Annotated in this window: 53 protein-coding genes and 3 pseudogenes (2 of these 56 cut by a window edge); 26 read left to right on the top strand and 30 right to left on the bottom strand. The window is 60.8% G+C overall.

Annotated elements, in window-relative coordinates:
- Both J2W17_RS09580 and J2W17_RS09575 read left to right on the top strand, forming a co-directional pair.
- Positions 1-17: the 3' end of a tripartite tricarboxylate transporter TctB family protein gene (locus tag J2W17_RS09580; protein ID WP_307332889.1), read on the top strand. 478 nt of this gene lie to the left of the window's left edge; only the last 17 of its 495 coding nucleotides appear in the window; the start codon falls outside the window, past its left edge; its stop codon occupies positions 15-17.
- A gap of 24 nt (positions 18-41) precedes the next feature.
- Positions 42-1,550, top strand: a complete 1,509-nt coding sequence (locus J2W17_RS09575) for a tripartite tricarboxylate transporter permease (protein WP_307332886.1) — start codon at positions 42-44, stop codon at positions 1,548-1,550.
- Positions 1,551-1,577: 27 nt separating this feature from the next.
- Here the strand turns inward: J2W17_RS09575 and phnE are convergent, their stop codons facing one another.
- The 6 genes and pseudogenes from phnE to J2W17_RS31100 form a co-directional block, all read right to left on the bottom strand.
- Entirely contained in the window at positions 1,578-2,345 is a 768-nt protein-coding gene (phnE, locus tag J2W17_RS09570; protein ID WP_307332882.1) for a phosphonate ABC transporter, permease protein PhnE, read from the bottom strand.
- Positions 2,342-3,169, bottom strand: coding sequence for a PhnE/PtxC family ABC transporter permease (locus tag J2W17_RS09565; RefSeq protein ID WP_307332879.1), 828 nt, complete (start codon positions 3,167-3,169; stop codon positions 2,342-2,344). Before J2W17_RS09565 ends, phnE begins: the two co-directional genes overlap by 4 nt.
- A complete protein-coding gene (locus tag J2W17_RS09560) occupies positions 3,163-3,960 on the bottom strand; it encodes a phosphonate ABC transporter ATP-binding protein (RefSeq protein WP_307332876.1) in 798 nt (265 codons plus the stop codon). Before J2W17_RS09560 ends, J2W17_RS09565 begins: the two co-directional genes overlap by 7 nt.
- Complete coding sequence (locus tag J2W17_RS09555) at positions 3,957-4,808, bottom strand: putative selenate ABC transporter substrate-binding protein (RefSeq protein WP_307332873.1); 852 nt, start codon at positions 4,806-4,808, stop codon at positions 3,957-3,959. The genes J2W17_RS09560 and J2W17_RS09555 overlap by 4 nt, the downstream gene beginning before the upstream one ends.
- A gap of 183 nt (positions 4,809-4,991) precedes the next feature.
- Positions 4,992-5,393: pseudogene (locus J2W17_RS31105) on the bottom strand (glyoxalase superfamily protein); the annotation flags it as partial.
- A pseudogene (locus tag J2W17_RS31100) lies at positions 5,388-5,699 on the bottom strand (isochorismate lyase); the annotation flags it as partial. The pseudogenes J2W17_RS31100 and J2W17_RS31105, both read right to left, overlap by 6 nt.
- A 237-nt stretch (positions 5,700-5,936) precedes the next feature.
- Between J2W17_RS31100 and J2W17_RS09545 the strand changes: the two are divergent.
- Entirely contained in the window at positions 5,937-6,935 is a 999-nt protein-coding gene (locus J2W17_RS09545; protein WP_307332866.1) for a bile acid:sodium symporter family protein, read from the top strand.
- Positions 6,936-6,974: 39 nt separating this feature from the next.
- On the opposite strand, the gene J2W17_RS09540 is transcribed toward J2W17_RS09545, so the two are convergent.
- Positions 6,975-7,382: a cupin domain-containing protein gene (locus J2W17_RS09540; RefSeq protein WP_307332863.1), complete on the bottom strand. Its 408-nt coding sequence runs from the start codon at positions 7,380-7,382 to the stop codon at positions 6,975-6,977.
- 186 nt (positions 7,383-7,568) lie between these two features.
- On the bottom strand, positions 7,569-8,324 hold the full coding sequence (locus J2W17_RS09535) for an SDR family oxidoreductase (RefSeq protein ID WP_307332860.1): 756 nt from the start codon (positions 8,322-8,324) through the stop codon (positions 7,569-7,571).
- Positions 8,325-8,518: 194 nt separating this feature from the next.
- Between J2W17_RS09535 and J2W17_RS09530 the strand changes: the two genes are divergently transcribed.
- Entirely contained in the window at positions 8,519-9,484 is a 966-nt protein-coding gene (locus J2W17_RS09530; protein ID WP_307332857.1) for a GlxA family transcriptional regulator, read from the top strand.
- A gap of 18 nt (positions 9,485-9,502) precedes the next feature.
- On the opposite strand, the gene msrA is transcribed toward J2W17_RS09530, so the two are convergent.
- Positions 9,503-10,009, bottom strand: coding sequence for a peptide-methionine (S)-S-oxide reductase MsrA (msrA, locus tag J2W17_RS09525; RefSeq protein ID WP_307332854.1), 507 nt, complete (start codon positions 10,007-10,009; stop codon positions 9,503-9,505).
- Positions 10,010-10,539: 530 nt separating this feature from the next.
- Here msrA and J2W17_RS09520 point away from each other — a divergent pair.
- The gene (locus J2W17_RS09520) at positions 10,540-11,121 is read left to right on the top strand and encodes a nucleotidyltransferase family protein (protein WP_307332850.1); all 582 of its coding nucleotides are present in this window, start codon (positions 10,540-10,542) and stop codon (positions 11,119-11,121) included.
- A gap of 49 nt (positions 11,122-11,170) precedes the next feature.
- On the opposite strand, the gene J2W17_RS09515 is transcribed toward J2W17_RS09520, so the two are convergent.
- Positions 11,171-11,602 (bottom strand): nuclear transport factor 2 family protein, encoded by a 432-nt coding sequence (locus J2W17_RS09515; RefSeq protein ID WP_307332847.1) that lies wholly within the window; start codon positions 11,600-11,602, stop codon positions 11,171-11,173.
- A 167-nt stretch (positions 11,603-11,769) separates the two neighbouring features.
- Between J2W17_RS09515 and J2W17_RS09510 the strand changes: the two genes are divergently transcribed.
- From J2W17_RS09510 to J2W17_RS31090, 4 genes and pseudogenes are all read left to right on the top strand, one after another.
- Positions 11,770-12,201, top strand: a complete 432-nt coding sequence (locus tag J2W17_RS09510) for a DNA methylase (protein ID WP_307332844.1) — start codon at positions 11,770-11,772, stop codon at positions 12,199-12,201.
- On the top strand, positions 12,198-12,950 hold the full coding sequence (locus tag J2W17_RS09505; protein ID WP_307332840.1) for a DUF72 domain-containing protein: 753 nt from the start codon (positions 12,198-12,200) through the stop codon (positions 12,948-12,950). Before J2W17_RS09510 ends, J2W17_RS09505 begins: the two co-directional genes overlap by 4 nt.
- Before the next feature lie 283 nt (positions 12,951-13,233).
- Positions 13,234-13,989, top strand: a pseudogene (locus J2W17_RS31095) (MCP four helix bundle domain-containing protein); the annotation flags it as partial.
- Positions 13,984-14,847 (top strand): methyl-accepting chemotaxis protein, encoded by an 864-nt coding sequence (locus J2W17_RS31090; protein ID WP_373459970.1) that lies wholly within the window; start codon positions 13,984-13,986, stop codon positions 14,845-14,847. The pseudogene J2W17_RS31095 and the gene J2W17_RS31090, both read left to right, overlap by 6 nt.
- 160 nt (positions 14,848-15,007) lie before the next feature.
- Here the strand turns inward: J2W17_RS31090 and ilvD are convergent, their stop codons facing one another.
- Entirely contained in the window at positions 15,008-16,690 is a 1,683-nt protein-coding gene (gene ilvD, locus J2W17_RS09495; protein ID WP_307332834.1) for a dihydroxy-acid dehydratase, read from the bottom strand.
- A gap of 384 nt (positions 16,691-17,074) precedes the next feature.
- Here ilvD and mqo point away from each other — a divergent pair, with 384 nt between their 5' ends.
- From mqo to J2W17_RS09475, 3 genes are all read left to right on the top strand, one after another.
- On the top strand, positions 17,075-18,733 hold the full coding sequence (gene mqo / locus J2W17_RS09490) for a malate dehydrogenase (quinone) (RefSeq protein WP_307332831.1): 1,659 nt from the start codon (positions 17,075-17,077) through the stop codon (positions 18,731-18,733).
- 355 nt (positions 18,734-19,088) lie between these two features.
- Positions 19,089-20,420 (top strand): serine hydrolase domain-containing protein, encoded by a 1,332-nt coding sequence (locus J2W17_RS09485; protein WP_307332828.1) that lies wholly within the window; start codon positions 19,089-19,091, stop codon positions 20,418-20,420.
- Between the two features lie 415 nt (positions 20,421-20,835).
- Complete coding sequence (locus J2W17_RS09475) at positions 20,836-21,147, top strand: DUF6124 family protein (RefSeq protein ID WP_307332825.1); 312 nt, start codon at positions 20,836-20,838, stop codon at positions 21,145-21,147.
- Between the two features lie 427 nt (positions 21,148-21,574).
- On the opposite strand, the gene J2W17_RS09470 is transcribed toward J2W17_RS09475, so the two are convergent.
- From J2W17_RS09470 to J2W17_RS09460, 3 genes are all read right to left on the bottom strand, one after another.
- The gene (locus J2W17_RS09470; RefSeq protein ID WP_307332822.1) at positions 21,575-22,591 is read right to left on the bottom strand and encodes an AbrB family transcriptional regulator; all 1,017 of its coding nucleotides are present in this window, start codon (positions 22,589-22,591) and stop codon (positions 21,575-21,577) included.
- Between the two features lie 197 nt (positions 22,592-22,788).
- Positions 22,789-25,044, bottom strand: coding sequence for a catalase/peroxidase HPI (gene katG, locus J2W17_RS09465; RefSeq protein ID WP_307332819.1), 2,256 nt, complete (start codon positions 25,042-25,044; stop codon positions 22,789-22,791).
- 462 nt (positions 25,045-25,506) lie between these two features.
- Entirely contained in the window at positions 25,507-26,469 is a 963-nt protein-coding gene (locus J2W17_RS09460; RefSeq protein ID WP_307332816.1) for an EamA family transporter, read from the bottom strand.
- Positions 26,470-27,136: 667 nt separating this feature from the next.
- Here J2W17_RS09460 and J2W17_RS09455 point away from each other — a divergent pair.
- Positions 27,137-28,357, top strand: coding sequence for a helix-turn-helix domain-containing protein (locus tag J2W17_RS09455; RefSeq protein WP_307332813.1), 1,221 nt, complete (start codon positions 27,137-27,139; stop codon positions 28,355-28,357).
- A gap of 36 nt (positions 28,358-28,393) precedes the next feature.
- Positions 28,394-29,026, top strand: coding sequence for a Vgb family protein (locus J2W17_RS09450; RefSeq protein ID WP_307332810.1), 633 nt, complete (start codon positions 28,394-28,396; stop codon positions 29,024-29,026).
- 18 nt (positions 29,027-29,044) lie between these two features.
- Here the strand turns inward: J2W17_RS09450 and J2W17_RS09445 are convergent, their stop codons facing one another.
- From J2W17_RS09445 to J2W17_RS09420, 6 genes are all read right to left on the bottom strand, one after another.
- A complete protein-coding gene (locus tag J2W17_RS09445; protein WP_307332806.1) occupies positions 29,045-29,419 on the bottom strand; it encodes a RidA family protein in 375 nt (124 codons plus the stop codon).
- Between the two features lie 27 nt (positions 29,420-29,446).
- Positions 29,447-30,172 carry a DUF3726 domain-containing protein gene (locus J2W17_RS09440; protein WP_307332803.1) on the bottom strand — a complete coding sequence of 242 codons (726 nt, stop codon included), beginning with the start codon at positions 30,170-30,172 and terminating at the stop codon, positions 29,447-29,449.
- A gap of 1 nt (position 30,173) precedes the next feature.
- A complete protein-coding gene (locus J2W17_RS09435) occupies positions 30,174-31,892 on the bottom strand; it encodes a hypothetical protein (RefSeq protein WP_307333337.1) in 1,719 nt (572 codons plus the stop codon).
- A 26-nt stretch (positions 31,893-31,918) separates the two neighbouring features.
- Positions 31,919-33,472, bottom strand: coding sequence for a BCCT family transporter (locus tag J2W17_RS09430; RefSeq protein WP_307332800.1), 1,554 nt, complete (start codon positions 33,470-33,472; stop codon positions 31,919-31,921).
- Between the two features lie 106 nt (positions 33,473-33,578).
- Complete coding sequence (locus J2W17_RS09425) at positions 33,579-34,565, bottom strand: dipeptidase (RefSeq protein ID WP_307332797.1); 987 nt, start codon at positions 34,563-34,565, stop codon at positions 33,579-33,581.
- A gap of 13 nt (positions 34,566-34,578) precedes the next feature.
- Positions 34,579-36,021 (bottom strand): aldehyde dehydrogenase family protein, encoded by a 1,443-nt coding sequence (locus J2W17_RS09420; RefSeq protein WP_307332795.1) that lies wholly within the window; start codon positions 36,019-36,021, stop codon positions 34,579-34,581.
- Positions 36,022-36,113: 92 nt separating this feature from the next.
- On the opposite strand from J2W17_RS09420, the gene J2W17_RS09415 reads away from it, so the two are divergent.
- Positions 36,114-37,007 carry a LysR family transcriptional regulator gene (locus tag J2W17_RS09415; RefSeq protein WP_307332791.1) on the top strand — a complete coding sequence of 298 codons (894 nt, stop codon included), beginning with the start codon at positions 36,114-36,116 and terminating at the stop codon, positions 37,005-37,007.
- Positions 37,008-37,125: 118 nt separating this feature from the next.
- Here the strand turns inward: J2W17_RS09415 and J2W17_RS09410 are convergent, their stop codons facing one another.
- Positions 37,126-38,028: a LysR family transcriptional regulator gene (locus J2W17_RS09410; protein WP_307332788.1), complete on the bottom strand. Its 903-nt coding sequence runs from the start codon at positions 38,026-38,028 to the stop codon at positions 37,126-37,128.
- Between the two features lie 106 nt (positions 38,029-38,134).
- Between J2W17_RS09410 and J2W17_RS09405 the strand changes: the two genes are divergently transcribed.
- Both J2W17_RS09405 and J2W17_RS09400 read left to right on the top strand, forming a co-directional pair.
- The gene (locus tag J2W17_RS09405; protein ID WP_307332785.1) at positions 38,135-39,532 is read left to right on the top strand and encodes an MFS transporter; all 1,398 of its coding nucleotides are present in this window, start codon (positions 38,135-38,137) and stop codon (positions 39,530-39,532) included.
- Complete coding sequence (locus tag J2W17_RS09400; protein ID WP_307332782.1) at positions 39,529-40,803, top strand: glucarate dehydratase family protein; 1,275 nt, start codon at positions 39,529-39,531, stop codon at positions 40,801-40,803. Before J2W17_RS09405 ends, J2W17_RS09400 begins: the two co-directional genes overlap by 4 nt.
- On the opposite strand, the gene J2W17_RS09395 is transcribed toward J2W17_RS09400, so the two are convergent.
- On the bottom strand, positions 40,787-41,089 hold the full coding sequence (locus tag J2W17_RS09395) for a DUF7693 family protein (RefSeq protein ID WP_307332779.1): 303 nt from the start codon (positions 41,087-41,089) through the stop codon (positions 40,787-40,789). The two genes, J2W17_RS09400 and J2W17_RS09395, sit on opposite strands and share 17 nt — an antisense overlap.
- Positions 41,090-41,533: 444 nt before the next feature.
- Positions 41,534-42,013, bottom strand: coding sequence for a phage infection protein (locus tag J2W17_RS09390; protein ID WP_307332777.1), 480 nt, complete (start codon positions 42,011-42,013; stop codon positions 41,534-41,536).
- Between the two features lie 224 nt (positions 42,014-42,237).
- On the opposite strand from J2W17_RS09390, the gene J2W17_RS09385 reads away from it, so the two are divergent.
- From J2W17_RS09385 to J2W17_RS09365, 5 genes are all read left to right on the top strand, one after another.
- On the top strand, positions 42,238-43,365 hold the full coding sequence (locus J2W17_RS09385) for a saccharopine dehydrogenase family protein (protein WP_307332774.1): 1,128 nt from the start codon (positions 42,238-42,240) through the stop codon (positions 43,363-43,365).
- A gap of 2 nt (positions 43,366-43,367) precedes the next feature.
- On the top strand, positions 43,368-43,874 hold the full coding sequence (locus J2W17_RS09380) for a DUF2269 family protein (RefSeq protein WP_307333335.1): 507 nt from the start codon (positions 43,368-43,370) through the stop codon (positions 43,872-43,874).
- Positions 43,865-44,236 carry a hypothetical protein gene (locus J2W17_RS09375; protein WP_307332771.1) on the top strand — a complete coding sequence of 124 codons (372 nt, stop codon included), beginning with the start codon at positions 43,865-43,867 and terminating at the stop codon, positions 44,234-44,236. Before J2W17_RS09380 ends, J2W17_RS09375 begins: the two co-directional genes overlap by 10 nt.
- 514 nt (positions 44,237-44,750) lie before the next feature.
- Positions 44,751-45,167, top strand: a complete 417-nt coding sequence (locus J2W17_RS09370; RefSeq protein WP_307332768.1) for an organic hydroperoxide resistance protein — start codon at positions 44,751-44,753, stop codon at positions 45,165-45,167.
- 242 nt (positions 45,168-45,409) lie between these two features.
- Positions 45,410-45,880 carry a cupin domain-containing protein gene (locus J2W17_RS09365; protein ID WP_307332765.1) on the top strand — a complete coding sequence of 157 codons (471 nt, stop codon included), beginning with the start codon at positions 45,410-45,412 and terminating at the stop codon, positions 45,878-45,880.
- A 135-nt stretch (positions 45,881-46,015) separates the two neighbouring features.
- Here J2W17_RS09365 and J2W17_RS09360 read toward each other — a convergent pair whose 3' ends face one another.
- Complete coding sequence (locus J2W17_RS09360; protein ID WP_307332761.1) at positions 46,016-46,621, bottom strand: LOG family protein; 606 nt, start codon at positions 46,619-46,621, stop codon at positions 46,016-46,018.
- Between the two features lie 101 nt (positions 46,622-46,722).
- Positions 46,723-48,141, bottom strand: a complete 1,419-nt coding sequence (gene pdxR, locus J2W17_RS09355; RefSeq protein ID WP_307332758.1) for a MocR-like pyridoxine biosynthesis transcription factor PdxR — start codon at positions 48,139-48,141, stop codon at positions 46,723-46,725.
- Between the two features lie 74 nt (positions 48,142-48,215).
- Here pdxR and J2W17_RS09350 point away from each other — a divergent pair, with 74 nt between their 5' ends.
- Positions 48,216-48,362, top strand: a complete 147-nt coding sequence (locus J2W17_RS09350; protein WP_307332755.1) for a hypothetical protein — start codon at positions 48,216-48,218, stop codon at positions 48,360-48,362.
- Positions 48,363-48,459: 97 nt separating this feature from the next.
- The gene (locus tag J2W17_RS09345; protein ID WP_307332752.1) at positions 48,460-49,626 is read left to right on the top strand and encodes a patatin-like phospholipase family protein; all 1,167 of its coding nucleotides are present in this window, start codon (positions 48,460-48,462) and stop codon (positions 49,624-49,626) included.
- 38 nt (positions 49,627-49,664) lie between these two features.
- Here the strand turns inward: J2W17_RS09345 and J2W17_RS09340 are convergent, their stop codons facing one another.
- Entirely contained in the window at positions 49,665-50,273 is a 609-nt protein-coding gene (locus tag J2W17_RS09340; RefSeq protein ID WP_307332751.1) for an FMN-dependent NADH-azoreductase, read from the bottom strand.
- A 215-nt stretch (positions 50,274-50,488) separates the two neighbouring features.
- Here J2W17_RS09340 and J2W17_RS09335 point away from each other — a divergent pair, with 215 nt between their 5' ends.
- Both J2W17_RS09335 and J2W17_RS09330 read left to right on the top strand, forming a co-directional pair.
- Positions 50,489-50,944, top strand: a complete 456-nt coding sequence (locus J2W17_RS09335; protein WP_307332748.1) for a carboxymuconolactone decarboxylase family protein — start codon at positions 50,489-50,491, stop codon at positions 50,942-50,944.
- Positions 50,945-51,032: 88 nt separating this feature from the next.
- Positions 51,033-51,353, top strand: a complete 321-nt coding sequence (locus J2W17_RS09330; RefSeq protein ID WP_307332744.1) for a DMT family transporter — start codon at positions 51,033-51,035, stop codon at positions 51,351-51,353.
- Positions 51,354-51,534: 181 nt separating this feature from the next.
- Here J2W17_RS09330 and J2W17_RS09325 read toward each other — a convergent pair whose 3' ends face one another.
- The 4 genes in view from J2W17_RS09325 to J2W17_RS09310 are tightly spaced (at most 8 nt apart) and all read right to left on the bottom strand, a layout consistent with a single transcriptional unit that may run on beyond the window.
- Positions 51,535-52,428 (bottom strand): hypothetical protein, encoded by an 894-nt coding sequence (locus J2W17_RS09325; protein WP_373459968.1) that lies wholly within the window; start codon positions 52,426-52,428, stop codon positions 51,535-51,537.
- Positions 52,395-53,384 (bottom strand): alginate O-acetyltransferase AlgX-related protein, encoded by a 990-nt coding sequence (locus tag J2W17_RS09320; RefSeq protein WP_307332741.1) that lies wholly within the window; start codon positions 53,382-53,384, stop codon positions 52,395-52,397. Before J2W17_RS09320 ends, J2W17_RS09325 begins: the two co-directional genes overlap by 34 nt.
- The gene (locus J2W17_RS09315; RefSeq protein ID WP_307332738.1) at positions 53,381-54,034 is read right to left on the bottom strand and encodes an alginate O-acetyltransferase AlgF; all 654 of its coding nucleotides are present in this window, start codon (positions 54,032-54,034) and stop codon (positions 53,381-53,383) included. Before J2W17_RS09315 ends, J2W17_RS09320 begins: the two co-directional genes overlap by 4 nt.
- Before the next feature lie 8 nt (positions 54,035-54,042).
- On the bottom strand, positions 54,043-55,696 hold the 3' portion of the coding sequence (locus J2W17_RS09310) for an NfrA family protein (RefSeq protein ID WP_307332735.1). It continues 890 nt past the right edge of the window; 1,654 of the gene's 2,544 nt are visible here — the last part of the coding sequence; its start codon lies beyond the right edge, outside the window; it ends in the stop codon at positions 54,043-54,045.

The following is a 55,696-nucleotide window of genomic DNA, read 5'->3' as shown; positions in this document are numbered from 1 at the left end:
TCAACGCCTGGATTTGAACCGGGCCGAAGGAGATCGATACGGTGGACATTCTCGCAAACCTGGCGATGGGGTTTTCCTCGGCACTGACGCCGATCAATTTGATGTATGGGTTTATCGGCTGTCTGTTGGGCACTGCGATTGGTGTCCTGCCGGGAATCGGACCAGCGCTGACGGTGGCCTTGCTGTTGCCGATCACCGCCAAGGTCGATCCTACCGGAGCCTTGATCATGTTTGCCGGTATCTATTACGGCGCTCAATTCGGCGGTTCGACCACCTCCATCCTGCTCAATACCCCGGGTGAGTCGTCGTCCATGGTCACCGCCCTGGAAGGCAATCTCATGGCCCGCAACGGCCGGGCGGGACCGGCCCTGGCAACGGCGGCGATCGGCTCCTTCGTGGCCGGCACCATCGCGACCATACTGCTGACCCTGTTTGCTCCTCTTGTGGCCAAACTCGCGCTCAAGTTCGGTCCCGCGGAGTATTTCGCGATTCTGGTGCTGTCGTTCACCACAGTGTCTGCGGTGCTGGGGGCGTCGATGCTGCGAGGCTTTGCCTCATTGGGGATCGGTCTGATCGTCGGTTTGATCGGCCTGGACTCGACTTCGGGCATAGCCCGATACACCTTGGGGGTCCCCGAGCTGGTGGATGGCATCGAGGTGGTGCTGGTGGCGGTCGGGTTGTTTGCGGTGGGGGAGGCCTTGTACAGCCTGCTTTATCAAAAAGAAGCAGAAGCCGGCCGGCACCGCTTGACCTCGTTGTGGATGACCCGCTCTGACTGGAAGCGCTCGGTGCCCGCCTGGCTGCGAGGAACGCTGATCGGTTTTCCCTTTGGCTCGATCCCGGCCGGTGGCGCCGAAATTCCGACCTTCCTGTCCTATTCGACCGAACGCAAACTCAGCAAATACCCGAAGGAATTCGCCGCCAGCAAAGGCGAGGGCGCGATCGAAGGCGTTGCCGGCCCCGAAGCTGCGAACAACGCGAGCGCTACCGGTTCGCTGGTGCCCCTGCTGACGCTCGGCATTCCCACATCTGCCACCGCGGCGATCCTGTTGGCCGCGTTCCAGAACTACAACCTGCAACCGGGGCCGATGCTTTTCGAGACCTCGGGGGCCCTGGTCTGGACCCTGGTGGCCTCGCTCTACATCGGCAACGTCATCCTGCTGGTGTTGAACCTGCCACTGGTGGGCCTCTGGGTGAAGCTGCTGCAGATTCCCCGGCCGTATCTGAACGCCGGCATTCTGGTGTTTGCCACCATCGGTGTGTACGGCATGCGCCACTCTTCCTTCGATCTGTTGCTGATGCTGGCGATCGGTTGGGGTGGGGTGCTGATGCGGCGCTTCGACTTCCCCGTCGCCCCCGTGATCGTCGGCATGCTGTTGGGGCCGATGGCTGAAAAGCAACTGCGTAACGCCTTGTCCATCAGCGAGGGGGACTGGACGGTGTTTCTGACGCAACCGATATCGGCGGCGTTCCTGGCGCTGACGTTGCTGGTGCTGCTGGTGCCTCATCTGCTGCATGCGCGGGGGATCAAGTTGCATGAGGATGATTGAGACGCCAGTGGTGCAGGGAGCTTGCAGTCAGGCCTTGACCCAGCGTTGACGGCTCCAGCTGCTCAAGGTGTCGACGGCGAATACCAGGATCAGCATGGCCAGGATCACCGTGCTGGCCTGGGCTTCCTGGAACAGGCTGAGACTGACATAGAGCATTTGCCCCAAGCCACCGGCGCCGACGAAGCCAAGCACGCTGGCCATGCGGATATTGTTTTCCCAGCGGTACAGAATGTAGGCCAGCAGCTGTGGCAACAGGTTGGGCAGGGTGCCGTAACAGAACGCCCAAACGGCATTGCCACCCTGCAGGCGGATGGCGTCGGCGGGTTCGGGCGGGGTGTTTTCCAGCGCTTCGGCGAACAGCCGACCGAGCACGCCGGTGGTGTGCAGGGCCAATGCCAGGGTGCCGGCATTGGGCCCGAGACCGGCGGCAAGCACCATCAACGCGGCCCACACCAGTTCCGGCACCGCGCGCAGGGCATTGAGCATCAGGCGCGACGCGCTTTGCAAGGGCCAGCCAAAGCGCCCGGCCGCGGGCAATGCCAATAGCAGACCGAAGACCGCCGCGAGCAGGGTGCCCAGGGCTGACATGGCAATGGTTTCCAGGGCGCCATGACCGATGGCTTGCAGATGGCCCGGGCTCAGGTCCGGACTGAGGAAACGCTGGGCATAAGCGCCCATCCGGTCCAGGTTGCCGCTGCCGCCGAGCTCGCCGAGATCGATGCCCAGATAGATGAACGAAGTGACGACCGCGGCGCCGATGCATAACAGCAGGATCAGGTTCACCAGGCGATTCATGTCAGCCTCCAGCGCAGCAGGCGGCTGAGTTGATCGGCGAGCAATACCAGCACCAGGAACGTCAACAACAAACCGGCCACTTCACCACCGGCGAACATGCGCAACGACAGGTCCATTTGCTGGCCCAGGCCACCGGCGCCGACGAAGCCCATCACCACCGAGGCGCGGATGGCGCATTCCCAGCGGTACACCGTGTACGACAGCAACTCCGCAGCGACATTGGGCAGGATTCCGTAGCTAAAGGCCGCCAGCCGACCGCTGCCGGACTGCAGCAGCGCGTGGGCCGGGCGTTGGTCGACGGATTCGAAAATCTCCGCGTAGACCTTGCCCAACATGCCGCTGTAGGTAATGGCAATGGCCAGCACCCCGGCCGTCGGGCCCAGGCCGACGGCGCGTACGAACAGCAGGGCCCAGACGATTTCCGGCACGCTGCGCAGGAAAATCAGCAAGCCGCGTACCGGCCAGCGCAGCAGTCGGCCCCACAAGCCCGGGTGGCCGGCACGGGAGGCCGCGGACAGCGACAGGGCACGACTGGCCAGCAGGCTGGCGGGGATGGCCAACAGCAAAGCCAGCGCCATGCCGGCCGTGGCGATGGCCAGGGTCTGCAGGGTGGCTTGCACCAACAGCTCGATGAACGCTTCGTCATGGGCGGGCGGCCAGAAGGCCGACACGAACTTGCCGATCTCGCTCTGGCTGTCACTGGCGACCAGTACGCCCAGGTCCAACTCGCTGAAGTGGATGCCTGGCCATAGCAGGACAAGGGCCAGCAACGTGAGGAGCAGGCGGGGGCGGGTGGCGGGATCTCGGGTATCGCGTGTCAGCATCGGGGAATCTGCACAACCAGGGGGGCCGGAGGAACAGGCGACGACTGCAATTGCTCATTGGCGTAGAGCTTGTCGAGCAGCTCGCGGTCGACGGCATCGGCGGGCAGGTCGAACAGAATCTGCCCGTCACGCAAGCCGATGATCCGCGAAAAATGCGCCAGGGCCAACTCCACCGCATGCAGGCTGGCGACCAGGGTGACGTTGTGTTCCCGGGCATGGCGGCACAGCACCGACAGCGTGTGCTCGGCCAATACCGGATCCATGGCCGATACCGGCTCATCGGCCAGCAACACTTCGGGCGCTTGATACAACACCCGGGCGATGCCCACGCGCTGCAGTTGTCCGCCGGACAGTTGCTGGCAATGCTCGAACAACTTGTCGCCAAGGTCCAGCCTGGCCAATGCCGCGCGTGCACCCGGGATATCCAGCGGATGCAGCAGGTTCAGCAGGCTCTTGCCCAGGCCCCACTGGCCCAGCTTACCGGCCAGGACCGCGGTGACCACGCGCTGGCGCGGTGGCAGCGGGGGCGCTTGATGAATCAGGCCGATGCGTGCGCGCAGCCGCTGGCGCTGACGGGCAGACAGCTGCCAGGCGCGCTCGCCGAGTATCTGCAACTCGCCGCTGCCCGGTCGCAGGGCGGTGGCCAGCAGGTTGAGCAGGCTCGACTTGCCCGCCCCGGACGGGCCGATGATGGCGACCTGTTCCCGTGCTGCGATGTGCAGGTCCACATCCTGCAGCGCCTGGACGCCGTTGGCGTGGGTAAGGCTGACCTGGGTCAGATGCAACGTCATTTGAGCAGATCGGCGGCGCGTGCGGCCTCTTCGATGCCCTTGTAGTTTTCAGGGCTGGTTTCGATGAATCGGCTGGCGGCCTGCAGATCGAGGATTTCCTTGTCCTTTGGCTTCGCCGGATCGAGCGCGAGGAAGGCCGCCTTGATCTTCGCCGCCAGCGCCGGGTCGAGGGTCCCGCGCACCGTCCAGTTGTAGTCGAAGTAGGCCGGGGTGGTGGCAAACACTTTGACCTTGGTGGTGTCGACCTTGCCGGCATTGACCAGCTTTTCCCAGACGCTGGCGTTCAGCACACCGGCGTCCACCTTGCCGGCCTGGACCCAGGCGACGGTGGCGTCATGGGCACCGGAGTAGCCCACTCGACTGAAGTACGTTTCCGGCTTGATGCCGTCTTTAAGCATGAAATAACGCGGCATGAGGCTGCCCGACGTCGAAGACACCGAGCCGAAGGCAAAGGTCTTGCCCTTGAGATCGGCCAGCGACTTGACCGCCGGGTCGGCGGTAATGAATTTGCTGGTGAATTGAGCGTCCTGCTCGCGCTGTACCAGCGGTATGGCATTGCCGGTTTTCAGGCGGGCCTGCACGAACGTGAAGCCGCCCAGCCAGGCCATGTCGATCCGGTCGGTCGCGAGCGCCTCGACCACGGCCGGGTAGTCGCTCACGGGAACGAACTCGACCTTCATGCCTAATTGCTGTTCCAGATAAGCGCCCAGCGGCTTGAACTTGCGCAACAGTTCGGTGGGCGCTTCATCGGGAATGGCGCTGACTTTCAGGGTGTCGGCGGCCTGGGCCAGCAGGGTGCAAAAAGTCAGGGTCAAGCCAACGGCCAATGCCAAGGGGCGTTTGAACATGAAGAATCTCCGGTGCATTAACGCAAGAATGTCGAGGCGCCGGGCACAAGTCGTTTGCTGCACGGCGCTTGGTGAGGGTAGACGAAATGGAACGATAATGACCGCCTCGGGCCCAATTGCCATCCATGTTCCTGGGTGGCAATCAACCCAAGGCGACCGGGCTTGCCCGGTCCGCCAGCCAGGTCAGCTCTGACAAAACCGGATCCGGTTACCGAAAGGGTCGTAGACTTCCAGCACTTGCCCCCAGCCCTGCTGGACAATATCCGGACGGCCGTAGCCATAGCGTTTGGCTAGCAATTCATCCCGCAGCCCTTCGATATTGTGCATGGGCACAAATACCGTGGCCCCGGGGCTCGCATCCCCATGATGTTCGGACAGATGCAGTTGCAGACCGTCCCGGCTGATCCCCAGGTACAGCGGTAGACCGGTTTCGAACCGGTGCTCGAATTCGACGCTGAAACCCAGAAAATCCAGATAAAACTCCCGCGCCTTGGTTTCGTCGAACATCCGCAATATCGGGATGGGTTTGTCGAAGGTAATCGCGGGAGGGGTGCTTTCCTGGGGAAGCATCGCTGACGCGGTGTGCTGAGCTGCCCAGTGTTTCATCTCTTCGGCAATGAAGTGATTCACCAGATCGCTGTACATTTTCTCGATCGCATCCGGGCTCAGGCCTTCGGCTTCGGCCCATTCGCGACGTGTCGCCAGCATCGTCTTCAATCGCTCCGGGGCACGCACCGAGGTCGCCGATGTCTTGAACTTCGAGGCAGCCAACACGTAGTGGAAGCGCTTGCCTAACAGTTTGATAACCGTCTGGTCGAGGGCATCGATTTCCCGCCGGATGTCCTCCATGCCTGCGCACTCGGAAGGTTGTAATGGGATGATGACTTCCATGTAGGTGAGCTCCTTTTATTGAAAAGATCGGGGGGCCTTGCGGATGCATTCTCGGCGTTACTTAATGCAGCGAGCGATGATCGTTGGAATCGCTGGTAATGTCGACTGGAAGCTGCGGGACGAGAACAAAGCGTCTGCCATGTCCTTTTGGCGGCATCTACTGGCTTATTGGCGTTAGCCGGTCAGCCGCAGGCGGGTTACAGTCGTCGCTACGTTCCTGGCGCCCGGATGATGCTTATGACCCGCCCTCGCTTCTTGCCTGACAACTTCACCCTGACCTTGATTGGCGTGGTGGTTCTCGCCAGTATCCTGCCCGCCAGCGGTGAAATAGGTGTCGGCTTTGGCTGGCTGACCAACATAGCCATCGGCCTGCTGTTTTTCCTGCATGGCGCCAAACTGTCGCGCGAGTCGATCATTGCCGGTGCAGGCCACTGGCGTCTGCATCTGCTGGTGTTCGGCCTGACCTTTGTCCTGTTCCCGCTGCTCGGCCTGGCGCTCAAACCCTTGTTGTCACCGCTGATCGGCAACGATCTGTACATGGGCATGCTTTATCTTTGCGCACTGCCGGCCACCGTACAGTCGGCGATTGCGTTCACCTCCCTGGCCCGTGGCAACATTCCGGCGGCGATTTGCAGTGCGGCGGCGTCCAGCCTGTTCGGGATCTTTCTCACGCCGTTGCTGGTGTCCTTGCTGTTGGATGTGCACGGCGAGGGCGGTTCGACCCTCGATGCGATTGTGAAAATCAGCGTGCAACTGTTGCTGCCATTCATTGCCGGACAGATCGCCCGGCGCTGGATCGGCGCCTGGGTTGCGCGCAACAAGCACTGGCTGAAGTTCGTCGATCAGGGCTCGATCCTGCTGGTGGTCTACGGTGCGTTCAGCGCTGCGGTGGTCGAAGGCATCTGGCATCAGATTCCGCTCTGGGCGCTGGCCGGGTTGGTGGTGGTGTGCTGCCTCCTGTTGGCGCTGGTGCTGCTGATCGCCACCGTGTCTGGCAAAATCCTGGGCTTCAATCAGGAAGACCGCATCACCATCCTGTTCTGTGGTTCGAAGAAAAGCCTGGCGACCGGTGTGCCGATGGCCCAGGTATTGTTCGCCGGCAGCACCCTGGGTGTGTTGATCCTGCCGCTGATGCTGTTCCATCAGATTCAGTTGATGGTGTGCGCGGTATTGGCGCAGCGCTTTGCCAACCGCTCGGAAACGGTCGCCGAACTGATGGGCCAGGTTGATCCCTGATCCTTCAGCCTTCAAATGGCCCTTCGCGGACAGCCTCGCTCACTCGACAGGAATGACCGGCGGCTTGTTCTGTTGCTTCAGCAGGAACACCAGGAACTTGGCGCTTTTTTCCTTGCTGGCGTTGCGCCCCACCGTATGGATATCCCTGGGGCCTTCGTGGAAGCTTTGCCCCGGGGTCAGAGTGACTTCCTTGCCGCCCGCCACGCCCATGACGACTGAGCCCTCGAGCACATAGACGAATCCATGGGCGTCGTGTCGATGCACCGGGTCCGCGCCGCCGGGTGGGTACTCGACCGTTATGATCAGCACTTCCTTGCCCGGATAGTCGGGAAGTGCCTGGACCATGACCGGGCTGACGACAGGGGGTGGCGCAGTGGTCTGGCCTTGGGCTGAAAGAGCTATTCCAGGCAACAGAGTGAGCAGGGCAAGCAAATAACGGGATCGCATGAGACTCTCCTGATCTTGCAAGGGCCGTAGGAGCAAGCTTGCTCGCGATGGACGTTAACGATGACGCGCCGGTGCTGGATAAACGCGTCGCCCTTGAGACCATCGTCGGAACGCCGCCCGGAGCAAGCTCGCTCCTACATGTGTCAGGTGTCAGCCGAGGAGCGAGCATGCCCCATGGCCCGCCTGTCAGCAGTGTGCGGAGCCGCTCTTGAGCCATGCCCCGAAGCGGGTCGGCCCGATGATCGGATTGGCCCCCGGGGTCAACGACTGGTCGTCGATCGGCGCTCCATAGTAGGTGGCGGTATCGTCGGCAATCACTTCGCGCGGATCCTGGTTGTGCTGCAGATAGGCTTTGACGAACGAGACCAACGGCTGGCGGTCGGGACCGGCCACTTCCGCGGTCTGGCCGCTGGGCGCTGCCACGGCAATCTTCGCCAATGCCGCCGCGACATCGGCCGAGGCAACCGGCTGCAGTGCAGCGGTGGTCAGGCGCACGGTGTCGCCTTTTGCGCCGGAGTGTGCGATGGGCCCGATGAACTCGAAAAACTGCGTCGCCCGCAGGATCGAGTAGGGCACCCCGGATTCCTTGATCAACTGCTCCTGGGCCATCTTGCCCCGGAAGTATCCGCTGTCGAGCATCCGTTCCGTGCCCACGACCGAGAGTGCGACGTGGTGTTTGACCCCCGCGGCCTTCTCTGCGGCGAACAGGTTACGCCCGGAGGTCTGGAAGAACTCCAGCACGGCGGCATCTTCGAACGAAGGTGAGTTGGCGACGTCGACGACCACGTCGGCCCTTTGGAGCGCGGCCTGCAGCCCTTCGCCGGTAATGGTGTTGACCCCGGTGTTCGGCGAGGCTGGCAGGACATCGTGTCCCTCTTCGCGCAAGAGGTTGCACAACTGGGTGCCGATCAAGCCCGTTCCGCCGATGACGACTATTTTCATGAGAGTGCCTCCGTCTGCAGGGTGTGCCGGAGAAGGTGTGGCCCGCGCTCGCGGGTGCAGGTGCAATCAATGCCTGCAGCGGACGCCTGTCACACATTTCGAAAGTCGCGGCGTCCTGTGAACAAGCCGCATTGACTGCCAACTTAGGGCGGGCGCCTAATGCTGCCAAGGACATAAATCATCGGATTTCGGCCATGCCCCGTCATGTCGGTTTTCTGGTCTACCCAGGTTTTATGTTGCTGGATCTGAGCGGGCCGCTTGAAGCCTTTCTGATGGCCAGCCAGCTGTCATCCGGCAATTACCGACTCACTGTCACATCACTCAATGGCGGATTGGTAACCAGCGCCGGTGGGCTGGCCGTGGTGACCGAGGCATTGCTGCCAGGCTCCTTCGACACCTTTATCGTGGTCGGTGCACCCGAGCCGCCGCAGGGCGAACCGGCGGCAGAGCTGGCCGCGACCATCCGCGAAATCTCCGAGCGCTCGCGACGCACCGCCAGTGTGTGCACCGGCACTTTCCTGCTGGCTGCCAGCGGCCTGCTCGACGGTCGTTCGGCAACCACCCACTGGTATTACGCGCCGCAATTGCGGATGCGTTATCCGGCGCTGTGCGTGGACGGCGATCACATCTGGACCGAGGACGAAGGCATGTGGACCTCGGCCGGCATGTCGGCGGGCATCGACATGAGCCTGGCCATGATCGAACAGGACCTGGGCAAGGACATCGCGCGCTTGGTCGCGCGCATGCTGGTTGTCTACTGCCGACGACCTGGCGGCGATTGCCAGGTCTCATCGCTGGTGGATGTCGACCCGGGGTCGGATCGCATTCGTACTACCCTGAGCTTCGCCCGCGAACACCTGCACGAAAATCTCTCGGTCGAGCGTCTGGCGCAGATCGCGAACCTGAGTGTGCGCCAGTTTGGCCGGGCGTTCGCCTCGTCTATCGGGGTCACCCCGGCACGGGCGGTCGAACGCCTGCGCGTGGAGGCGGCACGACCCCTGGTGGAGGATGGGCGGCAAACGTTCAAGGAGATTGCGCGCCTGAACGGGTTCATCAATGCGGGCCGCATGCAGCAAAGCTTTCTGCGGGTCGTTGGACGCACACCGCTGGAACTTAGGCGCTACGCCCGAACGCAAGCCCCTACTCGACAAACGCTGTAGAGCCCGCCACCCACACCATCACCCGCGCTTGGGCAACTTCCAGTCTGGCCGGATGAAATGGCAGGTGTAGCCATTGGGATAGTGTTGCAGATAATCCTGATGCTCCGGCTCGGCTTCCCAAAACGGTCCAGCAGGCACAATCTCGGTGACCACCTTGTCGGGCCAGAGCCCGGAGGCATCGGCGTCGGCCACGGTTTCTTCGGCCACGCGCTTCTGTTCGTTGTCGAGATAGAACAGGGCAGAGCGGTAGCTGGCTCCTATATCGTTGCCCTGACGGTTTTTGGTCGTCGGGTCGTGGATCTGGAAGAAAAACTCGAGGATCTGGCGATAGCTGATCTGCTGCGGATCGAACTCGATCTCGATCGCTTCGGCGTGGGTGCCATGGTTGCGATAGGTGGCATTGTCGACATCACCGCCGGTGTAACCCACCCGCGTTGACACTACGCCGGGTTGGCGCCTGATCAGATCCTGCATACCCCAGAAACAACCACCGGCCAGAACGGCCTTTTCGGTTCGCATCGTCATTTTGCGCTCCATCCCATCAGTCAGTGTTGGCCGTTGCACACGCTTGTCGGCATGCGCTTGCCGGGCCGTCGAGTATTTACCCAGGCCTGTGTGAGCGTCAATTTCATCCTTGGGGCCGGCCATAGTATTTTTGCTTCCAGCCGCGGTTTTTCATGAAGGAAATCGGTCTAAAAATCGGGTTCAACGCGTCGCGCTTCTTTGCTACTCTGAAGTTGTAGGTGAAGACGCAGACTGATGCGCAAAGCGGATAGCGAGGAAACGTGGGGCGCGTTCCGAAGGGTACACGGTTAGAAAGATCTCCGCGCTGAGATCCAGCCCTTATGCCGTGTGAAGCAGAAGCGCACAAAACGCTTCTGTCAGAGTCCTGATAAACCTTGTAAGCCAGAGACCAGCGCTGGCCACCTACTCAACTTTTACTCACTAAGCCCGCCTTGTGCGGGCTTTTTCGTTGGTGCGGCGGATGGGCATATTTCAACGAATTTCATGTATCGTCAGCCTTCAAAGGATATTGTTGCCCCCAGGGAGATGGCATGATGTTGACCCCCGAACGCTTGATCGAAATCGCCATGACCAATCCGGCCAACGCTGAGATTGCGCGGCGCTTGCCTGCACTCGGCCTGAACCAATGCATGTTGACCGCAGGCTGCCTGTTTCAGGCGGTCTGGAATCAACAAGCCGGCCATCCCGTCGCCTGGGGCGTCAAGGATTACGACGTTTTTTACTTTGACGAAGACGTGTCCTGGGAGGCTGAGAATGAAGTCATCAACCTCGCGCGCCAACTCTTTCATGACCTTGACGTGAGCCTTGAGATCAAGAACCAGGCACGGGTTCACCTTTGGTACGCCCAGCGGTTCGGCAAGGCTTACCCCAGGCTTCAGTCGGCCAAGGATGGGATCGATCGTTATCTGGTCGCGGGGACGTGCATCGGGTGGGATGTGCTGACGGGCGAGGTGTATGCGCCCTACGGTTTGAGCGATGTCGAAGAAGGCCTGTTGCGGATCAATCCGCGCAATCCTCAACCCGATTTATTTGAACACAAGGCCCTGAGTTATCAGGCCCGCTGGCCTTGGCTGAAAATCGTCACCGATGAGGATGTTTCTGTTATGAAATGAAGAAAGAGGACGCGTCTCAAATAACGCGTCCCCCTTCATCGATCAAACATCAGAAACGGAAAGCCTGTCGGCCAACCAACAGCCATTGGCCTTTCTGTTTCTGCCAGATCTGGAAGTTCTCGATTTCCGTAGGCACCACCTCAGTCCCCTTGAGGGCCTGGGCCGAGAAGTGGTGACGAACCAGCGCTACATCACCGGACAGGGTGATGGTCTGGTTTTGCATTTCCAACGTCTTGAACGCGCTTTTGCCGGTTTCGATATCGGCGATGAACGCTTTCTTGTCCTGGATCTTGCCGCTGGAATGCCCGTAGGTCAGGTTGTCCGCAGTTAGTGCTTGCAGCTGCGCAATGTTCTTCTTCAGCATGGCTTGAGTCAGGTGGTCGACGGCTTGCGCGACCTCGTTCTCGCCCGGGGAAGGGGCTGCCGCTACGTAGCCACTGAAGAGGCACAGAAAACCAATCAGCAGTCTGGTTCGTTTCATGGGTGTTTCCTTGTTGTTGTGGTTGTCGGGAGCGACGATCATTAACTTAACTCATCGGTCGTCGTACAACCTAGCATGGGTTGCGGAAAAACCGAACTTGCAGGCCGGGCTTTTCTCGAAGTTAAGGAGCCGTTGATGGTTCCGGCCATTAGAGAAGAACGCCTGTAATGAACAAATCGATCAGTGCCAGCGATCTCGGTATTCATCTGCAACATGCAGACGAAGGCGCCTTGTTCAAATGGTTTATTGCCAGCTTCCTGATGGGCAAGCGCATTCAAGCTGAAATCGCCGCCCAGGCCTACCGCGTCATCGTTGAACGACACGGGCGTGATACCGCGCGCAAGCTGGGCGGCTGTACCCATCGGCAACTGGTTTCGATGTTGGGTGAAGCCCATTACGTGCGCTACGACGAGACAACCGCAACGCGCCTGTTGAACCTGTGTAAAAAACTCAGCGAGGAATACGCCGGCAAGATCGGCCACATTCAGGCGGCCAGCGGGGATCGCCAAGTCTTCGAAAAGCGCTTGCTCGAGTTCGACGGGGTAGGGCCCAAGACCGTGGAGATTTTCATGCGCGATGCCGCGGCGGTGCTTTATTGAACCAGGCGAATCAAGTTCCGGCGGTGTACGTCGGGTGCGCCGGCTGGAGCCTGCCGCGAGAACACTGGTCGAAGTTTCCTGAGGACGGCACACATCTGCAGCGGTATGCCTCGCAACTCTCGGCCGTTGAAATCAACAGCTCCTTCTATCGTCCCCATCGGTCGCAGACCTATTGCCGCTGGGCGCAGTCGGTACCGGCGACGTTCCGGTTTTCGGTCAAGGTGCCCAAACTCATCACCCACGTTCAGCGCTTGCAAGGCTGCGAGCTGTTGCTGGACGAATTTCTATCCCAATGCACGGCGCTGGGTGATGCCTTGGGTTGCCTGCTGGTGCAGTTGCCGCCGTCGCTGGCTTACGACGAAAGCGTTGTCGCGGCGTTTTTCCAGGCATTGCGGCAACGTTACGCCGGGGCGGTGGTGCTTGAGCCGCGGCATGAGAGCTGGCTGGACGCAGACGCTTTATTGATCGAGCAGCGAATAGGGCGGGTCGCTGCCGACCCATCGTCCATCACCGGCGGCGATACTCCGGGCGGGTGGTCGGGGATTCAGTACTGGCGCTGGCACGGCTCGCCGCGCATTTATCACAGCGACTACGACCTGAGTCGATTGGAAGCGTTGGCGCGGCAGGTGCAAAACCCGGGGCAGGCGGGCACGACCCGCTGGTGCATCCTCGACAACACCGCAAGCGGGTTTGCATTGAGCAACGCGCTGACGTTGCAGGCACTTCTGGGCTGCGAGGCCAAGCTGTGACAAACCGGGCGTTAGGGGGGCTTGTCGCTGGCAAGCCAGGCGCCCACAGGTGTTCTTTCAGCCCTGAACATCATGCCGTCGACCTCTGCAGTGGTCGGTGCGTTCGCCAGCCTGTTGCTGGTTTTCCTGTGTGGGAAACGCGCAAAAACAATCGATGACGACCGCATGTCGTAAAAGACACGGGCGTATGGAAATAACCCTCAATTAGCGCCCGGTACAGTCGATAACCCGTCCAGAGAAGCCCTCCGCGCAGGGCTTTATCCATCTGACAGGGAACCACAAAGTGTCGATAAAAATACGCTTGCTGTTGTTGATTGGCACCGGACTGCTCACCGCCTTGATCATGAGCCTGGTCAGCTACCTGGGGAACGCGCAGATGGCGCAGGCGGTGAATGACAATGAGGTCAGCATGACCGCGCTGCGCAACCACCTCGAAGGCGACATGATGCACGACGCGTTACGCGCCGACGTGCTCGCCGCGATGCTGGTCGGGCTGGGCAAAAGCACCAGCAGCGCCACTGAAGTGCGCAGTTCCATCGAGGAACATGCGGCACACTTTCGTGAAGTGCTTGGTGAAAACCTCAAGCTGCCGGTTCACGCCACGCTCAAGGCTAGCCTGGACAAGGTCAAGCCGAGCCTTGATACCTACATCAATGCCGCCGAACGCATCGTCGGGCTGGCACTGGTCAATCCGGATGCCGCACAAAAAGAACTGGGCAGCTTCAATGCTGCGTTCAGCCAGCTCGAAGACCAGATGGCCGCGCTCAGCGAGCTGATCGAAACCGACACTCAACAAACCAGCGCCGGTACCGCGCACGTCATCAGCAACGCCAGGTTCGCCATTGGCGGCATGCTCATCGCCAGCCTCCTATTGCTGCTCCTCCAGGGTCGCTGGGTGATCCTGAGCATCATGGGCCCGTTGCAGACCGCCAGCCGCATTGCCGACAGCATCGCTCATGGCAACTTGAGCGAACCTATCGTCGAGCCCGCCCGCAACGACGAAGCCAGTGCGCTGATTCGTAGCCTGGCAACCATGCAGCGTGACCTGCGCGGCATGATCGAGGCGGTTCGCAGCAACGCCCATGGCGTGAGCGGCATGAGCCAGCAATTGAGCGACGGCTGTCATGAAGTCGCCGGCAGCAGCCAGCAGCAAAGCGCAGCAGCCAGCACCATGGCGGCGGCCGCCAGCGAGATGACCGCCAGCATCGAGGAAATCACCCGGCACGCCGAGCGGGCGCTGAACATGGCCAACCAGGCGGAGTCCCTGGCCAAGGATGGCGGGCGGGTGATCCATCAGGTGGTCAACGATATGGACGGCATCGCCCGTTCGGCCCAGCAATCGGCCCAGGTGATTCGCACGCTGGACAAGGAATCCGAAGGTATCTTCAGCATCATCCAAGTGATCAAGGGCATAGCCGATCAAACCAACCTGCTGGCGCTGAACGCCGCTATCGAGGCTGCTCGCGCCGGCGAACAGGGCCGGGGTTTTGCCGTGGTGGCCGATGAAGTGCGCAGCCTGGCGGGACGCACCAGCGCCTCCACCCAGGAAATTGCCACCATGGTCGCGCGTATCCAGCTCAGCACCCGCGAGGCGGTGACCAGCATGGAAGCGGGCGTGGCCCAGGTCGATAAAGGCATGGCGGTCACCGCCGACGTCGAACGCGCCATTCGCGAAATCCTCGACGCTACGCTGAGTACCACGCAACTGGTCAACGACATCACCCGTACCATCGGTGAACAAAGCCTGGCCAGCAACGAAATCGCCCATCAAGTGGAAATGATCGCCGGCATGTCCGAGGGCAACAGCCAGGTCATCGGCCGCACGGCGTCGACCACCGATGAACTGTCGACGCTGGCGGGCAAGCTGTCGCAGTCGGTGGATCGGTTTCGGCTTTGAGATAGTGCGCCGGCGGGCGGTGTAATGCATCGAGACGATGGCTCCCGCCTGGCGTTTGCGGTGGCCACAAATTTTGTGAGCGCCGCAGGGATCCAAGTGGGAGCGAGCTTGTTCCGGGCGGCGTTCCGACAAAGACGTCGGCCCTGACAACGTTGCCCTGCTAGAGATACTTATCCGTCACAGCGCCTTCCGAGGCGCTGGACACGGTCTTCGCATACTTGGCCAAGACCCCGCGCTTGTACTTCGATTCCGGCCGCACCCAGCGGGTCTTGCGCTCGGCCAGCTCGGCGTCGGACACGTCGACCATGATCTGCCGGGTTTCAGCATCGATAGTGATCCTGTCGCCGTCTTCGATCAGCGCAATCGGCCCGCCTTCGAAAGCTTCCGGCGTAATATGCCCCACCACGAAGCCGTGTGACCCGCCGGAGAAACGGCCGTCGGTAATCAACGCCACATCCTTGCCCAACCCCTTGCCCATCACCGCCGACGTCGGCGAGAGCATTTCGCGCATGCCGGGCCCGCCCTTGGGGCCTTCGTAGCGGATCACGATTACGTCGCCAGCCTTGACTTCGCCATTGAGAATGCCCGTCAGCGCGCCTTCCTCACCGTGATACACCCGAGCGGTGCCTTCAAAACGCAGGCCTTCCTTGCCGGTGATCTTGGCCACCGCGCCAGTGGGCGACAGGTTGCCGCGCAGCACCACCAGGTGCGAGTCCTTCTTCACCGGCTGGTCGAAGGGCAGGATCACGTCCTGGCCTTCGGGATAGTCAGGCACGTTCTCCAGATTCTCCGCCAGGGTCTTGCCGGTGACCGTCAGCACATCGCCATGCAGCATGCCGGCAGCCAGCATGCGCTTCATCAACGGCTGAATGCCGCCGATGGCCACCAGTTCGCTCATCATGTACTTGCCGCTGGGGCGCAGGTCGGCCACCACCGGCGACACCTTGCCCAGCTCGACGAAATCATCCAGGGTCAGCTCGACATCCACCGCATGGGCCATGGCCAACAGGTGCAGCACCGCATTGGTCGAGCCGGCGAGGGCAATCACCACCCGTATCGCGTTTTCAAATGCCTTGCGGGTCATGATGTCCCGCGGCTTGAGGTCCAGCTTGAGCAGTTCCATCACCTGCTGGCCGGCGCGGAAACTGTCCGAGGCCTTGTCGCTGCCCACCGCGTCCTGGGAGCTGGAACCGGGCAGACTCATGCCCAGCGCCTCGATCGCCGAGGCCATGGTGTTGGCGGTGTACATCCCGCCGCAGGAGCCGGGCCCGGGAATCGCTACTTCCTCGATCTGCTTGACCTGGATCTCGTTGATATCACCCCGGGCATTCTGGCCGACCGCTTCGAACACGGAAATAATGTCGGTGTGGCCGGCACCGGGGCGGATGGTGCCGCCATAAACGAAGATGGAAGGGCGATTGAGCCGCGCCATGCCAATCAGGCAGCCGGGCATGTTCTTGTCGCAGCCACCCACGGTCACGAGCCCGTCAAAGCCCTCGCAACCGGCGACGACTTCAATGGAGTCGGCAATCACCTCCCGCGACACCAGGGAATATTTCATGCCTTCGGTGCCATTGGCGATGCCGTCGGAAATGGTGATGGTGTTGAAGATCACGCCCTTGGCGCCGGCGGCATTCGCGCCTTTTTCCGCTTCGACCGCCAGCTTGTCGATGTGCATGTTGCACGGCGTGACCATCGCCCAGGTCGAGGCGATGCCGATCTGCGGCTTCTTGAAGTCCTCGTCGGTGAAGCCCACGGCGCGCAGCATGGAGCGGCCGGGCGCGCGTTCCACACCGTCCACCACTTGAGAGGAGTATTTGCGCAAATCGACCTTATCGCTCATGACAGTTCCTCACCGGCTCAACAGAAAAATCAGGATCAGTATAGTGGCGCCCGGCGCCCGTGCCCGGACCATCGAGTCGGGAACAGACGCGCGGGTTTGCCATGTCGTGATATTCTTTGCAATAACTTGCTTTGACCTATTCAGTTTGCGTGTCCGAAAGACGCGCCAACAGAATCACTGTCGCTCAAGAAGCTGAGGCCAATAATGATAAGAAGTCAGTTCAGCAGGGACATATAAACTGGGGTCGATGGATCACGTCGGCCTTGTGTGCCCACCCACCAATCCTTGTGCGGGACCCCACGCCAGGCTGCCTGCCTGCCGTGAACCAGGGGCTTGATGCACGGGGATGGAAGGGCGGATGGCGTTTTATCATAGGTGCAACAGATGTTTAAAAAAATGAACACGGCCCTGCTGGGGCTGGCTTTGTCGATGGGGATCACTTCCGTTCAGGCGGAAGAGGCAAAGAAGGTCGACGTGCTGCTGATTGGCGGCGGGATCATGAGCGCGACCCTGGGTGTGTGGCTCAACGAGCTGGAACCCGGCACCTCGATGGAAATGATCGAGCGCCTCGACGGCGTCGCCCAGGAAAGCTCCAACGGCTGGAACAATGCCGGCACCGGTCACTCCGCCCTGGCCGAGTTGAACTACACCCCGGAAGACGACAAGGGCAACGTGCAGATCCCGAAAGCCGTTGAAATCAACGAAGCTTTCCAGATCTCCCGTCAGTTCTGGGCCTGGCAGGTTCAGCAAGGCGTGCTGAAAAACCCGCGTTCGTTCATCAACTCCACGCCGCACATGAGCTTTGTGTGGGGCGACGACAACATCAAGTTCCTGAAAAAGCGCTACGAAGCCCTGCAGGCGAGCCCGCTGTTTGCCGGCATGCAGTACTCCGAAGACCCGGCGGTGATCAAGAAGTGGGTGCCGCTGATGATGGAAGGGCGTGACCCGAACCAGAAAATCGCCGCCACCTGGTCCCCGATCGGCACCGACGTCAACTTCGGCGAAATTACCCGCCAGTTCGTCGCGCACCTGCAAACCACGCCGAAATTCGACTTGAAACTGTCCAGCGAAGTGCAGGACATCACCCGCAACGACGACGGCAGCTGGCGCGTCAGCTACAAAAACCTCAAGGACGGCAAAAAATCCGAAACCGACGCCAAGTTCGTGTTCATCGGCGCCGGCGGCGGTGCCCTGCACCTGCTGCAGAAGTCGGGCATTCCTGAGGCCAAGGAATACGCAGGCTTCCCGGTAGGCGGCTCGTTCCTCGTCACCGAAAACCCGACCCTCGCCGAGCAACACCTGGCCAAGGCCTACGGCAAAGCCTCCGTTGGCGCACCGCCGATGTCGGTGCCGCACCTGGACACCCGTGTCCTGGACGGCAAGCGCGTCATCCTGTTTGGCCCATTCGCGACCTTCAGCACCAAGTTCCTCAAGGAAGGCTCGTACCTGGACTTGCTGAGCACCACCACCACGCACAACGTGTGGCCAATGACCAAGGTCGGCATCAAGGAATACCCGCTGGTCGAGTACCTTGCTGGCCAACTGATGCTGTCGGATGAAGACCGCCTCGACGCCCTGAAGGAATACTTCCCGAACGCCAAGGCCGAAGACTGGCGCCTGTGGCAAGCCGGCCAGCGCGTGCAGATCATCAAGCGTGATGAAGCTGCCGGTGGCGTGCTGAAGCTGGGTACCGAGATTGTGGCTTCGCAGGACGGCACTATTGCCGGTTTGCTGGGTGCATCGCCGGGTGCTTCGACTGCTGCGCCGATCATGCTGACCGTGCTGCAGAAGGTGTTCAAGGATAAGGTGGCTTCGCCGGCGTGGCAGGAGAAGTTGCATCAGATCGTGCCGAGTTATGGCACGCAGTTGAATGGCAGCCCGGAGAAGGTGGCTGAGGAGTGGGCTTATACCGCCAAGGTGTTGGAGCTGACTCCGCCGCCGGTGATTGGTCAGGCTGCAGTTCCTGCAGTTCCTGCTGCGCCTGCCGCTGCTGAACAGCCGAAGGCTGTGAAAGAGAATGCTGCGAGTGATATGGCTTTGTAACTAGAGGCTGAATCAGAAGCCCACTGAACCGGTGACGGTCAGTGGGCTTTTTTTTGGGTAGGAAAATCTTGGGGTCCCAACAACGTTCTGATTCATCGCAATTGTGTCTGGTGTTCGTCCCACAGAGGATGACAAAAATGTGGTCGATTGGGGGAATACAAAACGCTTGCCAAACTGGAACAGTTTGAGCGCGATTTAGCGGTTCAGCGTAAGATGTCACTGCGGGCGCTCGTTTCGTGTGACAGTTTGCCCAGGTAGATGGCGGTCAGCCAACATCGTACCCATGCATATCAGTTATTAATACGCCCGCAGAAAACTTGTCTTCTATACGCTCAACAGTTCATAGAGGCTCGCCATGAAAATAATAATTTCCAACAGCGCGATCAAGTCAATAAAGATTTGCAGCTTGCTTGTCGGCAGTTTATTTTTGCAGGAAGCTTATGGCAGCCCTCTTGTGGCTTGCTATGGTTATATGATGCACTCTTGCCCAGAACCGGTCGATAAAATTATTCCTGACCCTCAAAGAAGGTTTGCCTGGAGTCAGAGTGAAAAGGTTGTTGGTTCTAAGAATATGTACCACCTTTTTGCTGGTGATGTTTTTTTAAGCTCCGAAAATAACATACAGAAGCTGCCGGTCGGTCAGTCTGTTTCAAGTGTTGAATATAAGTTGGACAACAAAAAACTTGGCATTAGCGACTACCTGAAAAATCAAAACGTTGCGGGATTGCTGGTAATAAAGAACGGCAAAATTGTCCTGGAACATTACGGTGACAGCGTTAATGAGACGACGCTTTGGACATCCAGATCAGTTGCTAAATCCATTGTATCTGTACTCATTGGTGCGGCGATAAAAGACCATGCCATCGAATCGGTTGATACATTGATCACGAAATATATTCCCGAGCTAGAAGGTACGGCATGGGAAGGAGTAACGCTGCACCAACTCATGCAACATACTTCCGGCATAAAATGGAGTGAGGATCTTTCTGATCCCAATTCCGATTTATCCAAGATGATTGTATGCGAAACTACCAAAGATCCTTACAGCTGCATCCTCTCGCTCGTTAGCGGCCTCGCCCGAAATCCCGGTGTAAAACCAGGAGAGCGCTGGAGTTACAACACTGGTGGGGCTTGGCTGGTAGGTTTGGTGTTGGAACGTGCAACCGGAATGACCATCGCCAAATACTTGGAGAAAAAAGTGTGGCAGCCAGCTGGAATGGAGCGAGATGGTGTTTGGTATGCGCTCAAACCTGGAAAAGTTGATATGGGTGGCTATGGCTTCAACGCAACATTGCGAGATTGGGGGCGTTTCGGTCTGTTGGTGGCCAATAATGGCGTACTTTCCAACGGCGAACATGTCCTGCCTGGCGACTGGATAAAGCGTTCTACGGATTGGACTAAAGCAGACGGATCCGTAAAGCCATGGGCTCCGAAGGGTCAGCATGGTTATCAGTGGTGGTATATGGGCTTTGCGCCCGGTGACGAGGCTTCCTATGCACCTACAAGTAGCTTTAATTCAGACGAATCCTTTTGGGCCTATGGCATTTTCGGCCAAGCGATTGCAATCAATCCGAAGGAAAATTTGATTATGGTTCAGTGGTCCACTTGGGAGCACGCTGAAGGACCTGATGTGTTGTATAGCGAGCAGGGTGTTTTCTTCAACTCCCTGATTCAAGCGTTGCATTAATGCAGTAATATGAGGGGGGCTGGTCCCTCTTTCAGTGGGAGCATGACACCTGCCATGGGCAAAAATAAACTGCCTACGCTGAATTCGGTACGAGCTTTTGATGCCGCGACTAGGCTCGGCAGGGCGTCAACAGAGTCGCTTTATGTTACGCAGCCAGCTATCAGCGAAGACGGCCTGACAGTCGACCGATTTCTTGAAAACGGCCGGCGTCTCCCTCTCGCCACTTACTGGGGGCCGAAATTGAAACATCATAACTTCCGCAAAGTGGTGGCCAGAATGTCTCGGAGATTTCCTACAATCCAATCGGCTTGCCTCTCGGAAGTCCTCTCGCTAAGCTCCCTCCGTCGCTGCCAAGGCAGCAACCGGGTGTGGTAGCCCGTATTTCTCATAGGAGCCCCATCCATTGGAGTTCCAGATGCTCAACGACAACGCTAAGCCGTCCCTTACAACCGAGTCGCCAAAATTCGATCCAGTGTCCCCATCCCGTAAGCCAGCCATGGCGGAACGTCGTCCCAATCCCATCTTCACTATTGTTCCCACCGTGAACACCGAAACCCTCCTGGTTCACGCCTGTGAAACCCTTGCCTCAGCCAGTGTCATGGCCAGTGAGTTGGCGTTTATCCTTGAAGGTCCTAAATGTAATTTGGCGTTGGCGATTCAGCAGATGATTTCGTTGGCGGAGTTGTCGGTGAATCGGGTGTTGGATCAGGTTGATCCGCAGGAGTAGGTGAGGTTCAAGACTGAATCTACGATATGGATAGGTTGGCTGCCAGGACGCCTTCGCTGGCAAGCCAGCTCCTACAGTTGGATTGCGTGCGGACTGGAGAGCCTGGCCAGCCATCAGGACGCCATCGCGGGCAAGCCACGCTCCCACAGGGGCCGGGTGCGACAGCGATGTTTAGGGTGTCATCGAGCTTGGAGGAATCTGATCCGTATTTTCCTGCGCCATCTGCTGCTGTAATGCACAGCGTCCACGGCTCACAATGGCAGCACGGTCCGCAGTTCCATCAGCTACTGCACCGCAAACTCATAACGTAGGAGGCCCCATGGGCAAGATGGCATTTTTCCTCGGTGGATTTCTGGTGTTGACCATTTTGATCGGCGCCCTTGCCACCATCTCTCCCGTTTAGTCCTTCCCGCAGTGCCGCCGCCAATCAAATTTCCCGCCAGCGCCGCGCCTGGATGAGCAACGCCGGCGCAAAGTGCAGCATGACCATCCGCACCAGATGATGAGTCAGGATAAACACCACGTTCAGCCCGCCACTGAAAGCAACAAGGGTGATGGTCTCGATGGCGCCAGGCATGTATGCCAACCACAACGTCAAGGGATCGCCGCCCAGCACCCGCCCGGCCATCACGGCAAAGGCCGCCGCGATCAACAGCATGAGTGATACGGACATCAGCCCCGCACGGCCGTGGCGCATGAGTTCCGTCAACGGGATGTCCTTGAACTTCGAGCCAATCAACACACCCAGCAGGACAACGGCGCTGTCGACACTCCATTGCGGCATGTGGAAAGTTTGCAGATAACCCATTTTGATGTAGGCGCCGGTGACGACAATCGCGGTGAGCATGAAGGGTGCGGGAACGCCGATACGCAGCAGCAAACGGCCGAGCACCATGCTCAAGGCGATCAGCGACAGCAGGGTCAGTACCGTATCCGTGCCCAGCGGACTGCTCTCGGCGACCAGCGCGGTGGTCTGTGCGGGAATGCAAAAACTGACCAGTATGGTAATCGATAGCAGGCGGACCAGGTGCACGACGATCACTTTGCCGGATGCGCGTTCGGACTCCAGCAAGTCGAACACGGCGGCGAGGGCGCCGGGGTAGACGGCCAGCAGGCTGTCCTTGCGGTTCCATCCCGAGACTCTGAGCAGCCAGAAACCGGCTACGGTGCTCTGGACTGCCAGGGCCAGCAGCATGAACCCCAGGCTGGGCAGCATGGTCGCCGCCGTTTGGCTGTCCCATGACTTGAACATCAGGCCGGTTGCGGCCCCCAGGACGATTTGCACATAACCGAGGCTGAGGGGCAGGGTGGGCGAAAAACGCAGGTTGCTGGCGAACAATGCGGTCGCGAGTATCGAGCCCAGCAACAGGCCATGGGGGATACCGGCGTACTGCAGCGCGATACCGACACTGATGGCGATCAGCAAGCAGAAGAGGGTTTTCATGGGGCTGACGAATCGTCCTTAATTCTTGAAATAACCCAACGCTGGCATTGAGTCTTCTATCCAGGGCACACACCTTTTCCCACTTAACGGCTTGAAGCGTCAAGTGCGTCGGGCTCAATGCGTTGAAACCCTTGCTAGCCAAAAAGCACAACGCCTCCACAGAGAGAGGCGTTGCGGGTTTTCACAGTACCTTTCAGTTATTTGAGATCGAAGCGATCCAGGTTCATCACCTTGGTCCAGGCGGCGACGAAGTCTTTGACGAACTTCTCTTTCGAGTCGTCGCAGGCATAGACCTCAGCCAGGGCCCGCAGCTGCGCATTCGAGCCAAAGACCAGATCGACTCGCGTAGCGGTCCACTTCGCTTCACCGGTTTTGCGATCACGCCCTTCAAACTCTTCATTGTCCTCCGAGGTCGGTTTCCATTCGACGCCCATGTCCAGCAGGTTCTTGAAGAAGTCATTCGTCAATGCTTCCTGCTGCTGGGTAAACACCCCGTGCCGGGTTTGTCCGACGTTGGTGTTCAGCACGCGCAGGCCGCCGATCAGCGCGGTCATTTCCGGTGCGGTGAGGGTCAGCAGCTGCGCCTTGTCGATCAGTAGCGCCTCGGCGGGGACGCTGTAGCGCGACTTGGCGTAGTTGCGGAAGCCGTCGGCGATGGGTTCCAGGAAGCCGAACGACTCGACATCGGTCTGCTCTTGCGAAGCGTCCATTCGTCCCGGGGTGAACGGCACCGTCACGTTGTGCCCGGCATTTTTTGCCGCCTGTTCAACGCCGGCGCTACCGGCCAGCACGATCAGGTCTGCCAAGGAGATTTTCTTGCCGCTATTGTTGAACTCGCTTTGGATGCCTTCGAGTTTTGCCAGCACGTTCGCCAGTTGCTCCGGCTGATTAGCCTGCCAGAATTTCTGTGGGGCGAGACGCAGGCGTCCGCCGTTGGCACCGCCGCGTTTGTCGGAGCCGCGGAAGGTGGAGGCTGCCGCCCAGGCCGTGGATACCAACTGCGAGACTGACAGGCCGGAGTTCAGCAACTTGTCCTTGAGTGCGGCGACGTCGCTGTCGTTGACCAGTTCATGATCGACATCTGGAATCGGGTCCTGCCACAGCAGTTCTTCGTTGGGCATTTCCGGGCCGAGGTAGCGTGAGAGAGGTCCCATGTCCCGGTGGATCAGCTTGAACCAGGCACGGGCAAAGGCGTCGGTCAATTGCTCTGGATTTTCCAGGAAGCGCCGGGAGATCGGTTCGTAGATCGGGTCGAAGCGCAGGGCCAGGTCCGTGGTCAGCATGGTCGGATTACGCCGCTTGGACGGATCATGGGCATCCGGAATGCTGCCGGCGCCGGCGCCATCCTTGGTGGTCCACTGGTTGGCGCCGGCCGGGCTTTTGGTCAATTCCCACTCGAAGCCGAACAGGTTCTCCAGGTAGTTGTTGCTCCATTGTGTCGGCGTGCTGGTCCAGGTCACTTCCAGGCCGCTGGTGATGGTGTCCGGGCCTTTGCCGGTACCGAAACTGTTTTTCCAGCCCAGACCCTGCTGGTGAATGTCGGCAGCCTCGGGTTCGGCCCCCACGTTGTCGGCAGGGCCGGCGCCGTGGGTCTTGCCGAAGGCATGGCCGCCGGCGATCAGGGCCACGGTTTCTTCATCGTTCATCGCCATGCGACCGAAGGTTTCGCGAATATCCTTCGCTGCTGCCAGCGGATCGGGATTGCCTTCGGGGCCTTCCGGGTTGACGTATATCAGGCCCATTTGCACCGCGGCGAGGGGATTTTCCAGGTTGCGTCCCTTATCGGTACGGCTCTCCTCGTTTTCCCCTGGCTCGGCGACGAGCGGGCCTTCGCCGGGTTCCTGCATCGGTTCGTTTTCCTTGCCGTAACGGGTATCGCCACCCAGCCATTTGTTTTCCGATCCCCAGTACACGTCTTCGTCCGGTTCCCAGACGTCCGGCCGCCCGCCGGAATAGCCAAAGGTCTTGAAGCCCATGGATTCAAGGGCAACGTTGCCGGTGAGAACGATCAGGTCGGCCCAGGAGATCTTGCGGCCGTACTTTTGCTTGATCGGCCACAGCAGCCGGCGTGCCTTGTCCAGGCTGACGTTATCCGGCCAGCTGTTGAGCGGTGCAAAGCGTTGCTGGCCGGAACCAGCACCGCCGCGGCCATCGCCGGTGCGATAGGTACCGGCGCTGTGCCAGGCCATGCGGATGAAGAGCGGGCCGTAATGACCAAAGTCCGCAGGCCACCAGTCTTGCGAATCGGTCATCAATGCGCGCAGATCCTGCTTGAGCGCTTCAAAGTCCAGGGTCTTGAAGGCTTCGGCATAGTTGAAGCCCTCATCCATGGGGTCGGTCAGGGACGAGTGCTGGTGCAGGATCTTCAGATTCAGTTGGTTCGGCCACCAGTCACGGTTCGTCGTGCCACCGCCAGCAGCGTGGTTGAACGGGCATTTCGATTCGTTTGCCATGTGTGAGCTACCTTTAGGTCGTGTTCATCCGGCTATCCGGCCCGGTATGGGCGTGCAATAGCTACGAGCAAAATCAATGACTTAGGCAGAGGACCAGCAGTTTGATCAACTGATTATTCGACCACACGGAAAATTCTGAACAATGGCAATCGAGTTGCCTGCGCGGTGGCCCACGGGTGCCCTAGTCAAGCTTCGAACTCATTCGGTGTTTCCTGATCAGCGCTAAACCGGCCAGCTTATGATGCCAGCGCTGGATTAAGGTTAGACCCGAGTATGGGAGTCAGCTAATAGGTGGAGTATTCGGGGGTGATAGGCAGAATCTTTTAGCTTGGGCTTTGGGGTAAAGCCGATGGCCTCTTCGCTGGCAAGCCAGCTCCTACAAGGTTGCAGCGTTGGGTTGAACACTGCAAACCAGTAGGAGCCGACTTGCCGGCGAAGGCGTCCGCATGATCAATAGCACACTCAAGCCGGCACTTTCTCTGCAACCTTGCTGACCGCCTTGCGAAAGGTCAGCAACACAATACCCGTGACAACGATCACCCCACCCATCACCTGGCCCGCACTCAGCATCTGGTCCAGCACGATCCAGCCCATCAGCAAGGTCGCCAGCGGCTCGATGTTCATCACTGGTGCATTGCGCGGCATGTCGAGGCGGGGCACCGAAATGAACAGCACGATGAACCCCGTGCCATAGAGCACCACCAGCGTGGCGAGTGCCAGCCAGCCGGTGGTGGTGGTGGCCGGCAGGTCCAGGCCGCCAGGGAGGGCGTCGGCCAGGCCGGCGAGGTTGACGCTGCTGAAGACGATGAAGATGGTCAGCAGGCTGCGCACCGAGCCGCGCACCTGGGACAGTTTGTGATCGGTGATCCACAGCGCGCAGGCGAACACGCTGGCGGCGCAGAAGGCGAGGGCGACGCCGAGCAGCCACTGCGGACCGGCGCTGCTGTTGGCCGAGAGCCGTCCCGGCACGTCCAGCACGAACACCAGCCCGAGCAGAATCAATCCCATCAATGAGGCGGTGCGGGCGGTTGGCCGTGGTCCGCCCAGCGCCCAGGTCAGCAGTGCCAACAGGATGGGAAAGACGTTGGCCACCAGCAGTGCCAGCGCTACAGGCACCCGGGCAACGGCGGAATAGAGGCACAGGCTTTGTGCAGTGATCAGCAAGCCCAGCAGCAGTTGCCAGCGCCAGGCGCCTGCGGGCAGGCGCAGACTTTGGCGTTGCCAGAGTACCAGCGCGGCCAGCACCAGCACGGTTGCGCCGGAACGCATCAGGATCGCCAGCAACACGCCGGCACCGTCATCGAATGCCACCCGCGCGGCCACATGGTTGCCGGCGAAGGCGCAGCCCATGCATAGCAGGATGAGCACGGCGAGGTGGCGGGGGAAGGGCGGCGCAATGGTTTGTGCGGGAGTGGGGCGGGTCATGGCAGGGTCTCGAAGGGTGTTTGCCATCGTTGGGGATGGTCGGGTTTTTTATTAGGTTGTCGTACAACTTGAGGCGTTTGTACCGTATTTGGTTTGGAGGGGCAAGGGTGGGGAACTTGTTGGATGGCAGTGGCTTGGGGGGTGGGGATGATTGCTAGCGCGGAGGGAATGGCGAATTGTGAAAGAGGTCGTATGACTTCGGTTTTTGTGGTGACCGTCCGGGCCTCTTCGCTGGCAAGCCAGCTCCTACAGTGATCGCTGTCGTCCACGGATTTTGAGTTCGCCGCAGATCCCCTGTAGGAGCTGGCTTGCCAGCGAAGGCGGTGGTTCAGTCGACACATTCATCTCCTGGACGGACGCTTTCGCTGGCAAGCCAGCTCCTACAGTTGATCGCTGTCGTCCACGGATTTTGAGTTCGCCGCAGATCCCCTGTAGGAGCTGGCTTGCCAGCGAAGGCGGTGGTTCAGTCGACACATTTATCTCCTGGACGGACGCTTTCGCTGGCAAGCCAGCTCCTACAGTTGATCGCTGTCGTGCACGGATCTTGTGTACGGGTCGATAGTGGCAATAAAAACCCCATAGCCCGGACCGGCGAATGCTTTACTCCGTGAATCAGACTAAATCTCGGATATCGCTCGGCGGGAGTGACAGCTATGGCGCACGGCAAATGGATTCATTAATCACCGCCGCGGCGCGGGCGTTGGCGGCGGGTGATCCGCTTGGGGCGCTGGACCGGGTGGCGTTGCGTGACGACGCGCCGGCGCTGGCATTGCGGGGCATCGCGATGGCGCAGCTTGGCGATCTGGTGCGGGCCAGGGCCCTGGTGAAAAGCGCGGCCCGGGCCTTTGGGCCGAAAGAGGCGGTGGCCCGGGCGCGGTGTGTGGTTGCCGAGGCCGAGATCGCCCTCGCTTCGCGGGACCTGGGCTGGCCGGTGAAGGCGCTCGAAGCGGCGCGGGTGACGCTCGAGGCTCACGGCGATCGGGTCAACGCGGCCCATGCGCGCTATCTGCAGATCCGGCGCCTGTTGCTGATCGGCCGGCTCGATGAGGCGCAAGCCTTGCTTGGCGCGCTCGATCCGGCACCGCTACCCCCGGTCCTGCGCACCGCCCATGAACTGGTGGTGGCGGGAATTGCCATTCGCCGCCTGCAATCGCAGTCGGCGCACAATGCCCTGTCGCGGGCCAGGCATGCGGCCGAATTGGCCGCTATCCCGGCACTGTCCGCCGAGGTCGAAAACACCGCGCTCATTCTCGATACGCCCGCCGCGCGCCTGATCGCCAATGGTGAAGAGCGGCCCGTGTTGCTGGATGAGGTGGAAGCGCTGCTGAGCTCAACGTCACTGGTGGTGGATGCCTGTCATTACAGCGTGCGGGGTGCCGGCATGTCGGTGTCCCTGGCCACCCGTCCCGTGCTGTTCACCCTGGCCAGAATGATGGCCCAGACCTGGCCTGGCGGCGTGTCGCGCGAAGCGCTGATTGCCGGTGCCTTTCGCTTGAAACTGACGGATGAATCCCATCGCGCCCGGTTACGCGTCGAAATCGGCCGGTTGCGGGCAACGCTCAAACCCTTGGCCGGTGTGATGGCGACCCGGCGCGGATTTGCCCTGGTGCCTTTGGTCTCAGCCGACGTAGTGGTGCTGGCGCCACCGGTCGATGAGAAGTTTGCCGCAGTGTTCGCCTTCCTCGCCGACGGCGAGTCATGGTCGAGTTCCGCCCTGGCGCTGGCCCTCGGCGCCAGTCAGCGCACCGTGCAGCGCACCCTCGAGACGCTGGCGGCAGCCGGCAAGGTGCAGGCATTCGGGCGTGGGCGGGCGCGGCGCTGGGTGACCCCGCCGATACCGGGTTTCGCGACGACCTTGTTACTCCCGGCGCCATTGCCGAGTGACTAGGATGAACGCCATCAACCCGCAAACGAGGAAGCCAGCATGAAAAGCTCAACCGCTGAAATACTGCGTGAATATGGCCCGTTTCCCGGTGTCGACACCGTCCATGGCCTGACCTGGGACGGCCGGCAGGTCTGGTTCGCCAGCGGCGAAAAACTTAACGCCCTGGACCCGGAAAGCGGCCAGACCCTGCGCTCGATCGATGTCACCGCCGATGCGGGCACGGCCTTCGACGGCCAGTACCTGTTTCAGATCGCCGCCGATCGCATCCAGAAAATCGACCCGCAGACCGGGCGGGTACTCAACAGCATCCCGGCACCGGGGGGCGGTAATGATTCGGGGCTCACCTGGGCCGAAGGCACGCTGTGGGTCGGTCGCTATCGCGATCGCAAAATTCACCAGATCGATGCCGAAACCGGGGAGATTTTGCGCACGATCGAGTCCGACCGCTTCGTCACCGGGGTGACCTGGGTCGAAGGGCAGCTGTGGCATGGGACCTGGGAAGAGGACGAGAGTGAATTGCGTCGAGTCGATCCGCAAACCGGCGAGGTCCTGCAAAGCCTCAAGCTGCCGGATGGCGTCGGGGTGTCGGGACTGGAGTCCGATGGCGGCGACCGGTTTTTCTGCGGCGGTGGCAACAGTGGCAAGGTGAGGATGGTGCGGCGCCCCCAATGAGGCGCTGCCCGCACGGGCTCAGCCCATGCACGCGTACACCACCAGCTCGACCAGCATCTCCTCCCTCGCCAGCCCGGCGACCACCACGGCCGCACGGTTGGGGTAGGGCGCCTGGAAGTATTCGGTATAGAGCTCGTTGACCGTGGCCAGGTAGCGGCGATCGGTGACGTAGATCAGCACCTGGGTCACGGCATCCAGCGAGCTGCCGGCGGCTTCCAGGGTATGGCGCAGGTTGTCCAGGGTCTGCCGGGCCTGCGCTTCGATGCCGCCGGTGACCACCTGGCCCTGGCGGTCGATGGGGATCTGCGCGGTGTACAGCGTGCCGTTGCCGACCACCGCCCATTCCAGGGGCGCGCGCGAGGCGAATAGATCAGTCTTGATGGCATATTTCATCGATGATTTCCTAAAGGCTTAATGATTTCAGCGGGCGTCACTGCTTTCGCCGGCACCGCGGCGTCGGGACTCTTCGGTGCTTTCCACCAGTACCTGTTCGCCCAGTTTTTTCAACATGACCCAGACCTCGTCGTCGACCTCCAGGCCGCCGGCGAGCTGGCGGGCGAGGAGCGGCGGGTCACCGGGGGCCGTATCCTCGGCGCTGAGCCGTGGCAGCAGGGTGAAGTGCTGTGAGATCAATACATTGATGCTTTGCTCGTCGCTGCGGGCGGCGGGTGGCAACTCGTACACCCGCAAGGACGGCGTGCTTTGCCCGGCGGCCAGGGTGGCGACCAGTTCCTGGCGGGCATCGCGCCAGTAGACGCAGAAGTTCAGCCCCTGTTCGGCGCAGCGCGCCAGGTAACCAAGCAGCAGGATGCGGTTGTGGCAGTGGCGGATCCGGACCTGCGCACTGCCGCCGCGCAGGGCCTTGCTCACGCCCAGTTCGACGGCTTGGGCGGCGCAGCGCAGGACGCTCTGACCATGGGCATCGAGGGTCAGTTGTGCGGCATCTTCGTAACAGGTGTCGAAGGGGCGATCGACTTCATCGTGGAGAAAGGCCAGGGCTTTTTTCAGCGCGCCGATACCGTCCAGCCCCTGCAATTGCAGCCAGGCGATCATCTCGGCGGCGTCGTCGCAATCACCCGGGGCAAAGCCGATGCCTTCGAAGGCTTTGCGGCAGATCACCTGGATTTCATTGAGCGAGACACGCATATCAGTGTTCTCCGGCAGCGGTTGCCAGTGGGGGCATGACGGCGAAATTCCAGTCATCGTCGAAGGGTTGGCCAATCTCGCTGACCAGCGGTGCGCCCTGGAACAAGGTGATGCGCACCCAGCGACTGGACTTTGGGTCGAACTTACCGGCACCGAAGAACGCCAGCTTGCAGCGCAGCAGATGGATCGGCAGCATGCCGCGGTCCATCAGGTTGGCGCGGATTTCCCCATAGGCGCAGCGGTCCATGCCCTGCAAGCGGCAGACGGTGCCCTTGAACTGCGGCTGGGCCAGCAGGAAATGCGCAGTCAGTTGCTGTGGGTGCTGTTCCCGATAGACCGACAGGGCGCGGTGGCAGCGTTGAATGTTGTGCGCGATGCCCAGCTGCATTTCCTTCTCGGCACCCGGTTCCATGGCGCGCTCGCCCAGACGGGGTTCTTCCTTTTCCGCCGAGCGATACCAGAAGAAATGGTTGGCCTCGGCGGCGCTCAGGTCATAGTCGAGGGCCCAGCGGTAGCGGGTCTCTATCAGTTCGCACAACTCATCCAGCGGCATCTCGGCATTGAGTCGAAAGCCTTCGTTGACCGACATCTGTTCGGCCAGCGGATCGACCTGTTCGGGGTACAGCTCCAGCAGCAGGCTGACCAGCAATTCCTGGCAACCATTGCCACTGTGCTTCTCGGCCCAGGCCTGCGCCCGTGGCCACAGGTCGATACTGACGGGCTGCCCGTCGAACCACTCGGCCAGTTGCCCAAGATCCGTCAGGGTCTGTTGATCGATCGCGCTTTGCCGCGGGTCGTCGGTGCGGGTTTGCGCCAGGTGCTGGCAAGCACGTTGCAGCAGCGCCTGGAAGCGTTGCACCCGGGGTAGATCGGCAGGTTGCGCCAGGACCCGGGCCAGGGCGGTTTCCCTGGCCCACAGCCATTGATTGACCAGCTGCGGGTGATTGATCAGGAACGGCGCCATGCCCAGCCCCGTGGAATTGCCGACCCCGAGGTAGCGTTGCAGGGCGATGTCCAGCCCGACCGCCCGTTGCGGATTGCGCGCCCGGGCCATGTGGTCGATTTGCTCGATGCTGAAGTGCCGCAGCAGGTACACGGTGAACATCTGCGCGCTGAAGGGTTGGGTGAAGTCGGCATTGCCTTGCAGGCAACTGAAGTCGGCGATGCCGAACTTGCCGTTGCCGTAGACGGCAGTGGTGCGATACAGGTAGCCCACCTCGGCGAGTTGCCGCGGGTCTGGCTGGCAACCTTCGGCCAGCGCCCCGAGGAAACGCTCGAAGTTGCGCAGGCTGCGGTTGGCCCGGGACAGCACCAGCACCCGGGCATCGAAGCGCCCGGCTTCCTGCAAGGGCACGTTGCGCCGCAGATCGGCCAGCTGCTGCTCATCAACATCGCCGGCGAGCAGGACGAAGCTGACGTCCCATTGATCGGCGATCACCCGGTCGCTGCGTTTTTCCTGCGGCAGGTAGTTCGAGAAAATCACGCAATGATAATGCGCACTGGCGGTGTCGATGCGGTAGATGGCGGTCCCAAAGCCTTCGGCATCCAGGTCGAAGCAGGTGCGCTGGATGCGCCATTGCTCATTCATCATGCGCCGCATGCTGCTGCGCACGAAACTCAGCCGGCTTTGAAAGTGACTGCCCAGCCGATCCAGGTCCATGACCTGCGCCGCTGGGCGCAGGGTCGGTTGTGGTTCGGCGTCGGTGCGGGACAAAGACATCATTGCGATTCCTGAACTATTCATCATCAGACAGCCTGTTCGCGAGCCATGTGCCGGGCGATTCGCAGCGCGTCCCAGAGCGACGGCAGGATCAACAGCGACACCGGCACCGCGGTGATCACGATAAAGGATTGCAGCGCCGTGACACCGCCCGAACCGATAGTGATCAGGACCACGGCGGCCAGACCCATGCCGATGGCCCAGAAGGCTCTCAGCCATTTTTTCGGTTTGTCATTGCTCGACATGGCCATCGCCACGGTGAACGCCATGGCATCGCCGTTGGTGGCGACCGAGATGAAGCTCAGGAACAGGAACAGCGCGGAGACCAGGCCACCCAGGGGCAGGTTTTGCGTCACGCCCAACAGCAGTGCTTCGGGTTGTGCGCCATTGGCGGTGACGATGCCGGGGGTCTGCAGTTCCAGGCCGATGCCGGTGCCGCCGACCACGGTGAACCAGAACATGGTCACGATGGGGGCGATGATCGACAGGGTCATGATCACTTCGCGGATCGTGCGGCCACGGGAGATCTTGGCGACGTACAGCGCGACCATCGGTGCATAGCCGATGAACCAGCCCCAGTAGAACACCGTCCACCAGTCGAGCCATTTCGGGTCGGCGCGAAACAGCGTCATCGGGATGAACTGTTCCAGGTGCAGGGCGAACGCGGACGGGAAGCCGCCCAGGATAAACATCGTCGGCCCGAACGCCACCATGAAGATCGCCAGGCCGATCATCAGCCAGACATTGATTTCGCTGACGAAGCGGATGCCCTTGAGCCCGACCAGGCAGGACGTGGTGTACATCACAGTAACCAGGACAATGGTGATCGACTGCACCGTCAGGTCATTGGGGATGCCCCACACCGAGTGCAACGCACTGCTGATTTGCAGGCCGAGGAAGCCGATCGGGCCAATGGTGCCGGCGACCACGGCAATGATGGAAGTGGCGTCCGCCAGCGTGCCGATCGGACCTTTGAGCGCGCGCTCGCCGAGCAATGGATACAGCAGCGTACGCGGTGCCAGCGGCAGGCCCTTGTCGTAATGCAGGTGCATCAACACGATGGACAGCAGGCTGCCCAGCACCGCCCAGGCCAGAAAGCCCCAGTGCACGAAGGACTGCGCGAGTGCGGCATGCGCCGCCGCTTCGGTGTGCGCTTGCACCCCGGTGAACAGTGGGGGCGGGCTGGCGAAGTGCATCATCGGTTCGGCCGCGGCCCAGAAGGCGCCACCGCCGGCGAGCAGGGCGCACATGATCACCGCGATCCAGTTGAAGGTGCTGGTGTCGGGGCGCTGGTCGACGCCGCCGAGCCGGACCCGCCCGCATTTGCTGAAGCAGATGAACAGGCTCACGGCGAAGGTCAACAGCATCAGGATCTGCCAGTACAGCCCGAAGAACCGGGTCGACCAGGCGAACAGCGTGTTCACCAGCAGCGACACGCCATCGATGTCGATCAGCGCTGCGATCAGGAACGCGCCGAGGAAGCCGCCACTGATGAGAAACAGCGGCCAGTCGATGTCTTTCTTCGGCTTGGCAAGGTTCAGCGGCTGGCTGTCGACTTGCAAGGTGCTGGTGGTTTTCATGATGCCTCCAAAATACGCGCTTGAGGCTGTCCATCGCCGAGTGGGTAGATGAACGGGACGCTATTGTTGTTGTTTTTCATGCTGTCCTCACGGTTGTGATCAGGCGTCAGTGTTGGGCGGTGGTGGCGCTTTCCAGCAGGCGTAGCCAGTTGAGTCCCATGATGTTGCGCACCTCGTCCTCGGCGAAGCCGCGGGCTTGCAAGCCCCGGGCAATGACCGGGAAGTCGCGGCTGTCGCGAAACCATTGCAGGGGGGACGGCCAGCTGGCGTTGTCCTTGGAGCCTTCGCCGTAATCCTTGTCCTTGCTCCAGCGCCCGTTGCGCATCCACTCCAGTACCCCCAGGGGTTGCTGCTGGCACAGGTCGGTGCCGATGCCGATGTGCTCGACACCCATCAAGTCCGCGGTATTGGCGACCATGTCGCAGAACGCTTCGAGGGTGCAGGCCGACGCCCCCTTGAGGTGGAAGGGGTAGGTGCTGAAACCGAGCAGGCCGCCGGACTCGGCGATGCCGCGCAGTACCGCGTTGGATTTGTTGCGTTTGGCGGCGTGGAAGCTCGACGGGTTGGCATGGGACACAATCACCGGTCGGTTCGACAGCTCGATGGCCTGCAGGGTGCTGCGCTCGGCGCTGTGGGACATGTCGATCAGCATCCCGACGCGGTTCATCTCGCGGATCACCTGGCGACCGAAGCGGCTGATGCCGTTGTCTTCGGTTTCGTAACAGCCGCTGGCCAGCAGGCTCTGGTTGTTATAGGTGAGCTGCATGATCAGCACACCCAGCTGGCGGAAGATTTCCACCAGGCTGATGTCGTCTTCGATGGGCGAGCAGTTCTGGAAACCGAAGAAGATCCCGACGCGGCCTTCCTGGTGCGCCAGACGAATATCCGCCGCTTCGCGCACCGGACGAATCAGCTCGGGCCAGGTCTCGAAACGCCGGTTCCATTCGCCGATTCGCGACAGGGTTTCCCGGGCGTTTTCGTGGTAGGCGATGGTGGCGTGTACCGCACTCAGGCCGCCGGACTGCATCTGGCGAAAGATCTCTTCGTTCCAGTTGGAGTATTGCAGGCCATCGATCATCAATAAGTCGTGCATGGTGATCTCCGATTCAGGGACGCACGTAAGTGGTCTTGACCACGGTGTAGAAGTCGCGGGCGTATTGCCCTTGTTCGCGCGGACCGAAACTCGAGTTTTTGCGCCCGCCAAACGGCACGTGGTAATCGGTGCCTGCGGTGGGCAGGTTGACCATCACGCAGCCGGTGCGGGCGCGGCGCTTGAAGTCGCTGGCATGACGCAGCGACTGGGTGATGATCCCGGCGGTGAGGCCGTACTCGGTGTCGTTCAAGACCGCCAGCGCCTGTTCGTAGTCGCTGACCCGGATCACGCAGGCAATCGGGCCGAAGACTTCTTCGCGGTTGATGCGCATGCCGTTATGACTGTTGATGAACAGTGCCGGACGCATGTAATGCCCGGCTGGCTCCCGCGCCAGCAGCTCGCCGCCTTCGACCAGGGTGGCGCCTTCTTCCGCGGCAAGCTGCAGGTAGTGCAGGTTCTGCTCCAGTTGGCGGGCTTCGGCCACCGGACCGATCTGCACCCCTTGTTCGAGGGCGTGGCCGACCTTCAGCTGACGCATGCGTGTAATCAGTGCGTCGACAAAACGGTCATGGATGCCGTCACAGACAATCAGCCGCGACGAGGCGGTGCATTTTTGCCCGGTACCGAAGAAGGCACCGTTCAACGCGCATTCCACGGCGATTTCCAGATCAGCGTCATCGAGCACCACTAGCGCGTTCTTGCTGCCCATCTCTAGCTGGCAGCGCACCAGGTTGCCGGCCGTGGCCACCGCCACTCGGCGTCCGGTGGCCAGTGAGCCGGTGAAGGTCAGCGCGTCGATATCCGGCGACTGGATCAGGCTCTCGCCCACGACACCGCCAGTGCCCATGACCAGGTTGAAGGTGCCGGGCGGCAGGGCCTGGCGGCTGATGATTTCGCTCAGGGCCCAGGCGCTGGCGGGCACCAGGTTGGCCGGCTTGAACACCACGGCGTTGCCGAAGGCCAGGGCCGGGGCAATCTTCCAGGCCGCAGTGGCCATAGGGAAATTCCACGGGGTGATGATGCCGACTACACCGACCGGTTCGCGCTGCACTTCGATCTCGATGCCAGGGCGCACCGACGCGGCCGTCTCGCCCATCTGCCGCAGGACTTCGGCGGCGTAATAATGGAAGAACTGGGCAGAGCGATTGACTTCGCCGATACCCTCGGCCAGCGGTTTGCCTTCTTCGCGGGAGAGCAGCTCGCCCAGCTCGTCCTTGCGCGCCATCAACTCGTTACCGATGGCCATCAACACCTGTTGGCGCTGCTCCAGGCCAGTGGCCGCCCACAATGGCTGGGCGTCACGGGCTGCCCCGATGGCGTCCAGGGTTTGTTCGGCGCTGGCCTGGTGATAGTGGCCGACGATGTCTTCGACATCCGAAGGGCTGTGGTTGGCGATAACGGTCTGGCCTTCACACCAGTGTCCAGCGATGTAGTTCTTGCAGGGTTGCAGTGCCATGGGGAACCTCCGATTGCGTGGTTCCCATCATGAGAGTATTAATCTGCAAACAAAAATTAATAATAAAAATGAAATGATAAGGAAAACTTACCGTGTTGCCCGAGCTGAAGATCACCCAATTACGCTATTTCGTGCTAGTCGCGCAGCTGAAAAGCTTCCATGGCGCCGCCAAACAGGCCTATCGCACGCAACCGGCACTGTCGTTGGCGGTTCGGGAGCTGGAACAGAAGCTGGGCCAGGCTCTTTTCGAAAAAGGCGGCAAAACCGAACTGACGCCCTTTGGCGAGCACTGTTTGCCGCTGTTCCATGACCTGCTGGCGCATCACGACCGGATTGCGCGAGAGGTGAGTTTGCTGGCGCGGCATGAAATCGGTCAGGTCAGCATCGCCACGGTGCCGTCGGTGGCCAGTCGATTGCTGCCGCATTTGTTGGCGGGATTTGTCGCCGAGCATCCGAAGCTGCAGATCAGCATTCAGGACGGTAATGCCGACAGCGTCCAGCAACTGTTGCTGCAGGGGCAGGTGGACTTCGCGATCAGCAGTGTCTGGATGCCCGATGAGCGCATTGATTTTGTGCCGATCCTGAGTGACCAGGTGGGCGTGGTCTGCCGCCATGATCACCCGTTGGTAGAGGCGGGCGGGGCCTTGCACTGGTCCAGCCTGCAGGCGTATCCGCTGGTGCGCAATGGCACCTCTCGGTTACTCGAAGGCACGGCGGCGGCGGGGCTGCTAGAGAGCAGTCTGCTGTTCGTCTCCAACATGATTTCGCTGATCGCGATGCTCGAACAAGGCATTGGCATCACGACACTGCCGTCCCTGGCGTTTCCCCAGGGCAATGAACAGCTGGTGTTTCTGCCGCTTTCAGAGCCGAAAGTGGAACGTCAGATCGGTATCCTGTGCCGCAAAGGCCACAGCCTGTCGCCCGCGGCGGCCGAGTTGATGGGTTTTTTGAAGGAGAATATGCGCATGACGGCCATGCAAAGCTGACGCGCAATTGTGGAAAACGCCAAATCCCTGTAGGAGCCGGCTTGCCGGCGAAGACGGTCTCGAGCCTTGCAGCGACCATGAAGACGCCTTCGCCGGCAAGCCGGCTCCTACAACGGGGTCATGTCCCCCAACCTTCTCTTACCGCGCGCCGAATGCCCTCCAGCAACATCGCAAAGGCCGGGTTGTCATTGTTCTCGCGCCAGATCAGATGCAGCTCGCTCTGCACGCCTGCCCCGAGGTCGATGTCGCGAAACACCACGTTCTTGAACACCACACTGGTGGCGCAGCGCGGCACCAGGGCCAGGCCCATGCCGGCGTTGACCAGGGCCAGAATGGTCAGCGATGAACCGAGCCATTGCACGTACTCCGGTGCCACCCGGGCCGAGCGCAGCATGCCGGTCAGCAGTTCGTTGAACGGCGGATAGGCCGCGTGGGAATACATTAGAAAAGGCTGGGCATCGAGATCCTGTACCGACACGCTGTCGGCAGTGGCCAGGCGATGCCTGTCGGGAACGGCCAGGACGAATGGCTCGCGCACCAGGCATTCGGTGGCGTAGCCCGGCTCCAGCAAGGGCGCGCGGACGATACCCAGGTCGATCCGGCGAGCGCGCAAAGCTTCGTGCTGCTGGTAGGTGTTCATCTCCGACAGGTCGATTTTGACATGGGGCTGCTTGAGGCGGGCTTCGGTGATGACCTTGGGCAGGAACTCATACACCGCACTGCCAACGAAGCTGATATTGACCGAGCCGATATCGCCCTCTGCAAAACGCCGGGCGGTGACGGCGGCTTGCTGCGCCCGCTCCAGCAGGTTTTGCGCTTCGATGAAGAACGCCCTACCGGCAGCGGTCAGGGCGACGCTGCGGGTGGTACGGGTGAACAGCTCGACGCCCAGGTGATGCTCCAGCAGTTGAATCTGTCGACTGAGGGGCGGTTGCGTCATGTTCAGGCGTTCGGCGGCGCGACGGAAGTTGAGTTCGGTTGCCACCGTGGTGAAGCAGCGCAGTTGCGTCAGTTCGAACATTGATCTAATCCAGGTATCAATCGAATGCCAAGTTAGATTAGACGGGATCAATGTCGGCGTCCATGATCGGCTCGCCCCTAAAAAAACAATGATCGGGAGTCGCCCCTTGAATACCCTCCAGTGTCCGCCGGATCCGAATGTGCTCGCCCGCGCATCGGCCAAGGTCAAGCGCCACGTACTGCCGCTGTTTGTGGTGATGTTCATCGTCAACTACATCGACCGGGTCAACATCGGCTTCGTGCGCAGTCACCTGGAAACCGACCTTGGCATCGGCGCGGCGGCCTATGGACTGGGTGCCGGGCTGTTCTTCATCGGTTACGCCATTTTCGAAGTGCCCTCCAACATGCTGCTGCAACGCTACGGTGCCCGCGCCTGGCTGACTCGCATCATGTTTACCTGGGGCGCTGCCGCCATGGCCATGGCCTTTGTCCGTGGCGAAACCAGTTTCTACGTGCTGCGCTTCATCCTCGGTGCGGCCGAGGCCGGTTTTTTCCCCGGCATCATTTACTACTTCACCCAATGGCTGCCGTCGACCGAACGCGGCAAGGCCATGGCGATCTTCCTCAGCGGCTCGGCCATTGCCTCGGTGATCTCCGGCCCGGTGTCCGGCGCGCTGCTCAACGTCAGCGGGATGAGCCTGCACGGCTGGCAGTGGATGTTCCTGATTGAAGGCTTTGCTTCCATCGTGCTGTGCGGGTTTGTCTGGTTCTGGCTGCAATCCCATCCGCGGGAAGCGAAATGGCTCAGCGCGGAAGAAAAGGGCGCGCTAGTCGCTGCCATCGCCCTGGAACAGCAGGCCCGCGAAGCGGTGCAGACCGTCAAGCCCTCGATGTTCAAGCTGCTGGCGGACAAGCAGATCGCGCTGTTCTGCTTCATCTACTTTTCCATCGCCCTGACCATCTATGGCGCCACGTTCTGGCTGCCGAGCATGATCAAGAAAATGGGCAACCTTGGCGACTTCCAGGTCGGCCTGTTCAACTCGATCCCGTGGATCATTTCGATCATTGCGATGTATGGCTTCGCTGCTATGGCCAGCAAGTGGAAATACCAACAGGCGTGGGTAGCGGTGACATTGGTGATCGCTTCCTTTGGCATGTTCATGTCGACCACCGGCGGGCCTATCTTCGCCTTCGTCGCCATCTGCTTCGCCGCCATCGGGTTCAAGGCTGCCTCGGCGCTGTTCTGGCCGATTCCCCAGGGCTATCTGGATGCGCGCATCGCCGCAGCAGTAATCGCCCTGATCAACTCCATCGGTAATCTTGGCGGCTTCGTCGCCCCGACCGCGTTCGGTTTCCTGGAGCAGACCACCGGTTCCATCGAAGGGGGGTTGTACGGTCTGGCAGGCACCTCGCTGGTGGCGGCGGTGGTGATCTTCTTCGCCCGCACGGCGCCCCGTGGCGATGTCTTTCGCGCGCTGACCGGTAAAGCCGCCGACAACGCGATCCCACAACACGCTTTAAATCACACCGTCATGAAACCTGATGCAAAGGGAGCAGCCTCTTGAAAATCAAACGAGTCACCGTCACCCCCATCGCCTTCCGTGACCCGCCGCTGCTCAACGCCAGCGGTATTCACGAACCCTTTGCGCTGCGCTCGATCATCGAAATCGAAAGCGACAATGGCTACATCGGGCTGGGGGAGAGCTACGGCGATGCCCCGGCGCTGGCGATCCAGCAGCAACTGCAATCGCAACTGATCGGCCTCGATCCGTTCAACCTCAATCAACTGCGCAACATCGTCCAGGCCACCGTGGCGGCGAACAAGCCTGCGAGTATCGCCGGTGCGGAACTGGCACCGGGCTCCCATGCCAGTAAAGCGGTGAGCAACGCGTATTCGGCGTTTGAAGTAGCGTTTCTGGATTTGCAGGCGCATTCGTTGAACGTGCCCCTGGTGGATCTGCTGGGCGGTGCGATCCGCGACCAGATTCCGTTCAGCGCCTACCTGTTTTTCAAATATGCCCAGCACGTCGACTCACCCTACAAACCGGACAATTGGGGCGAAGCCCTGAATGAAGAGCAGATCGTCGCCCAGGCCCGGCGCATGATCGAGACCTATGGCTTCAAGAGCATCAAGCTCAAGGCAGGCACGCTGGAGCCCGAACATGAAGTGTCATGCATCAAGGCGCTGAAAAAAGCTTTCCCTGGTTACCCGTTGCGCATCGACCCGAACGGCAACTGGTCGCTGGAAACCTCGATTCGCATGGCCGAATTGCTCGGCGACGACCTGCAGTATTACGAAGACCCGACACCTGGCCTGGAGGGTATGTCAGAGCTGCACAAGCGCACCGGACTGCCGCTGGCGACCAACATGGTGGTCACCGACTTTGATGAATTTCGCCGCAGCGTGGCGTTGAACAGCGTGCAGATCGTGCTCGCCGATCACCATTACTGGGGCGGCCTGCGCGATACCCAGGCGCTGGCGAAAATGTGCCAGGCCTTTGGCCTGGGCGTATCGATGCATTCCAACTCGCACCTGGGCATCAGCCTGATGGCCATGGCGCATGTCGCCGCATCAGTGCCCAACCTCGATTATGCCTGCGACACCCATTACCCCTGGCAGGAGCCGGATGAAGAGGTGATCAAGGGCGGCAAGCTGCCGATCGTCGACGGTTGCGTGAAGATCACCCGCGCACCGGGGTTGGGGCTGGAACTGGATCACGATCAATTGGGCAAGCTGCATGACCAGTACCTGACCTGCGGCATTCGCCAGCGCGATGACGTGAAGCAGATGCAGCGTTACAAGCCGGAGTGGAAGGCGATCAAACCACGGTTTTGAGGTCAGCCAGCAAACATTCGATTTGCGTCAGTTCCCAGGCGCTGAGCAAGCTGACGGGGTCAGTGCGTTGCCAACTGTCGAACACACCCTCGCGGCCGTCCGGGCTCTGGCAGTGCTGGCAATGACGCAGGTGATTGCCATCGACTTCGAGGGTCAGCCGCCAGCCCTCGATATCGACCTGCATCAGGCCCGCCGCGGACTGTTCGCCGATTCGCTGCAAAGGGCGAATGCCCAGGGCGGCGTCGCGCATTGACTGGTAAACCTGGCGGGCGGTAAGCGCTGTCACGGCTGTCTCCGACGGATGGGGGGCGGTAGGAGCAAGCTTGCTCGCGATGATCGTAAACGATAACGCGATTCTCCTGAATGAGCGTAGAAGGCGGCCTCAAGCCTTGCAGCGCCCATGCGGACGCCTTCGCCAAGCCGGCTTCGACAGGGTTCGGGGTTGACCACAATCCATCTGCACACCAGTGATCCCTGTAGGAGCTGGCTTGCCAGCGAAGGCGGCCTCAAGCCTTGCAGTGCCCATGCAGACGCCTTCGCCGGCAAGCCGGCTCCTACAAGGCTTGGCGTCTTCCACAATTTGGCGGTATGCAGGTGATAGTGTCGATACCGGAGCCGGCGATTGTGGTGATCGCCCGGGCAGTCATTGAATTGCGGACTCTTGCAGGTATAAAAAAACCCGGCAGACGATGCCGGGTTTTTCGTTGAGTGTCACGGTAAAACCATTCATTTACGCCGCACGGCTTTCGATCAAGCGATCGGAACCACCTTCGGCAACACGATTTTCGATCAACCGGTCCGAACCATCGGCAGCCACGCGATTCTCGATCAAACGATCCGAACCATCGGCAGCCACGCGGTTTTCGATCAGACGATCCGAACCATCGGCAGCCACGCGGTTTTCGATGAGACGATCCGAACCATCAGCAGCCACGCGGTTTTCAATCAACCGGTCCGAACCATCGGCAGCCACGCGATTCTCGATCAAGCGATCCGAACCATCGGCAGCCACGCGATTTTCGATCAGACGATCCGAGCCATCGGCAGCCACACGATTCTCGAGCAACCGATCCGAACCACCCTCAGCCACGCGGCTTTCAATCAAACGGTCCGAGCCGCCTTCTGCGACAACCGGGTGGGTAGAAGTAGCAGCGAAAGCGTTAACTGCAAAAACCGAGAAAGCGATGCTGAGGATGGTTTGGCGTTTCATGATGTGTGCTCCGGGGGAGTTATTGGTTGGTATGGATGCGATGTTACGCCGCGGAGTTTTTAAGAGAACTTCATTGCGTTGATGGTGACTATCGACGTCGGCAATGGATGGTTTTGCGCAGCGCGCCCTGTTTTTGTTTGCCTGCCCGACCGATATCAGAGAAGCTCCCCGGGCCAGTCTCGGGCGGGTTGGCTGCATGATCGAATGGTTCAGGGATGCGTTGAATGACACTCAGGGTAATGGTGGTCGGCGGCTACGGAAACTTCGGCAGCATCGTTTGCAGGCGTTTGATCGCGATGCCAGGCGTCGCGTTGGTGATCGCGGGGCGTGATTCTCACAAGACACTGCACAAGGTCACTGAGCTGCACGCCAGCTCAGGTCGAGCCTGTGAAAGTTGGTGCGGCGATGCCATGGACTCAACGTTCATCTCTACATTGCAGGTAATGGGCATCGACTGGGTGATCCACACCGGCGGCCCGTTTCAGGGGCAGTCCTATGCAGTGGCGCAAGGCTGCATAGCCGCCGGAGTGAATTACTGCGACCTGTCTGACTGTCGCACCTTCGTCAATGGCATCGATGCACTCGACGAACGAGCAAAGCAGGCAGGCGTTGTCATCCTCAGCGGTTGCAGCTCGGTGCCGACGCTGTCATCCGCCATCATCGACGAGTATCGCCACCGTTTTCAGCGCATCGACTCGATCGAGCATGGCATTTCTTCATCGGCCAAGATGCCGGGTCTGTCCACTGTCGAGGGTGTGCTGGCCTACGCCGGCAAGCCCATCAAACAACTCAGGAACGGTCAGGTGCATGACGTGTCGGGTTGGCAGGACCTTACCCTGCGTAAAATGCCGCCGCTGGGGACACGGGTGCTGGCCAATGTAGACGTGCCGGACATGGATATCTTCCCGAGTCGTTACGGGGCCAGGACCTTGAGCTTCAAGGCGGGTCCGGGTCTCAAGCTTGGTGGTGTGGCTAACTGGTTACTCGCCGAAGCGCTGAGAATCGGTCTGGTTCGCGACCCTGCGGTCTGGGCGGCACGCTTGCATCGCTGGGGTACCTGGTTCGAGCACTTCGGCGATGGTAAAAGTGCGATGTACATCGACGTCAAAGGGCTGGGCAGTGATGGGAAACCGCTGTCGATGACGGCGCAACTGACGGCCAACAATGACAAGGGGCCGGAGATTCCGAGCTGTGCGGCCGTGGCCCTAATGTCGAAAGTCGTCCAGGGCTACTGTCCCGAACCCGGTGCCCGGGCCTGCGTGGGCGAAATCAGTGTCGAAGAGTACATGGCCGCCATAAACGATCCGGCAAACCTGCAGCTGTGCGTACGCTTCTCTGACGAGCAGTCTTGAACATGCTGTACCTGTGCCTGAAATACGTTCATGTCATCGCCGCGATCTTCCTGTTTGGATTCGGCATGGGCTCTTACCTGTATTTGATCTCGGCCAGCCGCTCGGCCAACCCTCAAGTGATCGCCCACGTGGCCAGGATGGTCGTGCGGTTCGACACCTGGATTACTACGCCAGCTGGCTTGATCCAGATGACGACCGGCTACCTGCTGATGCAGCTGTCCGGACTGCCATTGACCACGGAATGGATCCTGACGTCGCTGATCATCTTCCTGTGCGTCGGTTCGCTTTGGCTTCCGGTGTTAGTGTTACAGAAGCGACTTCATGTCATGGCATTGAATGCGGTCGACACAGGGCAGGATCTGAACGATGAGTATCGGACGGTTTACAACAAATGGTTCTGGCTGGGGATTGTCGGTTTTACGGGAATGTTTGTGATTGTGTTGATGATGGTGACAAAAATGACGCCGGCGCAAATGGTCGAGATGTTGGGAATTCAATCATGGGGTTAAGCAAACGCGAGCAAGCGCACATCGAACGGCGACTGGTCGTCACGCTCACCGAGGCGTGCGAGACGGCCAAGGCGGAGCTGGTCGGTTTCGCCTGGCTGACCCACGAGATCGACTATGCCGAGTTTCCTTCCAGCCTGAGGGTGGTCTGGGTGTTCGAGACGCAGGCACAAAAGAATCAGGCACTGGCGAGCGGGCAGGGTGGACGCATGATTGAACTGACCGCTCAGGCGTTAACTGAAGCGCAGGTTACGGTCAGTCCGGTCTCGGCCCATGTGCAGTTCGATTCAGAAGAAGAATGTCAGCGTGCCAATGGTGGGAACTGGCCGCAACGTCTGGCGCGCAAGCACTCGCCGCGCAGGTGATCGAGTGCCGCCCGGAGCAAACTCGCTCCCACATTGGGACGGTGTCCGGCGCAATCTCGCCGACACCATCAGTCACCTGTGGGAGCGAGCTTGCTCGCGAAGACGGCGGCACATTCAACATCGCGGCGACTGACGGACCGCTATCGCGAGCAAGCTCGCTCCCACATTGGGACGGTGCCAGGCGCAAATCTCCCGGACACCCGCACCCCCCTGTGGGATCGAGCCCGGCAGGCGACCGGCAACCCGATAGACGCACTGACACGAACTATAGTGAGAGATCCGGCGCGTTACGGTTTATGGACAAGCCCGATCGGGCGGCAAATCCATGATGCGAGGCGTGCCGGCTGTCCTCTTACGAAGGAGCCAAACCAGGCCTGATCCGATGAGCAGGCGAGTTTTGCAATTCACCTGAGCGCGCGTAAACGACGTCTTCACCCACCCCCCCCCATAGAGGCGACTCGATCGGGATGTGCGTCGAAGGCAGTTTTTTTACCTTTTCAATCAGGAGATCATCATGTCCCAGCTCGAAAAAGTACTGTACACCGCCAAAGTCCACACCACCGGTGGACGGGATGGCGCGTCGCGCAGCGATGACGGGCGTCTCGACGTCAAGCATTCGTCCCCTGGCGGCCCGGGTGACGGCACCAATCCGGAACAGTTGTTCGCCGCCGGTTGGTCCGCCTGCTTCATTGGTGCGATGCAGGTGGCGGCGCGCGAAATGCAGGTCAAGCTTCCGCCTGACCTGAGCATCGATGCCGAAGTTGACTTGGGCACCAATGCGGGCGGCTATCTGCTCCAGGCCCGCCTCAACATCAAACTGCCGGGCATGGACCAGGAAACGGCCCGCAAGCTGGTGGATAAAGGCCATCAATTGTGTCCGTATTCCAAGGCGACGCGGGGCAATATCGAGGTCGAGATCAACCTGGTCTGAAGCCGGACTGTCATCGCAAGGGTGGGGCCGGCGCTACACCCTTGCGATGGATTGATGGACAGGCAAGTCGATACACTGCTGTGGTTTGTATCGGTACGTATCCACCGCCCCGACAGCTACCTTCGCATACAAAACCATGGGTTTGGCGACACTTGCGCGATACACGGCGGCCTCCCAATAGAGCCACCGCATCCGCGGCAAACCTGGCGCGGCCTTGCCGTGTAATCCCCTGGAGAAATGCGATGTTCCGTATCAACTTCCGCAACACCACTGGCTTGCTGGCCATTGCCGCCAGCGTGGCGCTCACTGCCTTCGCAGGCGTTTCCCAAGCTCAAGAATCGAAGGCTCCCGCTGAAGCCGGCCGAGCGTCGCAGCCGGCCAAAAGCTGGCAGACCGGAATCCACCGCACCGACCTGTTGAAACGCGACCTGGATGTTTCCGGGCGTGAGGTGGTTCAGGTACTGGTTGATATCGATCCGGGTGTGTCATCGCCCAAGCATTCTCACCCCGGTGTGGAAGTTGCCTACGTCCTGGAGGGCACGTTCGAGTATCAGCTCGAGGGACAGCCACCGGTAACGCTCAAGGCCGGTGAGTCCCTGTATATCCCCGCTGGCACTGCGCATGTCGCGAAGAATGTCGGTGCAGGCAAGGCGTCGGAGCTGGCGACCTATATCGTGAAGAAAGGCGTGCCGGCTGTAGAGCTGTCCAAGTAAGCGCCACCAATGTCAGCAGGTAAAACGCATTCCCTGTGGGAGCGAGCTTGCTCGCGATAGCGCAGTGTCAGTCAACAAGTATGTTGAATGTTAAACCGCTTTCGCGAGCACGCTCGCTCCCACAGGTTCCGCATTTCAATTGACGCCTTGCGACTCGGTGATCCATTTGCCGACCGTCGGCGCCTGCCACTGCGCCAGCGCATCGATCAGCGCTGACGGGTCGGTGTCGAAGATCAGCATCTGGCTGTGTTCGCGTTTCATGAAACCCTCTTTCACGGCATGCTCGAGCAGGGTGCGAACCGGATCGAAAAAAGCGCCGGTATTCAGGCAGGCGACGGCCTTGCGGTGTTCGCCCAGTTGCGTCAGGGTGGCCGCTTCAAACAGTTCTTCAAAGGTCCCCAGGCCGCCTGGTAACGCAATGAACGCATCGGCCCATTCACTCATGCGCATCTTGCGGCTGCGCATGTCCTGCGTCACTTCGTGTCGGGTCAGCCCGGGATGAAGATGCCCGAGTCCAAACAGCAGATCGGTAATGATGCCGACCACTTCACCGCCTGCGGCGAGCACGGTATCGGCCATCACCCCCATCAAGCCCTTGTCGGTGCCGCCATAGACCAGGCGTATATCGCGTTTGGCGATTTCCCTGCCCAGCGCCCGGGCCCCTTGGGCATATTCGGGGTTGAAGCCGTGGTTGGAGCCTGAGAAAACGGCAATGCTGCGAAGCGGGGCAGGCGTGGACATCGGATGATTCCCGGTGGATGGCAAGCACCGATGATGCGATCCGTCGCACTGGCGAGAAAGGTCCAAGAACCGGCTGTCGGAGTGGGCCATGATCCACTGCATTACATCAACTCGAGAATGCGCCTTCCCAGTTGTTCGGCGCTGCCTTCGCAGTCGATGTTGGCGAACCCGAGCAGCAGCGCGGAATCGGCCTGGCCCTGGATGCTCCAGTCGCTCAGGGCTTCGGCATAAATACCCGCCTGCTGCAGACGCTCGACCAGCAAGCGATCGGACTGTGGTTCCTTGAATCGCAGGATCAGGTGCATGCCACCCGGTTGCGCATCGATGCGGATCAGGTCGCCCAGGGCTTTGCTGAGCCCACGCGCAGTCATCTCCCGGCGTTCGCCATAGAGTTTGCGCATGCGCTGGATATGCCGGGCAAAATGACCATCCGTCACAAACGTGGCGACGATGGCCTGGGTGAGTTCCGGGCAGCCGCCGAGGAATATCTGGCTAACCTGTTCGAAGCGTTCGACCTGCGTCGGCGGCACTACCAGGTAGGCGAGACGGATGCCAGGAAACAGCACCTTGCTGAACGTGCCGCAGTAAAGCACCCGGCCATCGCGATCCAGGCTCTTGAGCGCGGGCAGCGGGCGGCTGATGTACCGGTACTCGCCGTCGTAATCGTCCTCGACGATCCAGGCCTGCTCACGGCTCGCCCACTCCAGCAGCTGCAAGCGTCGCGGCAGTGACAGCGACACGCACAACGGGCTCTGATGGGCCGGGGTGACTACTGCCGCACGCGCGCGTGTCGAATGGCTGACAGCGTCCTCGACTCGCATGCCGTCCCGGTCGACCGCAATCGGGGCCACCTCCATCTGCAGATGTTCCAGTAACTGACGGGTCGGCAGGTAGCCAGGGTCTTCCACGAATACACGATCGCCAGGTGTCAGCAGTGCGTGAGTGATCAGTGACAGGGTATTGCGGTATCCCGAGGTGATGAACACCTGGGCGGGCGAGCAGGTAATTCCCCGTGCAACCTGCAGGTAGGTGGCAATCGCGCTGCGCAGCGAGGTCAGTCCATAGACGGAGGGATTGGCCATGTCCGGGATCCGGGTCGCCCGCACGCAACGCGCTCCGATTTGCGCCCATATTTTTCGTGGGAAAGCGTCCAGCGCGGGAAGGGCCATTTGAAACGGCAGGACCGGTGCCTTGTGCCTGATGGCGGGACTTGTCGCCGACCCGGCTGATCGCTGTGCGGGGGGCGAAAGGGCGCTGACGTCGATGCCCGGCGCCACCACCGTGCCGGCCTGGCCACGGGACTGGATGTACCCTTCGGCGGTCAGCAGTGAATACGCGGTGTCGATGGTCCCTCGCGCCAGTCCGAGTTCGTTGGCCAGCGCCCGGGCCGCGGGAATCCGCTCCCCCGGTGTGAGCACACCGTCAGTGATCGCCGCGCGGAACCGCCAGTAGATCTGCCTGTAGATGGGTTCCGGGGAGGTGAGGTCCAGGGGTGAAAGGTTGTTGATTGGATGGGTCATGGCTGCGGACAGTGTGCTCGTTGTTTTTTTATCAAGAAATCCGGCATCACGGCAGACGAAGCGGTGTGCATTGCATGGGTATTGCCCAGACCTGCCGAGACGCTGCCAGCGTGTTTTTTTCTCTCGTAAAGGGGCGCAAGATAAGTGACTGGACGTTTGAACAAGGTGTCGTGGTGAGCTTGCAAATAGCCATCTCGGGCACCACCGGCAAGGACATCTGAACGAATAACAGGATGAGCGCGTTCTCTGTCGAATGCAGGGGCCGGAGGAGGCGTTTTGAACCCGTTCCAGCTCAGACCCGGTGCCTCAACCATAAACATGTTGCTTCAGGCATGCCTGCAACGCCGCGATGCCGTGCCACCGACTTTAACGGAAAAAGCGGTCATACCGGGTATCCCCAATGCGCGCTACTGGATGGACCAGGACCTCGGTCCGTTCATTCAGGATGCCATTGCGGCCAACAAGAGAGAGCACGAGGCGCTCATGGCAACCGGCAGGCCTGACTCCATCCTGCCGCTGGCAAGCATGCTGGCCATTTCCGGTGGTGGCGACGCCGGCACCTTTGCCGCGGGGCTCATTGCAGGCTGGACCCTGCATGGCACTCGCCCGGTGTTCAAGATTGTCACGGGCATCAGCGCCGGTGCCCTGGTGGCCCCGTTCGCGTTCCTCGGGCCGCAGTACGATTCGGTCATCCAGCGTATCTGCAACGCCGTCGGGCCGAAAGACATTTTCCGTGCGCGTAATGTCCTGGCTCGGCTTGCCAGCGATGGAGCAGCCCACAGCAAGCCACTGGCGCGGCTCATCGCGAAGTACATCACGCCCGAGGTGCTGGTGCAGATCGCGGCGGAATATGCCAAGGGCCGAATCCTGATGATCGGCACCACCGACCTTGATTCCGCGCGGCCGGTCACCTGGAACATGGGCACTATCGCCGCCAGCCGGGCGCCGGGGGCGCTGGAGCTGTTTCGCAACATCATGGTCGCCTCGATGAGTATTCCCGGCGCCGTTTCCCCGGTCATGATCGATGTGGAAGTCAACGGCAAACTGTTCCAGGAAATGCACGTGGACGGCGGCGTCATCACCCAGATGTTCCTGTACCCGCCAGGCACCGTGATGGCAATGAACAAAGTCCCGGGTGCACCCATGCGCCATGAACGTCATTTCTACGTCATTCGCAACGGCAAGCTGGAACCGCAGTGGTCCGGGACGAAGCGTCGTACCTTGAGCATTGGCGGTCGAGCCATCAGTGCCCTGATCCAAACCCAGGGCATCAGCGACCTCGATCGAATCTATCGGATGGCGAAGCAGGATGGGGCCGACTTCAATCTCGCCTATATCGGCACCGACTTCGGCTTTTCCCGCAATCATCGATTCGATGGCGAGTACATGAAGCGCTTGTTCGAGTACGCCTTTGAACTCGGCGCCAAGGGCTATCAGTGGCATAAGTTGCCGCCGGGCCCGGTGCTCTGGCTGCCCTACGAGTAATACCGGCGCCGCCGGGGTGGCCCAGGCAGTGAGTCGGGTCATCGATTCGAAGAAAAATATGCGTGCAGCGCCTGGTCCGCCTTGCGCCTGGCCTCCACAACGGCATCCGGCCCCAAGGCAGTGCCTTCCACCGAGAAGAACGTTAGTCCATGCAGCCCGATCATGCCCAGTACGGCGGTCAGATAGGGCATCAGAAAATCCGGCTGACGCGGGTTCACTCCGGTAAACCTGCCGCCCGAGGCCACCGCTACAAACACCGGACGGTCACGCAGCAGGCTGGTTTTACCCTGCGCGCCGACATTGAAGGTGCGACGAACCCGAGCGACGTGATCGATCCAGACTTTCAGTGCGGCCGGTACCGTGAAGTTGTGCATGGGCGTGCCAATGACCACCACATCGGCACTCTGCAGTTCCTCGATCAACTCACCGGAACGGGCAAGAGAGCCTTGTTGCGAAACGTCTGCGGACGACTGTTGGGAAATCGCGTAATCCTCATCGACTTGCGGCAGTGCATCACCCCCCACGACCCGGTTGATGACGGTTGCCCCTGGCTCGCTATCGAGTAGAAAACCGATAACTTTTTTCGACAGCCGATAGCTCTCGGAGGCTTGTCCGCGAGGACTGCACGTGACATGGAGGATTTTCATGATTCACCTCGTTTCTGAAGATGCTGATGTGAGGGGAATCACTCTATGGAGCTTATGACCTACAACAAAGGTCCATGAATGGAGTTATTGAGTGGGCCATGATTGCCAGCGTCGGAAAAATCATGGCCCAGATTGGAATGCCAATCATGGACCTTATCAAATAGGCCAAGCCGCAGCACGATGGCGTCTCTTATCAGTAAACACAAGGCCCCATCATGAGTAACCGTATCGACTACTCCAAAGCTTCACCTGAAGGTTACAAGGCATTCGGCGGCGTCTACGTCTGCCTGCAAAACAGCGGTCTGTCCCACGAACTGATCGACCTGGTCTATCTGCGGGTCTCGCAGATAAACGGCTGCGCATTTTGCATCGACATGCATTCTCGCGATCTGCTCAAGCTCGGCGTGAGCGTGGACAAGCTGGTGCTGGTCCCGGTGTGGCACGACGCAGGTGATGTCTTCACCCAGCGCGAGCGTGTTGCCCTGAGCTGGGCGGAAACGGTCACTCGCGTCGCCGAAACCGGCGTTCCCGATGCCGACTATGCAGCCGCGGCTGGCGAGTTCAGCGATAAGGAACTGGCCGATCTGACGTATGCAATCGGCTTGATGAACGCTTTCAACCGCTTCGGCGTTACGTTCCGTTCGAAACCTGCCGCTGCCAACAAGGCTTGATCGACCCTTTGGAACGCTCAAACGGTCTCGCCAGGCGATAGCGCCTGGCGAGTCAACTTACGGACCGATTTCACCAAGGGCTATCACCATGGCATGGGCATTATTGGGCATCGCCGGCATTCTCGAAATCGCCTTCGCTTTCTACATGAAAGGCTCTGAAGGTTTCACCCGATTGATCCCCGGATTGCTGGCGGCCGTCACCGGCTTGTCGAGCGTTTTTCTGCTTTCACTGTCACTGCGGACTCTACCGGTCGGTACCGCCTATGCGGTCTGGACCGGCATCGGCGCGGCGGGCACCGCGATCCTGGGCATGGCGCTGCTTGGAGATGCGACCACGGCGCTAAGAATATTGTGCATTGTGCTGATCCTGGCCGGCGTAATCGGGCTCAGGCTGGTTTCGGCAAACTGAAGCGGCTAACGCCGGTCAATTAAGGAAATTCGGCCCCCTGTAGGAGCGAGCTTGCTCCGGGCGGCGTTCCGACGATGGACTCAAGAGCTCCGCGTTTAACCAGCAAACACGGGTTATCGTTAACGACCATCGTCGGAACGCCGCCCGGAGCAAGCTCGCTCCTGCAGGGGGCATTGAGCCGTCAGGGCTGCAATTGCTCCACCAGTTGGGGTGTCACGTAGTGCGGGCCGTCGAACAGGTACAGCCGATAGCCGTCATACGCCGCAAGCTGCGTCTTGAGCTCGGCCGCCGTCGCGGAGCGGAACCCGCCGCCGAAGTTGGGGCGAAAGGCTTCGACGATGATCCGTACACGCTCCTTGCCCAGACGGTCGGCCAAGGCGTCGGCATAGGTTCGGGCCACCGGGGCCGTGCGCGCATAGACGCCGACGCCGTCCTGGAAGAATACGCCGATGTCATTCGGCAGCCATTGCTTGAGCCAGTCCGCAGTGGCAGCAGGACCAATGTTGGCGCCGTCGTAGACACTGATCCACAGCGGTCGCGGCAGCTTGGCCAACAGCGCCGGCAGTTCCTTGGCGCGGGTCCAGCTGGGGTCGACTTCGGCCGGGAAATACCAGCCGGTGACGTGCAGTGGCGTCGGCAACCTGGCGATGCGTTCCGAGACCGCCGCCAGTTGCTCGATGTTGTCCCGTGAACGGTTCTCGCTGAAATAACCGGCCAGCCCGAGGATGACATCCTGGGCCCAGGGTGCCTTGGCGATGCGCGCCCAATCGGGCAGGACGGGGACGCCGGGCAAGCCGCTGTCGGGAACGAATGCCTGATCGTCGACCACGGTCCACTGCACCAACAGCTCACGGGCGCCCAGTTTTTCCCAATTGCCGCTGATGCCGACCGTCTTGTTGTCTGGCTGCCAGACGATGCCGACGATCCCCGGTTCCAGGGCCTTGGTAGTCATCACGTAGAGCATGCCGACACCCGCGCCGAGGATGACGGCGAGCGACAGGGCCGCAACGGTTGCACGACTGGCGGTGTAGCGGAAGATTCTCACTGCAGTGCCTTGTCGATGCGCCGATGCCATTGGCTCAGCGGGGTGACGCCTTTTGCATTCCAGTTGGCGGTTGCATCAGGACCCAGGTGGAACTGGCCTTCATTGAATTGCCAGACGATGACTTGCGGCTTGTGTTGCGCAAACTCCGGCGACTCCAGGTATTGCAGCAGCGTAGCCCACGGGCCGACATCGCCGGGGTTCCAGGTCAGCGCGACGGGACGGTCCAAGGCATTGGACAGCTTCTGGGTAAACCCCAGGTACGGCTGGACAAAGCTGTTGCCGATCACTCGCACCGGGGTGGGCGCATCATCGATCAGCAGGTCTTGCTCTGCCTGATGGCGAACGGTGTAGATGTCGCGACCAATCACCTTGCGCTTGATCGCTGGCAGGAAGTTGCTGGCCAGGTCGCCGAACGCACGCCGGTCGAACCACTGGCCCAGTACCGCGCCGCCGCCAGTTTCACCCGACAGGCGATACCGCTCGGAGATCAATTGCGCCGTGGCATCGGCGGTGTTTTCGGCGCTCCAGGCTGTCCAGTGGTAATCGGCGCGGTAAAACGCAGTTTGCCGGCCTTGCTCGGTGCGTTGCAGGATCGGCTTGATGTTCAGCGTGGTCAGGCCCGCTTGGGTCAGGTCGCCCTGCAAGTGGTCGTAGCGCTGCATGACGGCGGCGCTCAAGGGCTGATCGGCGGGCAGGCGCCCGGCATAGAATGGCGCCTTCATCGGCACCACCAGCACGATCAACCCGATGTGTTGGCGCGCAAGTTGTCGCTGGAGTTGTTCCACCAGCGCAATGTTGCGGGTCGTGCCGGGGTTATCGACCTTGCTCAGGCTTTCCCAGGCCGGGAACAACCAGCCGCCATCGCCGGTGATCACCGCCGATGCCGCGTGCACGCCGGTGCCCGACAAGCCCAGCAGCAGGCTGGCGACGATGCCGGGAAACGACAAACGATGGATAAAGCGCAGCGGTTCGAATGAGAGGATCATGGTGCAGCCTGGTCGACAAGGCCAATCAAACGTGGCGCCTGAGGGGAACCGATCAGAAACAGGCTATAGCGATCACCGGCCTTGAAGGGCGCCAGTTTCATCGGCAGGCCGCGGTGCTGGTTGCAGCTGGCAACCAAGGTCGCCTGCACCGGGTTGATCGTGCGCTGGACTTGTCCGTTGAATGGCACCTGCTTGAATACCGGGGCGCCATTGGCCAGCTGGATCTCGGCCTGCTCACAGCCGTTGCTCAGGTTATAAAAGTTGAGTTCGGCGCGCAGGTCTTTTCCGCGTAGTGGCGGATCGATGACCAGGCGTGGGGCCCGTGCCGGGTTGCTGTCGAGAATCAGCGTGACCCAGGCGCCTTTGGGTGCGCTCAGGCCTTTGATCTCGCGACCATTGACGGTCACGTCAATCGGCTGTTGCGAGTCCACGACCTGGAAAGGGCTGGCCACCTCGGCCTGGGCGGAAAGGGCCAGGGTCGCGCCTTGGCTTACCCGAACCTGTACGGAATTTTCGCCGGGATTGACCACCCGTACCCAGGCTGAGCCTTCGGGCAGCGATGGCGCGTACAGCCGGGCGATTTCCGGGGCGGCTTGTGCCCCGGTCGAGACCAGGCCAAGACCCAGCCACAAAAAAACGCTAACGTTCATGTCAGTCCTCAATAGGAATAAGTCAGGCGCGCGAACACGCCTTTGGCGCGCTCGTCGCCAAGCACTTTCACGCGGTACTGCAGGGAAAAGTCCACATAGGAGCGGGGGGCGTTGTAGGTGTCTTCGCGGAACCAGTAGCGTACGTTGTTACCGATCCCGAGGCCTCCAGCCTTGCCGGACGATGTGTCCGTACTGCCGTCCGCTGCGGTCTCGCTGTGCATCTTGGAGTCGTAGTCGAACGCGGCCACGACATGGGGGAAGCTCACCCAGCGCGAACCCGTGCCGCCGATGGCGTAGCTGCGACCCACCTGCCATTCGCTGTTGAAGTAATCGCGTGAGTCGTTGATGTAATGGCCGGCCTCGGCGAACAGCTGCGAAGTCCACCAACTGGCGGTATCCACCCGCAGGTCGGTGCCGACGCTGGAACCGTATCCCAGGCGCACCAGCCAGTCGCCATCGACGTCCGACGATCCCAGGGGGAATGTGCGTTCCACGGCGGCCATCACGTTCAGCGCCGTGAACGGTTTGACCCGAATGCCGACGGCGCCTTGCAGGGCGTCCAGACCGGTGTCCGAATCGCTGTTCTTGCTCCACAGGGTGTCGGTGACGCGTCCGTAGAGTTCGACAAAGCGAGCGTTGCGATAACCCAGGGGACGCCAGGACAATTCGGTGCTGTTCTGCAGGCTGTCATTGCTGTTGCTGCCGCTGGTCGGGGCTGAACTCAGGCCACTGCTGGAACTGTTGCCCCGATAACTGGTGGTGCTGGTCAGGCCCCAGGTGCGCGACACATCGGCAACTGCGCGACGGGTGTCAAACAGCTGTTGTGCCGGCATCTCGAGTTCACCGGCACCTTGCGCGTCGATCACACGCTTGAAGTAGCTGACAGCTTGCTCGTCGTCATTGACCCGCATCGCGGTGTAGGCGGCGTCCTGGGTTGCCGTCGGCGTGAGCCGGGTATCGGCGTCGGCTTTGCGGAAGGACGCGTGGGCCGCGTCATCATCGCCGGCCTGGACCGACAGATAAGCGATCTGCAGCTCGCTCATGGACTCCAGTTCGCCAGTGTCCCGCGCTTGTTGCAGCCGTTCACGCGCGGTTCGGCGTTGGCCGATGGCGGCGTACAGACTGGCTTCTTCGTAAGCGGGCAGGCTGCCCAAGGCCAGGGCCCGGGTGAAGTCCTGGCGTGCCCCGGCATCATCACCGGATTGCTGACGCAGGCGGCCGCGCTGGGCCAGCAGCCGGGCGTCATCGCCCGTGATCCTCAGGCCTTCGCTGGCCGCGGCGATGGCTTCAGGCATGCGTTTCTGTTCGCTCAGGGCGCTGACCAGCAGTCGCCGGTACGCCGGATTGCGCGGTGCGCGGGCGATGGCTTGATTCGCCAGGGCCACCGCTGTCGCAGCGTCCTTGCGGGCCAGGGCCGCGTAGGCCTGGCCGGCCAGGTCGGTGCCGCCGTCGCGCTGGTTGCCCGGCCAGATATCACACACCAGGCCGAAGGCTGTTTCCTGACAGTTCAAGGCCGGTGCCGGAACATCGGCAACCGTGTCCACTCCATTGTTTTTCTGTCGCAGCGCCATTCGGGCGGCGGTTCGCCGACGGGCCACTTCGCCGCTGTCATCGTCGGCCAATGGCTGCAGATGCTCGAGCGCCTGCTGTGGCTCGCCATGG

The organism is Pseudomonas lini (assembly GCF_030812475.1).
In the GTDB taxonomy this organism is placed as follows: Bacteria; Pseudomonadota; Gammaproteobacteria; order Pseudomonadales; family Pseudomonadaceae; genus Aquipseudomonas; species Aquipseudomonas lini_A.
Note: the sequence above shows the minus strand (reverse complement) of the source record. Positions and strands in the feature narration are given on the sequence as shown.

Bases quoted from the DNA above. Each gene is read 5' to 3' on its own strand.
- phnE (WP_307332882.1), bottom strand. From the start codon at position 2,345: ATGAATCGCCTGGTGAACCTGATCCTGCTGTTATGCATCGGCGCCGCG.
- J2W17_RS09565 (WP_307332879.1), bottom strand. From the start codon at position 3,169: ATGCTGACACGCGATACCCGAGATCCCGCCACCCGCCCCCGCCTGCTC.
- J2W17_RS09560 (WP_307332876.1), bottom strand. From the start codon at position 3,960: ATGACGTTGCATCTGACCCAGGTCAGCCTTACCCACGCCAACGGCGTC.
- J2W17_RS09555 (WP_307332873.1), bottom strand. From the start codon at position 4,808: ATGTTCAAACGCCCCTTGGCATTGGCCGTTGGCTTGACCCTGACTTTT.
- J2W17_RS09545 (WP_307332866.1), top strand. From the start codon at position 5,937: ATGACCCGCCCTCGCTTCTTGCCTGACAACTTCACCCTGACCTTGATT.
- J2W17_RS09540 (WP_307332863.1), bottom strand. From the start codon at position 7,382: ATGCGATCCCGTTATTTGCTTGCCCTGCTCACTCTGTTGCCTGGAATA.
- J2W17_RS09535 (WP_307332860.1), bottom strand. From the start codon at position 8,324: ATGAAAATAGTCGTCATCGGCGGAACGGGCTTGATCGGCACCCAGTTG.
- J2W17_RS09530 (WP_307332857.1), top strand. From the start codon at position 8,519: ATGCCCCGTCATGTCGGTTTTCTGGTCTACCCAGGTTTTATGTTGCTG.
- msrA (WP_307332854.1), bottom strand. From the start codon at position 10,009: ATGACGATGCGAACCGAAAAGGCCGTTCTGGCCGGTGGTTGTTTCTGG.
- J2W17_RS09520 (WP_307332850.1), top strand. From the start codon at position 10,540: ATGATGTTGACCCCCGAACGCTTGATCGAAATCGCCATGACCAATCCG.
- J2W17_RS09515 (WP_307332847.1), bottom strand. From the start codon at position 11,602: ATGAAACGAACCAGACTGCTGATTGGTTTTCTGTGCCTCTTCAGTGGC.
- J2W17_RS09510 (WP_307332844.1), top strand. From the start codon at position 11,770: ATGAACAAATCGATCAGTGCCAGCGATCTCGGTATTCATCTGCAACAT.
- J2W17_RS31090 (WP_373459970.1), top strand. From the start codon at position 13,984: ATGCAGCGTGACCTGCGCGGCATGATCGAGGCGGTTCGCAGCAACGCC.
- ilvD (WP_307332834.1), bottom strand. From the start codon at position 16,690: ATGAGCGATAAGGTCGATTTGCGCAAATACTCCTCTCAAGTGGTGGAC.
- mqo (WP_307332831.1), top strand. From the start codon at position 17,075: ATGTTTAAAAAAATGAACACGGCCCTGCTGGGGCTGGCTTTGTCGATG.
- J2W17_RS09485 (WP_307332828.1), top strand. From the start codon at position 19,089: ATGAAAATAATAATTTCCAACAGCGCGATCAAGTCAATAAAGATTTGC.
- J2W17_RS09475 (WP_307332825.1), top strand. From the start codon at position 20,836: ATGCTCAACGACAACGCTAAGCCGTCCCTTACAACCGAGTCGCCAAAA.
- J2W17_RS09470 (WP_307332822.1), bottom strand. From the start codon at position 22,591: ATGAAAACCCTCTTCTGCTTGCTGATCGCCATCAGTGTCGGTATCGCG.
- katG (WP_307332819.1), bottom strand. From the start codon at position 25,044: ATGGCAAACGAATCGAAATGCCCGTTCAACCACGCTGCTGGCGGTGGC.
- J2W17_RS09460 (WP_307332816.1), bottom strand. From the start codon at position 26,469: ATGACCCGCCCCACTCCCGCACAAACCATTGCGCCGCCCTTCCCCCGC.
- J2W17_RS09455 (WP_307332813.1), top strand. From the start codon at position 27,137: ATGGATTCATTAATCACCGCCGCGGCGCGGGCGTTGGCGGCGGGTGAT.
- J2W17_RS09450 (WP_307332810.1), top strand. From the start codon at position 28,394: ATGAAAAGCTCAACCGCTGAAATACTGCGTGAATATGGCCCGTTTCCC.
- J2W17_RS09445 (WP_307332806.1), bottom strand. From the start codon at position 29,419: ATGAAATATGCCATCAAGACTGATCTATTCGCCTCGCGCGCGCCCCTG.
- J2W17_RS09440 (WP_307332803.1), bottom strand. From the start codon at position 30,172: ATGCGTGTCTCGCTCAATGAAATCCAGGTGATCTGCCGCAAAGCCTTC.
- J2W17_RS09435 (WP_307333337.1), bottom strand. From the start codon at position 31,892: ATGTCTTTGTCCCGCACCGACGCCGAACCACAACCGACCCTGCGCCCA.
- J2W17_RS09430 (WP_307332800.1), bottom strand. From the start codon at position 33,472: ATGAAAACCACCAGCACCTTGCAAGTCGACAGCCAGCCGCTGAACCTT.
- J2W17_RS09425 (WP_307332797.1), bottom strand. From the start codon at position 34,565: ATGCACGACTTATTGATGATCGATGGCCTGCAATACTCCAACTGGAAC.
- J2W17_RS09420 (WP_307332795.1), bottom strand. From the start codon at position 36,021: ATGGCACTGCAACCCTGCAAGAACTACATCGCTGGACACTGGTGTGAA.
- J2W17_RS09410 (WP_307332788.1), bottom strand. From the start codon at position 38,028: ATGTTCGAACTGACGCAACTGCGCTGCTTCACCACGGTGGCAACCGAA.
- J2W17_RS09390 (WP_307332777.1), bottom strand. From the start codon at position 42,013: ATGAAACGCCAAACCATCCTCAGCATCGCTTTCTCGGTTTTTGCAGTT.
- J2W17_RS09385 (WP_307332774.1), top strand. From the start codon at position 42,238: ATGACACTCAGGGTAATGGTGGTCGGCGGCTACGGAAACTTCGGCAGC.
- J2W17_RS09380 (WP_307333335.1), top strand. From the start codon at position 43,368: ATGCTGTACCTGTGCCTGAAATACGTTCATGTCATCGCCGCGATCTTC.
- J2W17_RS09375 (WP_307332771.1), top strand. From the start codon at position 43,865: ATGGGGTTAAGCAAACGCGAGCAAGCGCACATCGAACGGCGACTGGTC.
- J2W17_RS09370 (WP_307332768.1), top strand. From the start codon at position 44,751: ATGTCCCAGCTCGAAAAAGTACTGTACACCGCCAAAGTCCACACCACC.
- J2W17_RS09365 (WP_307332765.1), top strand. From the start codon at position 45,410: ATGTTCCGTATCAACTTCCGCAACACCACTGGCTTGCTGGCCATTGCC.
- J2W17_RS09360 (WP_307332761.1), bottom strand. From the start codon at position 46,621: ATGTCCACGCCTGCCCCGCTTCGCAGCATTGCCGTTTTCTCAGGCTCC.
- pdxR (WP_307332758.1), bottom strand. From the start codon at position 48,141: ATGACCCATCCAATCAACAACCTTTCACCCCTGGACCTCACCTCCCCG.
- J2W17_RS09350 (WP_307332755.1), top strand. From the start codon at position 48,216: ATGGGTATTGCCCAGACCTGCCGAGACGCTGCCAGCGTGTTTTTTTCT.
- J2W17_RS09345 (WP_307332752.1), top strand. From the start codon at position 48,460: ATGTTGCTTCAGGCATGCCTGCAACGCCGCGATGCCGTGCCACCGACT.
- J2W17_RS09340 (WP_307332751.1), bottom strand. From the start codon at position 50,273: ATGAAAATCCTCCATGTCACGTGCAGTCCTCGCGGACAAGCCTCCGAG.
- J2W17_RS09335 (WP_307332748.1), top strand. From the start codon at position 50,489: ATGAGTAACCGTATCGACTACTCCAAAGCTTCACCTGAAGGTTACAAG.
- J2W17_RS09330 (WP_307332744.1), top strand. From the start codon at position 51,033: ATGGCATGGGCATTATTGGGCATCGCCGGCATTCTCGAAATCGCCTTC.
- J2W17_RS09325 (WP_373459968.1), bottom strand. From the start codon at position 52,428: ATGGCATCGGCGCATCGACAAGGCACTGCAGTGAGAATCTTCCGCTAC.
- J2W17_RS09320 (WP_307332741.1), bottom strand. From the start codon at position 53,384: ATGATCCTCTCATTCGAACCGCTGCGCTTTATCCATCGTTTGTCGTTT.
- J2W17_RS09315 (WP_307332738.1), bottom strand. From the start codon at position 54,034: ATGAACGTTAGCGTTTTTTTGTGGCTGGGTCTTGGCCTGGTCTCGACC.